Raw genomic sequence first — 57,671 nt, 5'->3', positions numbered from 1 at the left:
AAATACGCTTTGGTTACCGGAGCCGATCGCGGCTTGGGATTGGAGCTGGCCAAGGGGCTTGCGCGCAACGGCTACACCGTGTTCGCCGGCCGGTTCGCTTCCGACTGGAGCGAGCTCGAAGCCGCCGAGAAGGCCGACCCGGACCGCCTGATCTCCGTTCCTATCGACGTGGGCTCCGGCTCCAGCGTGAAGCAGGCTCTCGAGGTTGTCCGCTCCAAGACCGACAAGCTGGAGATCGTCCTGAACAACGCGGCCATCGTCGATCCGTCGAACCGGGGCAAGACGATTACGGAATCGATGGATTACGACGCCATGCTTCGCACGTTCAACGTGACCGCGCTCGGCGCGCTTCGGGTAACCCACGCCTTCATGCCGCTCTTGATGAACGGGACCGGCAAACTCGTCGCCAACGTCTCCTCCGAGGCGGGGAGCCTCGGCCAGAGCTGGCGCAACGACAGCTACGCTTACTGCATGTCCAAGGCTTCCCTGAATATGCATTCTACCATTACCTATAACAAGCTTCGGGATTTAGGCGGGCACGTCTTGAATCTTCATCCCGGCTGGGTGCAAGGCCGACTCGGAGGCAGCCTGAACACGAGCGCCGACCTGACGCCGGAGTTCTCCGCGAAGCATCTCGTCGAGATCATCATGAGATACAGAACTTATCAGACCAACAAGCCCGCGTTCTTGAATTGGCTCGGACAAGACTTGGCTTACTAGAGCTTGAATTCTCGGAATCACGGAATCAGAGGAACCCTATTACGCGTACAGGAGGCAACGAAAGATGAGCAATCGAGGCAAAGCGCTCGTTCTCGGCGACTATACGAACTTCAGATACCATCAGCTTCCCAACATGGATCTCCCGGTAACCGATCTTCTCCGCGATCTGCTCGAGACGGTATGCACGGAGGACTACGATCAACTGCGCGCGGACAACATCGCGCAATACGACCTCGTCATCGCCTACACGGATTGCTGGCGGAGAGAGTTGCCCGAGGAGCAAGTCCAAGGCTTGCTCGGCTACGTACGGAACGGCGGAGGCTTGCTCGTCATTCATAGCGGCATCTCGCTTCAGACGAGCGACGAATTGATGCGCATGATGGGAGCCAAGCTGAACGGACACCCGCCTTACGGCATACTCGAGATCCGACCGGTCGCGACCGACCATGAGATCGTGCGGGGCATCGAACCGTTCACCGTAACGGACGAGCCTTACCAATTCGATTTCGTCGAAGGGCTGGCCACCACCGTCCTCCTGGAATACGAATACGACGGCCAATCATGGCCCGCCGGATGGACGCATCCGTTCGGAGCAGGGCAGGTCGTCTACTTGATGAACGGTCACGACGGCAGCCCCTTCTTCCATCCGACGTACCGCGAGATTATTCTTCGTTCCGCGAAGGCGCTGACGGGAAAACTGTAGTCGTTGATCCTTAATCGAATAGGGGGTCCTCCCGCCGCGCAATACCAATTAAGCAGCCCTCAGGGGCTGCTTTTCGGCGTTAAAAAGGAAAATACATACAAATCATTTTTCATATGCGATAATTTTCTTGTTATTCTCATTTTTGGAGGTGCGATTCGACGCATATGATCAAAAAATTAATAGCGACCGGGTTAAGCTTGGCGATTCTATTCTCGCTCTTTTCCTTTCAGGCATCGGCCGTGACCATCGATCGGTTCGGGGAAACGATCGCCAGCGCTAACGGTCGCGTATACGCCATCCAGAAGGATGGGAGTCTGTGGTTCTGGGGAAAAGGAACGTTTAACGATTCCGCGGGAGACCAATCCCCCGAACGCGCCAATATTACCAAGTTAATGGACGATGTAATCGGGGTATATGGCAATTGGTGGAACGGCTTTGCCATTAAATCCGATCATAGCATGTGGGCTTTCGATGATCTTGGACAAGCGGTAAAGGTGATGGACGATGTGCTGGAAGTAACGAATACGTATACCCAGTGGATCGCTCTGAAAACGGACGGAACGGTATGGAGAGGCAACTTGCACGGGGTTTCTAAACCTAAAAAAATAATATCCGGCGTTGTCCGGATCAGCGGCGGCATTGGATCTTTCTATGCAGTGAAGGAAGATGGAACGTTATGGGGTTGGGGAAAAAACTACTCGGGAGAATTGGGAGTCAAAACGAAGAGCCCGGATGTATTCACGCCCATTCTAATCATGAAGGACGTTGCGTCGGTTCATGGAGCCGGCTCGGACGCTTATGCGATTAAGAAGGACGGTTCGCTATGGGGTTGGGGCGATAGCGGTGGCCTTATCTTCACGGGGAAAGACGAAACGTGGGCATTCGATCCTTATAAAGACGGAAGCCAGAGCGTCGTAACCTCTCGGTTCACGCCATCCAAGTTGATGAATAACGTTCTGAAAATCGACGGAAGAAACCATTTGGCGGTCGTTAAAAAAGACGGAACGTTATGGCTATGGGGAAACAATTCCGATGGGCAATTAGGCGACGGCTCGCAGACCTCGAGATTTACGCCGCAAAAGGCGCTTGACGGTGTCGTCGACGTAACGGCGGAAGGAGCTTATACCATCGCTTTGAAGTCGGACGGCACGCTTCTGGGATTCGGTACGAATGCAGCCGGCGAGCTTGGGCTCGGTTCTTTCGACTACGACCCGCATCCAGAGCCGATTCGGTTAATGGACAACATCGCGATATCCGGAACCGAATCCTCTTTCCCATCCTCATGGGTAAATCATGTCGCTGACTTGGAGCAAGTGGAGCCGGTTCGGTTATCCATGCCGCCTTTTAAATACTATTTAAGCCCATTGATAGATGCTAGCGCCGCGGAGAATAAAATAATAAAAATGACATTAAAGCAGAGTTCGGTCAAGACCATCCCGATTGTCCGGAACGATTCCGCTGCCTTGCAGGCCTCCGAATATGTGGTGCCTAATCCCTTCCAATATATTAAAGGCAATCTGCCTCAAGGTATTCCGACCGAATATAAGGGAGAAATGTTGGTCCAAGCCATTAAAGGCAGTCATAATGTCATTCTAATCTACGGATTGAACTTCGGCGAGAATAGATATCTCGTCGTTCTGGACAAAGCAATGACTAAGATCGTGAAAGCGTATGATTTCATCGACTATGCAATCGCGCCCGATTATGTCAAAGCGGATTACGATTATATTTATCAGCGGGTTCGTTGGGCAGCAGTCGAGAACGGGATACTCTATGTGTCTCATAGTCACATGACCTATGCCAAAAGCTCGAAAGGATTAAATGGCTACATCACGGCGATTCGCCTCTCCGATAATAAAATGTTGTGGAGAACGGCTCCGCTCGTAAGCAATACGAGGAATTTTCAAATTTCGGGAGATGTCATCCTATCCGGATACGGGTTCACAGCCGAGAAGGATTACCTGTATCAGATTAACAAACGGACAGGCAAAGTGTTGGAGAAAATAACGCTGAAGGATGATCCGGATAACATCGATAAACAAAAGAACGGCTTTCTCGTTTATGGGTACTCCCATCTTACTAGTTTTCTGATCCGTTAATTAAGGCACCTGTTACCGTCATCCAGTCGGTAACAGGTGCCTATTCGCTTGTATCGCTATGCCGACCGGTACACCCGCGCCTCGTACGGACGCAGCTCCAGCTTCGCCACGGATCCGACCGCGGCGTCGTCGTAGTTGGAGATGATCAGCTCCGCCTCGCCGTCGGTGAGCATCGGCTCCGGCAGCACGAACGCCGCTTCCTCCGCGGAGAAATTCAGGACGACGAGCCACTTCTCTCCTTCCAACGAGCGCGTATAGGCGTACACCTGCTCATGCGCTTCGTCCACGATCTCGTAATCGCCGTAGATTAGAATCGGATTCTCCTTGCGAAGCTTAATCAAGCGTTGGTAATAGCGGAAGATCGAGTCCGGATCCCGCAGCGACTCCTCCGCGTTAATGTCCGGATAGTTCGGATTGACGGCGAGCCACGGCGTGCCCGTCGTGAACCCGGCCTGCTCGCTCGCGTCCCACTGCATCGGCGTGCGCGCGTTGTCGCGCCCTTTGGCGTAGATCGACGCCATGACCTGCTCCACCGGACGACCGTGTTCGTGAACCGCCTCGCGGTAATAGTTCAGCGTCTCGACGTCCTTATACTCGTCGATCGACGCGAACTTCACGTTCGTCATGCCGAGCTCCTCGCCTTGGTAGACGTACGGCGTCCCCTGCAACGTATGGTTGAACGTCGCGAGCAGCTTCGCCGAGCGCTTGCGGAACGCCGCGGAATCGTCGCCGAACCGCGACACGACGCGCGGCTGGTCGTGGTTGTTCAGGTAGAGGCTGTTCCAGCCTTTGCCGTTCAGCCCGTACTGCCACTTGCTCGTGACCGCCTTCAGGTCGGCGAGCCGCCACGGCTTCACGTTCCACTTGCCGCCCTCGCCGGAATCGATGTCCATCGACTCGAACTGGAACACCATGTTGACCTCGCGGTTGTCCGGGTCCGTGAAGCGGACGGCCTCCTCCGGCGTCACGCCGGGCATCTCGCCGACGGACATCGCGTCGTACCCCGACAGCGTCCGCTCGTTCATCTCGCGCATGAATTCATGAATGCGAGGGCCGTTCATGAAGAACTCCCCGCCCCATGCGTAGCGCCCGTCTCCCACGCTCGGCAAGCCGTCCGCCTTGGAGATGCAGTTGATGACGTCCATTCGGAAGCCGTCGATTCCCTTATCCAGCCAGAACCTCATCATCTTGTACACTTCGTCCCGAAGCTTAGGATTCTCCCAGTTCAGATCGGGCTGCTTCTTCGTGAACAGGTGCAAGTAATATTCGTCCGTCGCCTCGTCGTACTGCCACGCGGAGCCGCCGAAGAACGACACCCAGTTGTTCGGCTCCGTCCCGTCCGGCTTGCCCGGCCGCCAGATGTAGTAATCGCGGTACGGATTGTCCTTGGACTTGCGCGACTCCTCGAACCAGCGATGCTCGTCGGACGAATGGTTCACGACGAGGTCCATGATCAGCTTGATGCCGCGGACGTGCAGCCCTTCGAGCAGCGCCTCCCAGTCGGCCATCGTGCCGAATTCGTTCATGATCGCTTCGTAATCGCTAATGTCGTACCCGTTGTCGTCGTTCGGCGACTTGTACACGGGGCTCAGCCAGACGATGCCGATGCCGAGCTCCTTCAAATAATCGAGCTTGCTAATAATGCCCGGAATGTCGCCGACCCCGTCGCCGTCGCTGTCCTTGAAGCTGCGGGGGTAGATCTGATAGACGACTTCCTCCTGCCAGAACGCGCCCTTCCTCATGCCGATTCTCCCTCCGACTCCCCGATCGCGACCGTGCGCTTCAGCTCGTGCGAGCGAACGATCGCTTCTAGCACGCGCTGGTTCTCGTAGCCGGCCATGAAGTCCGGCAATCCGTCCGCCGGCTCGCCGTCCAGCAGCCGCGCGAAGTCCGCCCATTGCGACAACCTGATGGCGTAAGGCACGTTCAGAATCCGCTCCACCCGCTCGCCGGTGTCCGGGTCGCGATGGATCCATACGAGCCGATCCGGACGCTCGGTGCTGGCATGAATCGTGCCGTTGTCTCCGTAGAGCGAGATTTCGTGCTGATTGCCGGATCCGATCGCGTTGCGCGTCGTCTGGAAGATGCCGACCGCGCCGTTCTTCATCACGGCCTGGAAGCAGGCCAGGTCGTCTACCTCGACGCGAACCGGCGCGCCCGTCGCAGGGTCCTTCCGCTCGGCGACGAGCGTCTGCAGCCGCGCGGATAGCTCCTCGAACGGGCCGATCAAGTAGTGCGCCATATCGATCATATGCGCGCCGAGATCCCCGAGCGTACCGGTGCCCGTCACGTTCTTATCGAACCGCCAGACGAACGGAACGCCGCATTCCTCCGCTCCCCATTCCTGCAAGTATTGAGAGGAGAAATGCCGGACCGCTCCGATACGGCCCTCCTGCAGCAACTGCCTCGCGTACCGGAAAGCCGGCGTGTAGCGATAACTGAAGCCGATCATCGCCGGCACGGGGGCGTCCGCATACAAGCCGCGTACCCGCTCCGCCTCCTCCATCGTCATGACGAACGGTTTTTCCGACAGGAACGGCTTGCCCGCTTGCACGCATAGCGCCATAATCTCGGCATGCACGACGTTCGGCGTGACGGAGATGACCGCGTCGACCTCCTCGCAGGCGATAAGATCGCGATAATCCGAGAAGCGATTGTCCGACGCGACCCCAAGCCTGGCTCCGAAGCTCTCAAGCGCGGACGCGCTCACGTCGCACAAGGCCGTAACCTTCGTCCTCGGCGCATGATTCATAAGCCCCTCGACGTGCGCGTTAGCCATGCCGCCGAGTCCGATTATTCCGATGCGGTGAATCTTCCCCGTCATGATTATTGCCCCTTTCCCGATACCGATGCGATCTTCTCGAGCGGTTCTACGCGACCGTAGCCGACTTCCGCTCCATGCGTGGGCGCCGCCCATTGCACGGCGTTGGAGATGACGCGAAGCACGTCTGGATGGTAATACGTCGGGAACGTCTCGTGGCCGGGACGGAAGTAGAACAGCTTGCCGCGCCCCCGCCTGTAGCAACAGCCGCTTCGGAAAATCTCGCCCCCCTCGAACCAAGAGACGAACACGAGCTCGTCGGGAGCCGGAATCTCGAACCGTTCGCCGTACATTTCCTCCTGCGCGATCTCGATGTATTCGCCGAGGCCGCTCGCGATCGGATGGCCGTGCTCCACGACCCACAGCCGCTCCTTCTCCCCGTCGTCCCGCCATTTCAGCGCGCCCGTTTTCGTACCGAGCAGCGTTTGGAAAATTTTCGACCCGTGTCCGGAATGCAGGACGATCAGCCCCATGCCGTCCAGCACCCGGTCGCGCACGCGCGCCACGATATCGTCCCGCACTTCGTCGTGGGCCATGTGACCCCACCAGATCAAGACGTCGGTAGCCGCCAATACCTCCTCCGTCAGGCCGTGGTCGGGATCGTCGAGAACCGCGGTTCTCACCTCGAGCGCGTCGTGCTGTATGAGATGGCTGGCAATCGCATGATGAATCCCTTGCGGATAGATGCTCGCGACTTGCGAGTTCTGGCGTTCGTGCCTGTATTCGTTCCATACGGTTACGTTAAGAGCGGCCAATTCGTTCGTCCCCCTTGGGTTCGTCTTCCTCCCCAGTATAGGACGTGATACAATCGTTAGGAATGTCGGATAGAGACGCGGTTTGTACGATAACGACTTATGGAGGAGGCCGCCGAGTGCTCGCCGTGAATATGAACATCGTACCGCAGATCCGGCTGATCGGGTTCGTGCGCTACCAGACCCCGTGGATCCACTTCAAGCGGAATGTCGACGAATACATGCTGTATTTCATTAAGAGCGGGGAGCTTCATCTACGGGAGGACGGGAAAGAGTACGTGCTGCGCAGGGGCGACGTGTTCGTGCTGGAGCCGAATCTCGACCACGAAGGCACCGCGAAGCACGCGTGCGACTATTATTACGTTCACTTCGACCATGCCGATATCGAGCCACGCGAGATTAACGACATAGCGGCGCTGGCCCGGCGCGTCATCCTTGAGGAGGGCGTGGCGGACGACGACGCGGAGCTGAACATCTGCCACTTCGGCAAGCACTTCGCGCTTGCGGGCAAGTCCGCGCTGCAGCAGGCGTTCCATACTATGGACGAGCTGCTCGGGCTCTACTATCGCAAGCGCTACAACCGCAACCTGACCGCGCTTCGGTTCTCCCAACTGCTGATCGAGTGGTCCCGCGAGCACTTGGCCCAAGCGCTCCGCGACGCCGGCGGCAAGGAAACGAAGTCGTTCCTGAAGGTGCGCGCGCTTCTCGACCACATCCACCACCACTACGTGGACAAGCTCTCGAGCGAGGACGTCGAGCGCTTGTTCGAGTGCAACTTCGACTATATGAACCGGATTTTCAAGCGAACGACCGGCTATCCGATCGTCCAATACGTCAATAAGGTCAGGATCGACCGCGCCAAGGAGCTCATTCAGGCGACGAACCTGAGCATGGGCGAGATCGGATACCTGACCGGATTGAACGACCCGTATTACTTCAGCAAAGTATTCAAGAAGCACGTCGGCGTATCGCCGCAGCAGTACCAACGCTCAATCGCCGGCGAGCAGCGCGTCGATGGCCGTTGAGGCTTCGTCCAGCGCTTCCTTGACGTCCGCGCCCTCCACGAAGACGCTCTCTATCGCTTGTTTGTAGAGAAGCTCGATCTCGTTCCACTGCGGAATCGCCGGGCGGAAGAACGCTTCGTCGATTCCTTCGAGATACGGCCCGATGTACGGCGTGCTCGTGCTCGTTCCCGCTCCCGCGTCGTGCGCCGCCTGCATCGCGTTCACGTTCGTCGGGATCAGTCCCGCCGCGAACATCGACGCCTGCGTCTCCTTGCGCGTCATCCAGCGGATGAACGCCCACGCCTCCTCCTTCGCCTTCGTGCCCTTCGTCATGACGAGGCTCTCCCCGCCGACGATCGAACCGTACGCCCCGTCCGTCGGGAACGGAACGGGAATCGTCGCTTCCATCAGATCGACGTCCAAGCTGGCTGCGTTCATGAGAATGCTGTAATACCAAGGCCCTTCGTCGATCATCAGGATCTGGTCGCCGTCGTATACGCCTTTCCATTGATCCCCCAGGCCGTCTAGCAGATGCGGATTGATAACCCCCTCGCGGAAAAGACGGACGAGCGTCTCCACCGCGCGAACGCTCCCCTCGCTGTTCAAATACCCGTTCGTGCGCGTAAAACCTTCGTCGGAAAGTTTGCCGCCAAGGCCGAAAAAGTAGGGAAGGCTTCCCCATGGGTCTACACCAGACATGCCGATGACGTAATGGCGGCGCTCCGCCAGCTCCACGACTTCCTTCAGCGTCGCGGGCGGGCGGGACAGCCCGGCTTCTTCCAGCAGCCGGCGGTTGAAGATGGCCGCCTTCGTCGCGATATTGAGCGGCAAGCCGTAGACGTGCTCCCCGAGCCGGTTCGTGTCCAGCATTCGCTCGTGAAGCTGTCCGGCGATCGCCTCGTAATCGGGCATTCGGTCGAGCGGCGCGAGCAAGCCGCTGCTGGCGAACTGCGGCACCCAGCCGTAATCGAGCCGGATCAGGTCCGGCGTCTTATCCGCCGCGGCCCTCGTCATGAGCGCGCCGAGATATGCTTGGTTGGACGCTTGCCGCACCGACTCGATGCGGATGTCCGGGTGCTCCCGCTCGAACGCGGGAATGACCTCTTCCTCGAACACCCGCGTCTCTTCATCGCTGTACGTATGCCAGATGACGACCGTCGTTACGGCCGCGTCGTCGAGCTCCCGAACGTCGTCCTTGTCTTCGATAATGCCCGACTGCAAGCAGCCCGCGAGCAGCAGAAGCGCGCACAACGCGAACATCGCCCTTCTCATGAGTGCGCCTCTCCCCCCTCGGCGTCGTCGAAGCTTCCGGACCCGTGTCGCAGCCGATAGTCGATCGGCGACAGGCCGCAGTTCTTCTTGAACAGCTTGCTGAAGTATTTCACGTCGTTGAAGCCCGCCTGCTCGGCGATGACGTAGATCTTCAGATTCGAATCGGCGAGCAGCCCCTTCGCCTTCTCCAGACGGAGACCGATGACGTAGTCGATGAAGTTGTGCCCCGTCGTCTTCTTGAACAAGACGGAGAAGTAGTTCTTGCTCACGTGGACCGCATCCGCGACCTGCTGCAGCGTAATCGTCTTCAGATCGCGCGAGCCGATGTACGCGAGCGCGCGGCCGATCGGATCTTGATCCGAGGCGCCTTCGTCGGCGCCCCCGCCGGCCGGCTGCCTTGCCTCCGTCGTCGGCTGCGCGAGGGCGTGTCCTCCCGGCGCGGAGGCGGACGCTTGCAGCAGCTCCTTGCACTTGCGCAGCGCGGAGAGAAGATCCTCGGGCTCCAGCGAATGCTTCAGCATATAATCGACGGCGCCCATCTTGAGTCCTTCCCGCACGAACTCGAAGTCGTTATGGCTGCTGACGAGCACGACTTTGCAGGCAGGGTTCAGCTTCATCGCCTCTCGCGACAGCGCGAGGCCGTCCATCATCGGCATCTTGATGTCCGTGATGAGGACGTCGGCCGGCTGCGACAGCATCGTGTCCAGCGCGACGACCCCGTTCGCGTACTCGCCGATGACCTCGAACCCTTCCTTGTTCCAATCGATCAACGCCTTGATGCCGAACCGGATTACCGGCTCGTCATCGACGATCATGACCCGATACATGCGTCTCGCCTCCCGTTCCCGGCTTCGGGTGCAGCACGATCCTCACCGTCGTCCCCCCGGTTTCTCCGCTCGTAACCGTAATCTCGGAGCCGCGATCGTAATAGAGCTCGATGCTCTCGAACACGTGCCGCATCCCGATGCCCGTCTGCCCGGACTGCACCGCCTCTCGCATCGATTCCAAGAGGACGGTCTTCTCGGGCAGGATGCCGATGCCGTTGTCGGTCACCGTCAGGACGACCGATTCCTGCTCCATCCTCGCCTCGATGTCGATGCGGCCGTCGATGTCGAGCGGCACGATGCCGTGGAAGATCGCGTTCTCCACGAGCGGCTGGATCATCATGCGCGGAATGAGGAACGCCGCGGCTTCGGGATCGAGCTCCGCATGGAGCTTGAAGCTCTTGTTGTAGCGAAGCTCGAGAATGGCGAGATACTTCTCGATAATGTCCATCTCTTCCGCGATCGTGAAGAAATTGCCCTTCTTGCCCATGTTCGCCTCGAGCAGCCGGATGAGCGACGAGATGCCCTCGAACGCCCGGCCCTCTTGTCCGTACTTGATAAGCCAGCGCAGCGTACCGAGCGTGTTGAACAGGAAATGCGGATTAATCCGGTGCGTTACCGCGCGCAGCTCGGCGTCCTGCTTCTGCCGTTGCTCCGCCGACACCTGCTCCATCAGCCGGTCGATGTCGGCGACCATGCGGTTGAACTGCCGGCTCATGAGGCCGAATTCGTCGTTCGCCTCGATATCGGAGCGGATCGTCAGATCGCCCCGCTGCACGAGCTTCATCTGCTTCGTCAACTGCTTGACCGGCCTCGTGACTCTCCTGGCGATGAATAGCCCGATGGCGATGCCGGCGAGCGTGAACACGATGAACGAGAGCAGAATCTGATTGTGAAGCGTGTCGAGCTTATCCGTGATCTCGTGGACCGGCACCGTTCCGACGATGAGCCAGCCGTTGCTCAGCCGCTGCTTGACCCCGTAGTACGCGGTTCCCTCGCTCTCGTACTCGAATTCGACCTTCGTGTTGCCCGTAATGTTGCGGAGCAGCTCCGGATTGGCGACGATCGTGCCGATATGGTCCCGGTTCGCGTCCACCATGACGCGCCCCGTCTCGTCCACGACGAAGAAGCCGCCGGTCTCTCCGAGCTTCATCCGCTCGATGTTGTCGAGAATCTTCCTGCCGTTCAGGTTGACGAGAATGTAGCCGATCGGGCTCATCGTCCGATAGTCGCTCAATACCCGGCCGATCGGGAGCACCAGCTCCGTATTGTCGCCGCCCCCGCTGAAGCGGTCCTCCTGCAGCCCTCTCCAGACGAGGCCGCCGGCTTTCCGCTTCGCCTCCTTCACCCAGTCGAGCGCTTCGATGTCGGCCTGCGCCAGCTTCACCTTCGAGAACGTTCCGCTTCCCCAGCTGTTGTTCCGATCCTTCAGCACGTAGACGATGTTAATGAACGAGCTCGTGTAGACGAGATTGTTAAGGAAGCTCTTCAAGTACTCCTCGTTATCGAGCCAGACTTTCAAGTCTTCGGCGCTCGATTGTCCCTGCGTCGACACGAGCTGCTGAATGCGCAAGTCGTTCGAGATGAGGTCGGCGACGTCGCTGCCGGCGTTGAAGATGAACGACAGGGAATCGGCCGCCTGCTGGGCGATTTGCACGGACGATTCCCTCACGTTGGATTTCACCGTGCTATTGGATACGACGTAGAAGGAAGCGCTCGTGAACAACGTCGGCAGCAGGATGACGACGACGAACGCGACGATCATTTTCGTGGCGAACCGGTTGAAGATGCGAATGTTGCCGATCACGGCGCTCCCCCCTTGCTGTCTCTATTGTACACTAGCGGACCGTTTCGTTCCGACTGGCTTAACGTTACGGCATCGCCTTATTTACTCATTGCCGGCTTCTCTCTGTGCAATAGCACGATGCCGTAACGCTAGCCGCTTCGCATTCGAAGTTTCCGCGGTTCACGGAGCGGATTAGCGTTATCCCATCGACTTATTCCATTCGTCTCGAGGCTGACCATGGCGTATAGCGCTATTACGTAACGCTAAGGCCCGCCGAACGCCGACTCACCCCGCACCTGCACCGCCCGGCTCATTCACCGCCGCCCTCGCCTAACGCCGGAAAAAGACACCGCCCGAGAGCGATGCCTTCCCCGATCTTATTTGCCGTTCGCGGCGCGCCATGCGTCGACTTGCTTCTGCGCTTCGGCGATGACCGCGTCCGCTCCCGCTGCCTTCAGCTTCTCGATGAACTTCGGCAAGTTTTTCGCCGGATCCATCTGGCCCGACTTGATGCCGTCCTCGAATTCCTTCTTCACGTTGTCGATGGAGATGAGCTGGTTCTGCACCGGCGCGGAGTCGAAGACGAAGCCGAACAGGCGCGATTGCTTCTGGGCGATCAATTGGTTGAAGCTCTCGTAGTTCTTGTACTTGTTCGGGTCTTCGCCGACTCTCGTATAGTTCAGCATTTGGTTGCCGATCTGCCACATGATGTCGTGGTAGAACCCGACGTTCTCTTGCGCTTTGCCGTCCGGCAATGCGACTTGGCCGTCCTTGAGGACGAAGTGGGTGCCCTCGACGCCGAAGTTGAACAGCGTCAGCAGCTTCTGGTCCTTGAAGAACAGGTTAAGCAGCATCATCGCGCGAGCCGGGTCCCCGGACGTCTTGGAGATCGCCTGCATCGTCGCGGTCAGCTTGCCGGTCTGCAGCCGGTCCGTGTTCATCGGCACTTGGACGATCTCTATGCCGGTCTGCGCGCTTCTGCTCGGCATCGGCTTCGGTTCGCCCAGGTTGGAGTCGGCGACGATCTCCATGTCCGCCATCGTCGCGAACGCCTTCTTCGCCTTGAACTTCTGCCAGATGTCGAGGCCTTGCGTCGTTCCGTCCTTGTTCACGTAGCCGGCTTGGAACCAGTCGCGCGTCAGTTGAGCCAGCTCTTGGAAGCGCGGCATCTCGTACTTCGACGTCACGGCGAAGTTGGAAGCGTCCGAATTCGCGTCGATGCCGAAGCCGCCGATCACTTCATCGAGCGAGCTCGAGCCGAAGTACGCGTCGAGCGGCCAAGCCGGTCCGACGAACGGCGTAACGCCGGGCTCCTTCTCCTTGATCGTCTGGAGCATCGGCTCGAGATCCTTCAGGTTACCGGACTTCAGCACGCTCAGGTCGAAGCCGTACTTGTCGACGAGCTCCTTGTTGAAGGCGATGCCTTGCTGGTTGCCGAGCTCTTGGTGTGTGTGGATGCCGTACAGCTTGCCTTGGCGGCGGGCGGCGTCATGGAAGTCCTTCTCCAGCGCCAGGATGTCTTGCCCGTATTGGTTGACGAGATCGTCGAGCGGCAGCAGGCCGCCCTTGTTCACCTGCGTCTCGAAGCCGAGCCAGCCGGCCGTGAAGAGGAGGTCGAACTTGTCGCCGGATGCCATCATCAGGTTCGTCTTGTCGCCCCACGAGCCCCAGTCGATCGGATTCAGCTTGACGGTCACGTTCATGTCCGGATACGTGCTGGCGAGATACTCGTTGATCGCTTCCTGCACGACGCCGTCTTCCTTCTGCGGCGCGTCCGGATACACCATGACGACTTCGTACGGCTCGAGCGCCTTCGGCGCTTCGGACGGCGACGCGCTCGGAGACGCGGATGCCGATGCGCCCGGAGAATTCGAAGCGCTCGGAGAGCTCGCGGCGTTATTGCCGTTGTCGTTCGAACATGCCGCCAGCGTTAATCCGGCCGCCAACAGCGTCGATACGGCGAGGGTGGAGCTTTTGCGTAATTTTGTCACAGTATTGCCCCCTTAGGATGATTGCTTCGCTCGTGCTTCTATCGCTTAACCGGCAATGCCGGGATCAGCCTTTCACTGCGCCTACGGTAAGGCCTTTGACGAAATACTTCTGAAGGAACGGGAACACGAGCGAGATCGGAAGGATCGCCAGCATCGCCATCGCCATTCGGATCGATTCGAGCGGCGGCGTCACGTTCGCGACTTGGCTGTACGCCTTGTTCGCGATCGCTTGCAGGAACAGCGCGTTCATCAGCGTCTTGTTCAGGAAGTATTGCAGCGTGTATAGCTTCTCGTTGTTAATGAACACCAAGCTCGTAAACCAATCGTTCCAATACGACACCGTTACGAAGAGGCCGATGGTCGCCAGAACGGGCAAGGATAACGGCAGAATAATGCTGAAATACGTGCGGTATTCGCTCGCGCCGTCGATCTGCGCGGAGTCGATGAGCGAGGGCGGAATGCTGTTCGCGAAGAACGTCCGCATGATGAAGATGTTAAAACCCCCGATCAGACCCGGAACGATGAGCACGAGCAACGTATCCTGCAGGTGGAACATTCGCGTATAGACCAGATACCATGGCAGCAGGCCGCCGCTGAACAGCATCGTGAAGAACACGTAGAAGCTGAGGAACCCTTTTAACGGAAAGTCTCTGCGCGAAAGCGTGTACGCCATCGCAGAAGTCGCGAACAGGCTGGCCGCCGTGCCGGCGATCGTGACGAGAATCGATACCCCGAACGCCCTGGCGATCGTCTGGGCGTCATGCTTCAAGTAGGAATAAGCCGTGAAGTCGAGGTTGTTCGTCCAGAAGCGGTAGCCGTACGTGCTGATGTCGTTCTCGCTGGAGAGCGACACCATGAAGATCAGCCAGAGCGGAATCAAGCAGGCCAAGCTGAAAATAAGCAAGAAGATCATGACGATCGGATTCGTGCGTCGGTTCTGTTCCATCTGTCTCTCCCTCCTAGAACAGCGCGTTATCTTGGCTGAATCTCTTGACGATGCGGTTCACCGAGATGACGAGAACGAAGCCGACGACGCTCTGCAGCAAGCCCGCCGCGGATGCGAGTCCGGTATCCCCCGTCACCAGGAGCGCGTTGTACACGTACGTATCGATAACCTCGGTCGTGCTCTTGAGCATGCCGGAAGCCATCGTCGCTTGATAGAACAAGCCGAAGTCGGCATTGAAGATTCGGCCGATCGCGAGCAGCGTCAGTATGATGATGACCGGCATAATAAGCGGAATTGTAATCTTGGTCATCTGCTTCCACTTGCTCGCCCCGTCGATGCGCGCCGCTTCGTAATACTCGTGGTCGATGCCGACGATCGCCGCCAAGTACACGACGGCCAAGTATCCGACCGACTTCCACGTGTTCACGATCGTCAGAATGTAAGGCCAGTAGCCGGGTTCGGCATACCAGGCGATCGGATCGCGGCCTAGCGGCTCCAATATCGACTTGTTGAGGAAGCCGAGCTCCGGGTTCAGGAAGCCGTACACGAGGTAGCCGACGATGACCATCGAGATGAAGTGCGGCAACAGCATCGTACTCTGGAAAAACTTCGATAGAATCCGGTTCTTCACGTCGTTGAGCAGCACCGCGAGCAAGACGGCGAGCACGGTATTGATGACGAGGAAGGAGAAATTGTACAACAGCGTGTGCTTGATGATCATCCATGCGTCGTTCGAAGCGAACATGAACTTGAAGTTGTCGAAGCCGACCCAGTCGCTGCCGAAGATGCCCTTCGTGTAGTTCAGGTTCTTGAAGGCGAGGAAGATGCCGAACATCGGCAAGTAATTGTTGACGAATAGCAAAGCGAAGCCGGGCAGCGCGAGAACGAACAGCGCCCTGTACTTCCATACCGTCTGCAGGATCGTCCTTCGCGGACCGGCGCTCGCGAGGCGAGCCTGCGTCGTCGCTAATTTGCTTGTAGCCATGGGTTGCTCCTTACCGCGTTGCGTGTGATAGTTCAATTATCAGGCGGAGCGCACGCTCATGAAACCGCTTTAAATTCGATGTGGGTGTACTATTTCAAGCACAATCGGGGCGATTCAACGGGGAGGGTGGATTTTATTACGGAGTTGCGGGGAGGAACGGGAAAGAGTGCACCATCGGGGCGGATCCGCGGTGGATAAGGGAGAATAGCGCCGGGTACGGTCGGGGAATTCCCCGGGTAGAAGTTCGGGGAATCGCGCGGGCGAATTCGGAGCTTCCCCCGATGGGAAGGTGTGGAAGCTTATGGTAGGATAAGAATGTAACAAGACGATCTTATGGTTCATAAGCGAAGGAGCTGCCGCTATGTCGTTAACGAAACGCATCGCCATACCCGCAATGGCTATTCTCGGTCTATGCATTCCCTATATGGCCTCCGCCCACGTCAAATGGTTCACGGGCTTACCGCCGGTCAAAGAATCGATCGAACATATTCTGTCGCCGTTCTTCCTGACGACGGCGCTCCTGACCGCCGCCCTGCTCGCGGTTCTGACGCAGCTGCTGCCTCTCCTCATGCGCGTGCCGGCGTTGACTCGCCTGGACCGCACCGTAGAGAACTGGCGAGCGCTGTCGTATCCGCTGCTTCGTTACGGCACCGCGATCGGCCTCGCTTGGGGAGCGCTCGAAGGCACGCTGCTTGCGCCCGAGTTCGAGCTCCACGGCACCGCGCTTACGATCGTCGTCTGGGCGGCGGCCGCCTTGCTGGTCGTCCCGCACCACTATGCGACGAAGGCTGGCGCTCTCGCGCTGATCGGCTTGTTCGTCTACGGCATCGCCGAATACGGCTTGTTCCACCTTCTCGACTACGGCTTCTACGTCGCCATCGCCGGCGCGCTGCTGCTGGAGCGTACCCGCTGGCAGGCGTGGGCGTTCCCTGCGCTCTACCTCGGCACCGGCTTGTCGCTCTGCTGGGTCGCCGTGGAGAAATGGATCTACCCGAACATGAGCCTCGATATCGTCGCCCATCACGGGGTGCCGACGTTCGGCTTCGCGCCGGGCCCGTTCATCGTCCTGTGCGCGTTCATCGAGTTCGTCGTCGGCTACCTGCTCGTCGTCGGCATTCTGAACCGCGTGCTGTCGATCGTGCTGACGATTATTTTCATCCTGACGACGACGTTGTTCGGCTACACCGAGATCGTGGGCCACTTCATCATCCATATCGTGCTGCTCATCTTCATCATCGAGGGCACGAGCTTCTATAAGCCGCCGGTCGAGATGCATCAGGGCGCGCTGAACCGGGTCGTATTCATCATGCTGAACTTCCTGTTCGTGCTTGCGACGTTCCTGCTCATCTACTATCGGTTCGCGTAGAGCTTCATAGCGCTAGGTTACGAGGAGCACCCTTCGGGGTGCTCTTTTTTGCGTTGCGGAACAGGCTCTTATCTATCTACCATTCGCACAATCAAAGGGGAGGAATGGATGAATAGTATGGTCTTATTAGGTATAAGGAGGAGTCGAGTTTGAATTCGAACGATAAGGAAGAGTGTTCCTGTCGTCAATCTCCTTGCGAGTGCGACGAGAATGCGGAGAAAGTGGAAGTAATGGGGCACAAGGGTCCAAAATGCGACGATGACGACAAAGAGAAGTGCTGCCGAAGAGGCAAACGGGGAAAAAGAGGGAAGCGCGGAAAACGCGGCAAGCGGGGCAAACGGGGGCATCGCGGTCCCATCGGGCCGGCGGGAGCTCCTGGCGCGGATGGTGCTGACGGTGCCGACGGCGCGGATGGCGCGACGGGCGCCACGGGGGCCACAGGAAATGGCATCACTGGCGGCACTGGCGCAAGTGGCGCTACTGGGGTTACAGGAGCGACGGGCGCAACAGGAACGACCGGAGCTACCGGCTTCACTGGCGCGGATGGCGCTACCGGAGCAACGGGTACGACGGGAACAACCGGAGCGACAGGATCTTTGGCGACGGGAGACTTCCTCTTTAACGTCATCGGGGAATCCGGATCGGCGACCGTAAGGTTCGGCGAGAACTTGATCTTCGTATCGGACACGCTCGATATCGAAGTGACGGAAGGCTCCGCGATCGTGCGAATCGAGCACCTCACTCCGACGGGAGCAACGGGTTCAACAGGAGAGACCGGAGCAACTGGTGCGACGGGTCCAACAGGCGCGGATGGTGCAACGGGCGCTACTGGCGCGACCGGTGACGCTGGCGCGGATGGTGCAACAGGAGCGACTGGCGCAACCGGTGACGCTGGCGCGGATGGTGCAACAGGAGCGACTGGCGCGACCGGTGACGCTGGCGCGGATGGTGCAACAGGAGCGACTGGCGCGACCGGTGACGCTGGCGCGGATGGTGCAACGGGCGCTACTGGCGCAACCGGTGACACTGGCGCGGATGGTGCAACGGGCGCTACTGGCGCAACCGGTGACGCTGGCGCGGATGGTGCAACAGGAGCGACTGGCGCAACCGGTGACGCTGGTGCGGATGGTGCAACGGGCGCTACTGGCGCGACCGGTGACGCTGGCGCGGATGGTGCAACGGGCGCTACTGGCGCGACCGGTGACGCTGGCGCGGATGGTGCAACAGGAGCGACTGGTGCAACTGGTGCGACTGGTGCGACCGGAGCGACTGGTGCAACTGGTGCGACTGGTGCGACCGGAGCGACTGGTGCAACTGGTGCGACTGGTGCGACCGGAGCGACTGGCGCTACTGGTGACACTGGAGCAACGGGGCCTACAGGCGCTGATGGGCTTGAAGGTCTGGATGGTGCAGACGGAGCTACGGGCGCAACCGGCGCAACTGGCGCGACGGGTGACACCGGCGCTACCGGCGACACCGGCGCTACTGGAGCTACTGGTGACACCGGCGCTACGGGCGCAACCGGAGCTACTGGAGCTACTGGAGCTACTGGAGCTACTGGAGCTACCGGAGACACTGGCGCGACGGGCGCTACCGGCGACACTGGCGCAACAGGCGCTACCGGCGACACTGGCGCGACGGGCGCTACCGGCGACACTGGCGCTACGGGCGCTACCGGCGACACCGGCGCTACTGGAGCTACCGGAGACACTGGCGCTACGGGCGCTACCGGCGACACCGGCGCTACGGGCGCTACCGGCGACACCGGCGACACTGGCGCTACGGGCGCAACCGGCGACACCGGCGCTACAGGCGCTACTGGTGACACCGGAGCTACGGGCGCAACCGGCGACACCGGAGCTATGGGCGCAACCGGCGACACCGGAGCTACTGGAGCTACCGGGGACACTGGCGCTACGGGCGCTACCGGCGACACTGGCGCAACGGGCGCTACCGGCGACACTGGCGCGACGGGCGCTACCGGCGAGACGGGCGTATTCGACCCCGACCAGCCTCTTTTCACCGTGGAATCCTTAAACGGAACGGGAACGGTAACGCTCGGAGGAACACTACAGTTGCAAACGCAAGGGAACATCAACATTGTCGTCAACGATGATCCCGTTAACCAAATTACGACGGTCAACTTCGATGTGCCGCCGCCGTTCTTGGAATCTTTCGGCTTCTCGGCCTTTACTAGCGCGACGGGCATAAGCGCCACTACGCAATTCGGGAGTTGGTCAACTGCCCCTCCCTATTACAATAACTTCGGCAGCTTCGACACCACAACGGGTACTTTTACCGCCTTTACTCAAGGGGTTTACTCGGTCTATGCGACGATCCCCTACAAGACTCAAGTACCGCAGACGACGCCGTTGGATGAGGACGTGAGTCCTTATGTGTCGGTCAGATTGCTAGGCAGCGGCCAGGAAGTCGTCCTAGGGCGGTTGCCGATCATGGATTTGGAGTTAACCGTGCGAATACTCCTTGGCGAGGCGACCGTAACGCTTGCGGTAGACTTGCTGTTATTCGGCGGCGAACAACTCGGGTTATTCTATGTCGACGATGGATTCACCCAATCGATCGATTTCGGCAATACGGCACCGGGAGTCGTATGGTCCATTAAGCGAGTTGCGGCCTTCTAATAGCCATCAAGATGCCAGACTACTGCTCGGGAGCACCCTTCGGGGTGCTCTTCGTCGTTGGCGCAACACGCTATAAAAGCATCCAATTTATTGGAAAGGTGTCGTATATGCGCTGCGGGCGCGATTTTACAATGAAGAAGAAACAGAAGAAGGGAGGGGCGCGACGGGAGAGGATAAGCGGATCGCTCGAGGGAGAGAAGGTACTGCCAATCTACCGCGTAAAGGAGTCTTGTCATGTTATCGAAAAAGCTCGGATCATTCATCGTCGCGTTGTTGCTCGCCTTCACGCTGCTCTCGCCCGCCGCGTTCCCGGACCGGGCCGTCGCCGCGCCCGCGTTCGCCAAGGGAGCCGACATCAGCTGGATCGCCGGAATGGAAGCCCAAGGCTACAAGTGGAAAGACAAGAACGGCGTGCAGCGCGACATCATCGACATTCTGAAGAACGACTACCAGATCAACTCGGTGCGCATCCGCGTCTTCGTCAATCCGTCGAGCAACTACGGCAACGGCTACATGAACAAGGATCGCGCAGCCGCCCTCGCGCAACGGGCGAAGAACGCCGGCATGAGCGTCATGCTGACGCTCCATTACAGCGATTCGTGGGCGGACCCCGGCAAGCAGACGAAGCCGGCCGCATGGTCGGGCTATACGTTCCAGCAGCTGATGGACGCCGTCTGGAACCATACCCGCGACGTCATGACCGCGATGCAGAGCAAAGGCGTCACGCCGGACTGGGTGCAGATCGGCAACGAGACGAACGACGGCATGCTGTGGAACGACGGCAAGGCGTCGCTCAACATGAAGAACTACGCTTGGCTCGTCAACACGGGCCATAACGCCGTCAAGTCGATCTCGAGCGCCACGAAGACGATCGTCCATCTGGCGAACGGCTACGATAACGCCGTTTTCGTCTGGAACATCGGCGGACTCGTCGCGAACGGAGCAACGTTCGACATCATCGGCATGTCGCTGTATCCGTCGAGCTCCGACTGGTCATCAAAGGTGACCCAGACGATCAACAACGCCAACAACATGATCTCGCGCTACGGCAAGCCGATCATGATTACCGAGATCGGCATGGACTACAACCAACCGTCCGCGGCCAAGAGCTTCGTCTCCGACATCAAGACGAAGGTGCGGAACATCTCGAGCAGCCGAGGCCTCGGCGTCTTCTACTGGGAGCCGGCGGCAACGCCGGGGTACAACGGGGGTTATAACAAAGGCGCGTGGCAGGCTGACATGAAGCCGACGATCGCGCTGGAAGGGTTCTTGAACTAGCTCGCCTTGCTGTAAGAACAATAGACCGCATCCCCGTCTGAGGGAAGCGGTCTGTTGTTGCACGTTATTCAGCAAGCCTTCGAGAAATTAAGCCTCGTGGCTGAACTGCCATTCGATACCGAACTTGTCCGTCAAGCTGCCGTAACACTTGCTCCACGGAGTCTCTTGCAGTTCCATCTTCACCGCTAAGCTGTCTTCCTTAAGCTTCGCGAACGCCGCGCGGATCGCCGCCTCGTCGTTGCCGACGTAAGCGATCGTGAAGTTGTTGCCCGCCGTGAACGGCATGCCCGGGAAGTTGTCGGAGATCATCAGCTTGCCGCTGGCGATGTCGAGATAAGTATGCATGATCAGATTCGAGGCTTCGGACGGAATCTCGTCGGAATGGACCGACCCGTACGTCATCAAATGCGGTTCCGCAAGTCCGAACGCCTGCGCGTAATACAGCGCGGCTTCGCGCGCTTCGCCGTTGAAGATCAAGTAAGGATTCAGAGCCACTACAGTCACTCCTCTAATAGGTGGGTTGTCAGACGCTTCCAGTCTACCATAACCCGCCAAATAAAATCAAACGTATGTTCCCGTATCGAGATTACTCCGGCGGACGCGCCCCATCCGACCAATTAGCGTTACCACATAGCGTTATTCCGCCGCACGCACTCATTCCGACCAATTAGCGTTACCACACAGCGTTATTCCGGCGCTCGCACCCCATCCGACCAAATAGTGTTACCGCACGGCGTTATTCCGACGCATCCGTCCCGTCGCTCGTCGTCTCCCGCTCCGCTCGCAGCCGCACCGTCACAGTCGTGCCCTCGCCGAGCCGCGAGACGACGCTTAACCCGTACCCGTCTCCCGCGTACAGCTTAACGCGCTCGTTCACGTTATACAGCCCGTACGAGCTGCCCGTGCCGTCCGGCTTCGTCTCGGTCGGCGCCGACGTCAACAGCCTGCCCGCTTGCTCCTCGTCCATGCCGATGCCGTTGTCCGACACGGCGAAGACGAGATCTCCGCCCTCCTCGCGGGCGGAGACGACGATGCTGCCCTGTCGCCCCTTTGCCTTGCGAATGCCGTGCAGCAGCGCGTTCTCGACGATCGGCTGCAGCATCAGCTTCGGCATCCGGTACGCCTCGAGTCCCGGCTCGCAATCGATTCGGAAATCGAACGTATTCGGGAACCGGCTACGCTGGATCTCCAAGTACACTTCCGCCAGACGCAGCTCGTCCTCCACGCTGACGATAAGCTTCCCCTTATTCAAGCTAAGCCGGAAGTACTTCGCCAAGCCGTCGATCATCTGGCTGATGTCCGTCGCGCCCTTGCCGATCGCGATCCAGTTGATCGTATCGAGCGTGTTGTACAGGAAGTGCGGATTGATCTGCGCCTGCAGCGCGACGAGCTGCGCTTCCCGCTCTTGGATCTCCGCCTTGTACTTCTCTTCCACCAGAGTGCGCACCCGCAGCATCAGATGGTCGACCGTCCGCTCGAGCATATGGAAGTCGCCCGCCGCGGCCGGCAGCTCGTTCACGCTGTCCACGCCCCCGCGCCGGATAGCGGTCACGACGTGCTTCACCCGGCGGTTCATGCCCCGGACGATAATCGCCAGCAAGACGAACGGCAGTACAAGGAACAACGCGATATATTGCAACAACGACGTAATGCCGGAGATTTGCGTCAGTTTGACGGCGCGTTGCGACAGCTGGGACTCGGTGCCCTGCGCGACGAGCTTCCAGCCGGTCGGACCGACCGTCGTGAACATGACCTCGTTCGCGACGCCGTCCACCTCGACCTTGCCGTTACCTTCCACCGCTCCCTTCAGCAGCGACGTCAGCTCGGGCCCTACGTTAGCCCCGATCCGCTCGCGATCCTGGTGATAAGCGACGTGTCCCGCGGCGTCCACGAGATACACCTGGGTACCCGGCGAGAATTGAAGCTCGGTCAGAATATCCGATACCATCCGTTCCTTCACGTCGATCATCATAACGCCCGATACTTGATCGTAATGATCGGGATCCCGCAGCATGCGCGCGGCCGAGAAGATGCGGACGTCGCCGCCCTCCAGGAATTTCTCCTCGTAATCCCCCGTCCATACGATGCCGCCGTTCCCTTCGATAATCTCGGGATACCAAGGCCGGGTCATCAAGCTGTCGAGGGAGAAGAAGTTAATCCGCTCGCTCGCGTACAGCTTCGACTTGTTGACGAACAACCGGACATGGAAGACGTCGGAGTTCGTCTGCACCGTCTCGACGAGATCGCGCAGCTCCTTGATGACTTCCATCTGAATGCCGATCGACTTGTCGTCCTCGCGAACGGACAAGTACTGGTGCAGGTTAGCGTTCAAGAACGCCGCGTTGCTGATGTCCTCGATATGCTCGAGCCGGTACGACAGGTTGCTGCCCGCCTGCTTCAGCGTCTGCTGCATCGTCCGGACGACCTCGCTCTTCAGGATCGAAGCGTTGCGCTCGTAGAACCCGTATAATATGATGCAAGCCGGAACGCCGATGAGAAGAAGGTACGCCAACAGCCATTGCCGCGGAATCGAGATCCGGCGTACGAGGCGACGAAGCGCGCCGGGACTAGCAGTCCGACGCGCAGAAGAGAATTTCGGTTTAGGCATAGTTGTCGCGATACACGCTTGGCGTGACTCCCGTTATTTTCTTGAACAGCTTCGTGAAGTAGCTCGGGTCCGTGTACCCGATCGCATAGCAGATATCGTACAGCTTATACTGCGGATCGCGAAGCATCTCCTTCGCGCGGTCCATTCGCACCTGGGTCAAGTATTCGCCGACGGTCTGTCCCGTCTCCTGCTTGAACAGCAAGCTGACGTAAGTCGGCGTCAGGAACACTTCCTTGCCGATCTCGGCCACGGTCAAGTCGCCGTCGGCGTATTTCGCGTCGATAATGGCGCGGACCCGCTCGACGACGCCAGCCATCTTGCCCGCGCGCTTCTCGCGAATGCGCTCGCAGGCGCCCAATAAGTGCGACTCGATCAACTGGCGCATGTCTCCGAGCGTCTCCTGCTCGAACAGCGCCTCCCAGATGCGGGATTCCGCCGAATCGGCTTCGGACGACTGCGCGTTCAACTCCATCAAGAGCTGGCCGGCCGACAGGACAATCTGCAAGCAGACGTTGCGGCCGTACTTCAGCCCGTCGCGACGGTTGCGCAGCAGGTCCTCGAACAGCGCGTCGAGCGCTTCCCGCAGCTTATCCGCATCCGCGGCCTTCAGCGCCGACATCAATTGCTCGTTATCGTCCTGTTCGTACCGGTTCATGCCGCCCGTCTCGGCATCCGCTTGCTCGAGGCTATCCATCGTAATGATCCGGTTCTTGCCCAAGTACCACTTATAATCGGCCGCCTCGCGCGCCTGCCTGTACGATTGGGCAAGTCCGGACAAGCCGTCGGCCCGTTCGCCGATGCCGATCGTGACGCCGATCTTCAGCCACCGCTCCAAGTTGTCCCGGATGTCGCCGGCCAGCGCGTACAACGCCTCCGCGGCGTCGGCCGTCGCCTCGTCTTCCTCGCGCGGGCGCAGGATGCCGACGAATTCGCCGGAGAGGTGTTCGACGGCGTAGCCCGCCATATGACGGTCGACCAGCTCCTGGCAGACGTTCTGAATCGAGTACCAGAGCAACTGAAGATCGTGCTCGGTGCGGGAAGCGATAATGTCCGCCATATTGTCGACGGATACGACGATCGTCCAGTACGAAGCGTCTTCCGGCAAGTCGAGCCCCAGGAATTCGAGACGCTCCGGCACGCTCATCTTGCGGACGCTGCCCTCGATGAGCGACAACAAGAACTTCTCGCGGAGCAGCGGCATGCTCTCCAGCAGCTTCACGCGCGCTTCCGCGCTGCGTTGCTGCTCGGTCCGCTCCGCGTCCAATTCTGCGACGACGCGCTTGATGACCTCGCCCAGCTCCTGCAAGTTCACCGGCTTGAAGATGTAGTCCACCGCGCTGACCTTAAGCGCCGACTTCAAGTATTCCGCGTCGTCATGACCGCTGACGAAGACGATCTTCGCCCGCGGGAATCGCTCGGATACATGCCGCGACAGGGTGATTCCGTCCATGTTCGGCATGCGAACGTCCGTCAGGATAAGATCGGGCGGCGACCGCTCGATCATCTCGAGCGCGACGTCTCCGTCGTCCGCCTCCCCCATCACCTCGATGCCGAACGAAGTCCAGTCGAAGTAAGCGCCCAAGCCCATTCGTACCGTCGGTTCATCGTCCACGATCAGCAGTTTATACATCGCTCGCCATCCTCCTCCGAACCGGGCCGTTCCGCAGCCGAAGCTCGCTTATTTCTTAAACCTCACACCCTGATGTTCCAACACGGCGTGCAATTTGTCCATGTCAACATTCTCCATCTTCGTTCCGCCGTCGAGCGAGAGCGCCGCCGCGATGCCGGCCGCTTGGCCGAGCGCGTAGCAAGTCGCCTGCACGCGCATCGAGGACATCGCCACGTGCGACGCGGAGATCGAGCGCCCCGCCACGAGCAGGTTATCCACCTTCGCCGATACCATGCAGCGATACGGAATATCGTAGCCGTCGATCTTCCGTTCGTCGGTCGTCTTCTTCGCGTCCGGGCTATGGATGTCGATCTCGTAGTTCGTCTGCGCGACGACGTCCGGGAATCGCGCGCCGGTCAGCAGGTCCTGCTCCGTCAACGTATAGAGGCCTTCGATCTGGTTCGTCTCGCGGACGCCCGTCTGCGGCGCGATGTGCGTCAGCGCGTACGTCTCGAAGCCCGTCTTCTGCAAGTAGTAGGCGATCGAGAACACCTGCTTCAATGCTTCCGTCTCCGCGTAGTTCACGTCCGCGATCTTTGCGCCGTTCGCCTTCACGCGCGACATGTTGACGAGCAGCGAGCCGTCGCCGTTGTGTTCCCAATACAGTCTGCGGCCTTGCGGCAGATCGGATACTTCCTTGTATTCGTAACAGCCTTCCGGCAAGTAAGTCTTCACCGGCTTGCCCGTATTCTGCATCGTGAACATGAGCGTCATCGGCTGCGTCAAGCCGTCTTCTTCCCGCCCCGTGCGGTACGACACGCCGGCGTCGATCGCGACCCGAGCGTCTCCCGTGCAATCGATGAATCGCTCGCCCTCGAACGCCTTCAGTCCTTCCCGCGTGGAGACGATGACCGCCTTGATGCGGCCGCCTTCCGCGATCGTGCCGACGAACTCGCAATGGTAGAACACGTCCACGTTCTCTCTCTTCATCTTCTCGTTCAGATAGTGTCTAAGGGCAAAAGGCGAATACTGCGGCGCGATCGAATCGTCATGGCTCGGCGGCAACGAATCGGCCAGCATCTCGGCGATCAGCTCGCGGTAGATGCCGGTCGTGTTGCCGATCGGCATGAACACGCTGACGTTGCCGATCGTGCCCATGCCGCCGAGCTGCGCGGTCTTCTCGAGCAGAGCGACCTTCTTGCCGCAGCGCGCCGCGCTGATCGCGGCCGCCGTGCCCGCCGGTCCGCCCCCGATTACGACGACGTCCGCCTTCAGATAAGTCTCGACTTTGCGTTCGAACGAATAGTTCCCCATGATGTTATCCTCCCATGACAAGGGAGCGGCGAGCTCCATGAACAGAACCGCCGCCCGCTATGTTGTTTTATTTGGTCGCCCGGTACCACTCGTTGACTTCTTTCGAAGCCGCTTCCGCGCCCGTCGCCTTGTATTTCTCTTGGAACGAGGCCAGATTGTCGATCGAATCCGCGCCGGCGATCGTTCGAACGGTGAATTCGGCGACCATCGTCTCGAGCTGCAGGTTCGTCTTCGCGTATTGCGGCATGTAAGGAGCCTTGCCGAGCTTGTTCTGAATTTTCACTTCGGCAGACTGCTTGTTGTTGAGCGCGTCGAACGCTTCGAACATGACCGGGTTCTTGCGAACGCGCGCCTGCCAGTACAGCGGGTATTGCTTCTCGTCCGCGCCGGCCAAGTAGTTGTTCGCCAGGTTGCGCTCGTCGTTGAAGATCGGCAGAATCGGCACGAACGCGCCGTTCTCGACTTTATGGTGCGTGCCTTCCACGCCGATCGCCACTTCCTTGAACGTCGCGGGCTCCATGCTGGCATTGATCCACTTCACCGCTTCTTCCGCGTTCTTCGCGGCTTTCGGAACGAACGTCAGACGGTCGAAGCCCGCGTTGGCCGCGAATCCGCTCTTGCCCGCCGGGCCCTTCAGCGCCGGAACGTAGGCGAACTTCGCGTCCGGAACGACCTTCGTCAGCGCGTCGCTCAGCGCCGGAATGTCGGCCCAGTGAACGACGATCGCTCCGGCTTTGCCGCTGGAGAACTTCTCCTTCGCGGTCGCGTCCTTGTTCACGACGAACTCCTTGTCGAGCAGGCCTTGCTTATACCAATTGCCGAGGTAGGCAACGTAATCCTTGTATTGCGGATCGAGCACGCGCGGCACGAGTTGGCCGTCGATATCGTTCCACGTGTTCGGCATGCCGAAGGCGCCTACGATATTGTCGAGCATCGCCAGATCGCCCTTGATCGTCAGCGGCACGTTCTGGTCGCCGTTGCCGGCCGGATCCTTATCCTTGAACGCTTGCAGCACGGCCGTCAACTCGTCGGTCGTCGTCGGCATCTGCATGCCGACCTTCTCCAGCCAGTCCGTGCGGATTAGCACGCTCATTCCGAGCTCGTACGTGACGGACACCGGAATCGCGTAGATCTTCCCGTTAACCTTCAGCGCGTCGAACGATTGCTGCGAGATGCCGGCTTTGATGTTCGGGCCGTATTGCTCGATGAGCGGCGTCAGATCGGTCAACGCGCCTTTCTGCGCGTAGTCGGAGTAGAGCGCCAAGTCCGGCAGCATCGTGACGAGGTCGTACGCTTCGCCTGAAGCCATGATGAGGTTGAGCTTCTCCGCCCACTTGTCCTGCGGGAGCATGTCGTATTGCACCTTATAGCCCGTCTTCTCTTCCAGAAGCTTGCCTACCGGATACGTGTTGTAATCTTCCCCCTGCCAGACGTCCAGACGCTTCAGGTTCGGCTTATCTTCGTTCGGAGCCGAGGCCGAGGCGCTGCCCGACGCGGCCGTGCTCGACGCCGCCGGAGCGGCGTTCCCGCCGTTATCGTTGTTGGAACCGCAAGCGGCCAGTGCCGAGGCAAGCAGCGTTGCTATTGCGCTAACTTTGAGTGCTTTCGATACGTTTGCCATGCTAGACCCTCCCAAGAGTGTAGTATATATCATTAATCTCCCGACGATGTGAAGGAAGAGTTAATGCGAGCGAACGCGGAACTTCGAATTACCCTTTGACCGAACCGATCAATACGCCTTTGATAAAATATTTCTGAAGGAACGGGTACACGAGCAGGATCGGTATCGTCGAGGCGATTACCGTTGCCGAGCGGACGGCCTCCGCCGGCACGTTCATGATGTCGTCCGCGCTTTGGTTAAGAGCCGAGGACGTATCCGCGTTCATGACGATGTCCTGCAAGTACAGCTGCAGCGGCTTGAGCGACGTGCTGTTGATGTAGAGCATCGGGTTGAAGTAGTCGTTCCAGAACGACACCGCGTAGAACAACCCGACCGTGGCGAGCACGGGGCCGCTGAGCGGCAGGACGATCCGGAACAGAATCGCGTAGTTGCGCGCTCCCTCGAGCTTGGCGGACTCCTCCAGACTTTCGGGCAAGCTCTCGAAGTAGCTTTTGACGACTAGCATATTGAACACGCTGATGAGAGCGGGATAGATGAGCGAGCCGAGATCGTTAATGAGACCGAGCTGGCGGATGAGCAGGTAGTTCGGAATGATGCCGCCGCTGAACATCATCGTGAAGATGAACAGGATAATGATGACGCCCATGCCGGGCAGGTGCCGCTTCGATAGCGGATACGCGGTCAGCGCCGTCACGAGCAGCGAAGCGAGCGTGCCGATCGCCGTCACGACCGCCGAGATGAGCAGCGCGCGCAGGAACTGATCGTTCGTCACGACGAATTGCATCGTATCGAGCTGGAACCCTTTCGGGAAAATCCCGACCTTGCCGGACGTGATCGCCCACTCTTCGCTGATCGACTTCGACAGCACGTTGGCGAACGGAAGCAGCGTCGCCAGACCGTACAGAATCAAGAAGACGTAGATGCCTCCGTCGAGCACGTAATCTCCTAATGTTTTGCCGCGCATAACGTTTCGCCCCCTCTACCAGATGCTGCGCCCTAGGAATTTTTTGCTCATGGCGTTACCGATGACGATGAGCAGGAAGCCGACCGCGGAGTTGAACAGTCCGACCGCCGTGCTGAAGCTGTAATCCTGCTGGCCGAGGCCCATTCGGTACACGTAAGTGCCGATGACGTCGCCGGTGTCGTAGACGAGCGGGTTGTACATCGTCAGAATTTGCTCCGTGCCGGCTTCGAGCAGGTTGCCTATCCGCAGGATGAGCATGAGAATGATCGTCGGCATGATGCCCGGAAGCGTGATGGAGATCATCTGCCGGATGCGTCCGGCGCCGTCGATGGCGGCCGCCTCGTACTGCTCCTGCTCGATGCCCGCGATCGCCGCGATGAAGATGATGGCGTTCCAGCCGATTTCCTTCCAGCCCGCCGTGAACACGGTGACGCTGCGGAACCAGTCGTTGCTCGACAGGAAGGAGATCGGTTCGCCGCCGAGCGCGCGGATCGCTTCGTTCACGAGACCGCCGGCCGGCGACAGGATGTTGACGAACAATCCGGAGATGATGACCCAGGATAGAAAATGCGGCAAGTAGATGATCGTCTGGATCGTCCGCTTGAAGAACATCCGCCTGACCTCGTTCAGGACGAGCGCGACGAAGATCGGAATCGGGAACAGGATGACGATCTTGTAGAGACTGATCAGCAGCGTGTTCGTCAGCACCCGGAAGAAGTCGTCGGAGTGCATCAACTTCTCGAACTGATCCAGGCCGACCCACTCGCTGCCGCCGATCCCGCCGAAAATATTAAAGTCCTGGAACGCGATGACGATGCCGTACATCGGCGTGTATTTGAACAAGAATAGAAAGACGAGACCGGGGATGAGCAGCAAATACAAATCCCAGTTGCTTCGGACCAGCTTCCAACGACGAGCGGTATTCATTCGCCATCACCTTCTTCTCTGTCTGTTGTGTCTCTAATTGTAGTGAACGCCGGCCGGCGTCTGTAGAAGGCAATCCTTCGATTTCTGGTGCTTTTGTATAGAATGAAGACGATTCGAAGACAACGCGAAAAAGGAGCCCCGAAGGGCTCCCATGGATAGACGCGGTCTCGTTACTTCACGATCAATACCGGACAAGGCGCGTGCTGGGCGACGGAATGGCTGACGCTGCCGAGCAGAATCTCGGACACGAGCCCGACGCCGCGGCTGCCGATGACGATCAGGTCCATGCCGCGGTCGCGCGCGGTATCGTTCACGATGCTCGCCGGATCGCCGTTCGCGACCAGCGTATCGAATTCGATGCCGGAATCCTGCAGCTTGTCCGTGGCATCCATGACGACCCGCCTGCCTTCTTCCGCCAATATGCTGCTCACGTCGATGATCGCGGGCTCGATGAACACCGGGGCATGGTCGACATGGAGCACCGTCAAGCGCACGTTCCGGCTCAAGCTTCTCACAAGATCGATCGCATGGTCCAGCGCGCGATCCGCCTGCTGCGACCCGTCTACGGGAACTAGAATATGGTTGTACATCGTTAACGCCTCCTTGTAAGAACTGCATTTATGAAGTACTTACCCCGACATTGAATCCGCCAACCGCTTGTGCCACAATACAGAAGGATGCATTTTACCATGTCGTGTCACGTCAACATTCTACTATTGGAGGTACATAGAACATGAGAACGATCAAGCTAGGCACGAGCTCGCTCGAAGTTCCCGTCGTCGCGGTCGGCTGCATGCGCATCAATTCGTTGGACAAGCAGCAAGCGGAGAAGTTCGTGAAGACGTCGCTCGAGCTCGGCGCGAACTTCTTCGAGCACGCGGACATTTACGGCGCCGGCAAGTGCGAGGAGATCTTCGCGGACGCGATCCAGATGAGCCCGAGCGTGCGCGATCAGGTCATCCTGCAATCGAAGTGCGGCATTCGCCCGGACAAAGGCATGTTCGACTTCTCCAAGGAGCACATCCTGAACTCGGTCGACAACATCCTGAAGCGTCTGAAGACCGAGTACTTGGACGTGCTGCTTCTGCACCGTCCGGACACGCTCGTCGAGCCGGAGGAAGTGGCGGAAGCGTTCGATAAGCTGGAGAGCTCGGGCAAAGTACGCCACTTCGGCGTATCGAACCAGAATCCGATGCAAATCGAGCTGCTGAAGAAATCCGTGAAGCAGCCGCTCGTCGCCAACCAGCTGCAGCTGTCCATCACGAACGCGACGATGATCTCCCAAGGCTTCAACGTGAACATGGAGAACGGCCCGGCGGTGAACCGCGACGGCAGCGTGCTCGACTACTGCCGCTTGAACGACATCACGATCCAACCTTGGTCGCCGTTCCAATACGGCTGGTTCGAAGGTCCGTTCCTCGGCAACAACGAGAAGTTCCCGGCGCTTAACGCCAAGATCGACGAGATCGCGGCGAAGTACGGCGTCACCAACACGACGATTGCCGTCGCATGGCTGCTCCGCCATCCGGCGAACATGCAGCCGGTCATCGGCACGATGAACCTCGAGCGCCTCGCCGACTGCTGCAAAGCCGCCGACGTACGGCTCACGCGCGAAGAGTGGTACGACATCTTCCGCTCCGCGGGCAACGTGCTGCCGTAACCGTTTATACGAACTTCGGCGAAGCCGAAATCAAGAGCATTCCCGGGAGACCCCGGGGATGCTCTTTTTTTATCGAGCTTCGGGGTAATTCCTCCTGAATTGCCAAATAATAAACATCGACCGATTCCGAACCGACCGGTGGTGAACGACCGATGCCCTTCCTGAGAAGGCACCATAAACCAAAAAGCAAGCAGCCTCCCGCAACGCCGGACCAATCTCTGGACCAATGCCGGCACGAGCTGCTCGGCGAAGATCTGGAGAAGTCGATCGCATTCATCGACGGCTTGCTCGGCATGAACGACGATTACGTCAAGCGGCGGTTCCACGTCTTCGGCAGCCGTCCCGCAGCGATGTTCTATTACGCTAACATGGTGGACCAGACGCTCGTGAACGCGCAAGTCTTGAAGCCTCTCATGTACGCGCCGCCGCACTTGAAGGACGAGTTCATAGAGACCGAGCGGCTGCTCGAAGTGCTGCTCAACGACTCGTTGTACCATACCGCGGGGGAATCTGAGCAACGTCTTGCATCCCTCGTCGACGGCATCTTGAAAGGGAATACCGTCGTGCTCGTCGACGGCCTGGACCGGGGATTATTGATCAATACCCGCAATATCGAGAAGAGATCGATCGATACGCCGGCGACGGAGCAAGTCATCCGCGGTCCTCGCGAAGGCTTCATCGAGCTGCTCGGAACGAACGTCTCCTTGCTCCGGTACCGGCTGCAGACGACCGACCTGCGGATCAGAACGACGGAGATCGGTAGGAAGACGAAGTCCAAGGTGGCGGTCTGTTACATGGATGGCATCGTCAACCCCGACTTGGTCGCGGAGGTGAACAAGCGCCTCTCCAAGATCGATATCGACGCGGTGTTGGATTCGGGGTACCTCGAACAATACATCGAAGACAACCATTACTCGCCGTTTCCGCAAGTGCAGTATACGGAACGGCCCGACAAGGTCGCCGCCAATCTCCTCGAGGGCAGGGTAGCCATTATGGTCGACGGCTCCCCGATGGCGTTACTCGTGCCGACCGTGTTCAATCAGTTCTACCAGACGGTCGAGGATTACACGGAGCGCTTCCTCCTCATGAGCGCGCTGCGCTTGGCCAGGCTGATCGCGCTAATGTTCTCGCTCGTGTTCCCGTCCTTATACGTCGCGATCATCTCGTTCAATCCGGAGCTCATTCCGACCGAATTCGCGGTCGCGGTCGCGGGCGGACGCGCCGGCGTCCCGTTCCCGGCCATCATCGAAGTGCTCGTCATCGAGATCTCGATGGAGGTGCTGCGGGAGGCGACGATCCGCCTGCCCCAGCAGGTCGGCGGGGCGCTGTCCATCGTCGGCGTGCTCGTCGTCGGCCAAGCGGCCGTCGCGGCCGGATTCGCCAGCCCCATCACGGTCGTCATCATCGCGCTGACGACGATCGGCTCGTTCGCCACCCCGGCGTACAACGCGGCGCTTGCCCTGAGGCTGCTTCGATTCCCGCTGATCGTCATGGCGGGCATCTTCGGCCTGTACGGCGTCATGATCGGCCTGATCGTCATCGCGAACCATCTGCTCTCCTTGAAGTCGTTCGGAGTTCCCTACATGTCCCCGCTCGTACCCGGCAACTTCGAAGGGATGAAGGATACGGCCATACGCGGTCCGCTATCGTGGATGAAGAGAAGACCGTCCTTCCTGTTCCCGCTCGATTCGACTCGGGTCGGAGAGGCCGACGCCGATCCTAACGGGAATTCCGGCAGCCCGCTCGATCCGATGAAGTTCAAGGAAGAACGAAAGGAGCCTCCGGAATGAAAGATGAGAGGCAAATTACCGCGATACAGAGCGCGGCGATACTCGTCAGCACCATCATCGGCGTCGGCGTTCTCCCCCTGCCTTTGTTCGCCGTGCGGGCGGGGGGCTCCGGCGCTCCGATGGTTACGCTGCTTGGCGTCCTGCTCGGCTTCCTCGGCCTGTCGCTCATCGCGATCCTCGGGATGCGATTCCCGGGCAAGTCGATCACGCAATACGGCCAGGACATACTGGGCAAGTGGCCCGGACGAATCGGAAGCGTTCTCGTGATCGCGTACTTCGCCGTCCTCTGCTCCCTGACCGCCAGAGAATTCGGCGAAGTCGTCATCACGGCGGTCTTGACGAAGACGCCGTTGGAAGTGACGGTCATCGTCATGCTTTTGCTGGCCGCCATCGCGACGCGCAATACGATCACGACGTTCGCGTACATCCATCATTTTTACTTTCCGTTGCTGTTGTTCCCCGTGCTGCTGATCGTCGCGTTGTCCTTGAAGAATGCGGATGCCATCAATCTCCAGCCGATATGGGGGAACGACCCGCTCGGCACGCCGGCGATGTGGGGAGGCCTATTGACGATCGCGGCGCTGTTCCAAGGCTCCTTCGTGATGACGACGGTCATTCCGGCGATGCGCCGCCCGGAGAAGGCGCTCGCGGCGGGCGCATGGGCGATGCTGATCGCGGGAGGGCTGTACGTCATCATCGTGGCGGCGACGGTCGGCGTGTTCGGCTCGGAGGAGACGAAGAACCTGCTCTGGCCGACGCTCGAGCTGGCCAAGACGACCTCGCTGCCCGCGAACGTGCTGGAACGACTGGACGCGGCCTTCCTGGCCGTATGGGTCACCGCGGTGTTCACGACGCTGTTCTCGAGCTACTTCTTCACCATCAAGGAGACGAGCAAGCTGCTGCGCCTGCGCGATCACAAGATGTTCTCGTTCTTCCTTCTGCCGATCATCTACTTCATGGCCATGCTGCCGCAGAGCATTCTTCACATGTACGAGATCATCCAGGACTTCGGGCGTATCGGACTGATCCTTACGATTGTCTACCCGGGGCTGCTGCTCGTCGTCGCCGTTCTGCGCGGAACCAAGGAGGCCGCTTGAATGAGTAATTTCGTCTCCGGGGCGTCTTGGGCACGCTCGGCGAAGCTGTTGTTCGTCCTTCTCTTATCGGCGCCGGCGCTCGGCGGTTGCTGGGACCGGCTCGAGATCGAGGAGCGCGCGGTCGTGCTCGGCATATCCGTCGACACGGCCTCTCAGCAAGCGGAGGTGAAGGAGGCCGAGGTGTCCCATCTGTCCGGGGCATTCTCCGCGCCCGAACCGAACTTGATCCGAGTCGCTGCGCAGATCGCGCTGCCCGGCCGCATACCGCTCGGCCCCGGGGAAGGAGGCGGCGGCGGGAAAGGCGGCTCAGAGTCGACGGTATGGGTTATCGACGTGGTCGGCCACTCGATCGACGACGCGCTCATGAATTTGCAGCAGCAAATCTCGGGCAGGCTGTTCTTCGGTCATCTGCGGGTCATCGTCGTGTCCGAAGCGGTGGCCAAACGCGGACTGGAGAATTTGAACGACTATCTTCGGCGCAATTCGGAAGTGCGAAGAATGGCCTGGATGCTGATCGCCAAGGGAAACGCGCTCAAGCTGATAAAGGCCGCGCCCGAGCTGGAGCGAGTGCCCGCGCTGTACTTGTTGTCCACGATGGACAGCGCCGTGAAGCTCGGGAAGTTCCCGGTGAACTACGTCGGCATGTTCTGGAGCAACGCGGCGAAGAAGGGACAGGAAGGTTTCCTGCCGTACGTCGAGATCAAGCCCAAGCAGAACGTCGAGATCAGCGGCATGGCGTACTTCAAGAACGACAAGATGGTCGGCTCGACGAAGCCGTTCGAGATCGCGGCTTATATGGCCGTCAAAGGGCTGAATCCCGCCGGTTACCGGGGGTTCGTGCAAGCCGAAGAACCCTCGGAGACGGTCATGGTGTACGCGACCTCCCGCAAGTCCGTGATCGAGACGAGCATCCGGGACGGCGTTCCGCACATCCGCGTATCGATCTTCACCGAGATTAACCTGGAGGAGAAGGTCAGCGAGCAATTCTCGGTAGACACAGCCGATTTTCTCCGGGAGATCGAGGCGAAAAACCGCAAAGCGCTGGTCTCCGCAAGCGAGAAACTCATCGAGGAGACGCAGAAGACGAAGACCGATATATTCGGCTTCGGCGAATACGTGCGGGCCAAGCATCCGAGATTCTGGCGTCAACAGGTCAAGTCCAAAGATGGCTGGCAAGAGCTGTACCCTCGCATCGAGATCGAAGTCGTCGCCAATTCCAAGGTTCGCCGGATCGGCATGAAGGCGAAATAACGCCGCGCGGCATGAAGGAGGAATTCCCATGGAATGGATCGGATATACCGGTTCGGCCGGTTACGTCGCGCCGATGTGGATCCTCTCGGGTCTGTTTATCCTATTGCTCGAGAAGAAGGGGTACTCGCGCATGAATATGCGCAGGGAGATGAAGGCGACCGGCCTCTTGGGGTGGCTGAACCTCGCGGCCGGCGTATTGTTCTACGTCGGCAACCGTTTTTTGCTCCATTGATCGACAGTATCCGTCCGGCGAAAGCAAAGAAGAATAGGCAGTCCTTGAACCTTCCTAAGAAGGCGATGGGACGGCCTATTGTCCGTTGCGCGGAAAACGTATCGGTTCTATGAAGTTAGCAACGTCCATTTTCTAATAGAATCCGCGAATCGCGGAAGCCAAGCGGCGTCCGGATGTATACATTGTTTGGAAGACTGATAGAGGAGCGTGAACGAAGTTGAGTCGCTATAACCCGATGGCGCTGCTGCGGCGCCTGCTCGGTCTCGGCAGCCCGCCGGCCGGCGGTCGTTCCGGTTCGTTCGAACTCGCGCATCCGGCGCGCAAGATTTCCCGCGATTCGTTCCGGGAGACGTTCGGACCGTACCGGTACCGCCAGCTCGAGCTGAGCACGCCGGGCGGCACGATCGAGGGCACCGTCGTCGATATCGAGGATCAATGCCTGATCGTTCGGGAAGCCGGCGATACGTTCGTGCTCGTGCCTTACGCGAACATCCTGTCTTTCAAGCCAACGCCATTGCCATGAAAGTCACGAGAAGGAGTCGATTGTCCATGATCGTTATTCTGAGAAGCTTGCTCGGCAAGACGGTACAGGTGGCTACCCCCCTCGACCTGGCGGAGGGCGTGCTCGTCGCCGTCGACGAAACCTGCCTAACTCTCCGCACGTCCGGGACGGGCGGCTACGATAAAGGCCAGCATGCCGTATTCCCGTTCCAGCACGTCTCGTACGTTCGCGTCTGCGGCCAGGACGAGCCGGTCGGCACGGGAGTCTGACGCCGATGCATGCGAGAACGCCGGACTTGGTCAGCATCGTCGTCACGAATTACAACAACGGCAAGTTCATCGGGGAATGTCTCGACAGCCTGCTGCGTCAGTCGTACCCCGGCTGGGAAATCGTCTGGGTAGACGACGGCTCAACCGACGACTCACGCCGGCGGCTGGACGAGTGGTTCGAGCTGAACGGCATCGCCCGGCAGGATGACCGCTTCTGCGTGCTGGAGCTGCCCCGCAACGTCGGCTATGCCGGCGCGGTCACGGCGGGCCTCTTCCTCGCCAAGGGCGAATTCATCGCCATGCACGACTCGGACGACGTCTCCCATTCGCACAGGCTTGCCAAACAAACCGCATACCTGCGCGATCACCCGGACATCGAGCTCGTCGGCACGAATTACGCGGTGTTCACTGCCTCGGAAGGCTTGGCCCGCCCGGACAAGCTGCAGACCGCCAAGTGGCTCGGCTACGGCGCGGAACAGATCCGAGGCGTATACGCCAAGGGCGGACACTGCGTGTCCCACGGCACCGTCATGATCCGCGGCGCCCTGTTCGACCGGCTCGGCGGACATACGAGGCGCGTCGAAGGCGCCGAGGACTACGAATTCGTCGCCCGGTGCCTCGACCGGACCGGGAACAACGTCGACAACATGCGCGACGTGCTGTACTACTACCGCCTGCATCCCGATCAGCGATCCCGCCTATATTTCGGTAGCAAGAAGCCGGCGAACGATGAGCGATGACTTCGGCCTGCGCGTGCTGATGGTGCTGGACAGCCTATCCGTCGGCGGGACGGAGACGCATGTCCTCAGCCTCGCGAAGGCGTTGCGGGCGCAAGGCTTGAACCCGGGGTGCACGGGGGCTTCCGGCGAATTCTACGGTGAATTCGCGCGGGCGGGCATCCCGGTCCACTTCATCGACTTGTCGGCCGGCTCCCTGATGAACCCGGCGGTCGCGAAGTCGCGCATCGCGTCGCTGAGACGACTGATGGAGCAGCGGCGGATTCAGCTCGTCCATGTGCACCAGACGCCTTCCGGCCTGTACGCCGCGCAGGCCGCGCGGGAGCTCGGCATCCCGGTCGTGTTCACGGTGCACGGCACGTATTACGGCTTCGAGTCGCTCGAGGAGATGAGCCGAATCTGCACCCGTCTCATCAGCGTCAGCCGCAACGTCCAATATTTCATGGATGGCGGGGGCATTCGGTCGGCGTTCGTTCCGAACGGCATCGATCTGAACGTCTATTCGCCCGCTTCCTCCCGCCGGGTGCGCAAGGAGCTGCGAATTCCCGAGCAAGCTCCCGTCATCGTCTACGCCAGCCGGCTAGCATGGGACAAGGCGACCGTCTGCTCGATCGTCGTCCTGGCCGCTCAGGCGCTGCGCGAGAGCGACATGCCGGACTTGCATCTGGTCATCGTCGGAGGCGGAAGCCAGTCCCACGCCGTCTCGCGACTCGTCGAGGAGGTCCATCTGGAAGCCGGTCGCAAGTTCATCCATATGACCGGCCCGCGGACGGGCATCCGGGATTACTATGCCGCCGGCGATCTCGTCGTCGGGACGGGACGCGTCGCCTTGGAGGCGATGGCCTGCGGCAAGCCGGTGCTCGGCGTCGGCAACCACGGCTACTTCGGACTCGTCGAGCCATCGACGTTCGAACTGGCTCGGGAATACAACTTCGGCGACCACGGCTCGCTGGCCAGACCGTCCGTCGGGTTGCTCGCGCAAACGTTGCGGGACCTGCTGGGCGACCAGCAGCTGCTCGGCCGCGTCGCCGAGGAGAGCCGCGCGTGGGTCGCCGCCGAATTCGACGCGGGGACGATCGCCGCGCGCACGCGCGAAGTGTATGCGGCGGCCATACGCGACCATTCCACATTCGAAGAGAGCGGGGACGACTACCGATGAAGATCTTGTACTTGGGTTGGGTCGGATTCAACAATTTCGGGGACGAGCTGTTGTGGCGCATGTTCCGATCCGCCGGGGAACGGAAGCTGAAGCCGGGCGAGTACGAGCTCGTCCCTTCCGTGCCGGGCGTCGACGTCAAGCAGCTGTCCGGCTACGACTTGATCGTGCTCGGCGGCGGCTCGCTCCTGCTGCCGGGATACGTGAACATTCTTCAAGAAGCGCTGCGGTCGGGCAAACGCATCGCGATATGGGGAAGCGGCTACGATTGCTTCCATCTGCCTAAGTCCACGGACGGCGGCGCCGTGCAGCCGGACAACGTGAAGGAAAGCGCCGAGTATGCGGCCAAGCTCGCGGACGTGCTCGGCGGCGCGATGTATCGCGGCGTACGGGGGCCGTTGACGATGGCGTACTTGGCCAATCAGGGAGTGAGCCTTGCAAGGGTAACCGTTAGCGGCGACGCGGGCTTGCTCGCGGGTCCGGACTTCGGCCCGGACATCGGCCCGGCGGCGGACACCGCGGATTCGAAGTGGATCGGCATCAACTGGGGCACGGTATACAACAACATGTACGGCGCCAGCGAAGCGCGGGTCGAAGATCAGCTCGTCCTCGCGGCGCAGGCGCTGCTCAAGGACGGTTACCGGCTGTACCTGTACGTCGTGTGGGGACCGGACCGCAAGCCGACAGAGAGGCTGTTCGAACGCATCGGAAGTCCGGACCGCGTCGTCTACGACCCTATCCTTCATACGGAAGAAGAGTACGCCGAGCTGATGCGCGGCTGGGACGCGACGCTGAACTTGAAGCTGCACGGCAACGTCATGTCGGCCGCGGCCGGCGTCCCGTTCGTCTCGCTCGGCTACCGGTTCAAGTGCTTCGACTTCGCCCATCAGCTCGGCGCGCCGGAGCTTGTCGTCTCGACCGGCGAGAGCGAGCTGGGCGAACGGCTGGCGCATGCGGTTATAGATGCGATCGATCGGCGCGACGCGTTGCGCGCCCGCTTCGCGGCGGAACGCGCGCTGACGAGAGAGCGCCTGGAGTCGTTGTTCGAGCTGATCTGAGTCGACCCATTGCATGCATGAATACCGCAGACGCGCGCTTGCCGGCGCCGCGCTGCGGTTTTGTCGTTCTTCGTTAATACGAGGGTAACAGTCGACCGCTACGATGGAAGGAAACGAGATGGACGGAACGGGTGATGAAGGATGGGGAATAGGCTATGGCCTCGGAAAAGCATGCAGTGGCTCATGGTGTGCGCGGCAGTCGCGGTGGCAGCCTATATGCTGTGGAAGCCGCGGGAGGAACTGGCCGCGGAAGCTCGGCTCGGCGGCTCGGCGCCCGCGATCGCGCTTGCCGGGTTGGACGGAGATAAGCGAACGCTGCGCCCGCCGGAGGGCAAGCTGCTCGTCGTCAACTTCTGGGCAACCTGGTGCGAGCCTTGCCGGAAGGAAGCGCGCGAGCTTCAGTCGTTCTACGAGCATCACGGGGATCGCGTCGAGATCTACGCCGTCAACTTGACCGCGCGCGATCGCCTCGCGGACGTCAAGGCCTTCGCAACGAAGTACGGCCTGCGATTCCCGGTGTTGCTGGATCGGGATTCGCAGGCCGCGGAAGCGTATCATGTCGCCGCGTTGCCGACGACGTATTGGATCGACGCCGACGGTATCGTCGCCGGGCGGAACGTCGGTCCGGTCGACGAGGCGTGGCTGGAGGGACTGTTGGCCGGGGGAGACGGGTCGTCCCGCTAAGCCGCGTTCAGGTGACGCGCGGTTTCGACGCGGTAAGCCGCGAGCGCCGGCAGCAACCCGGCCGCGACGCCGATCAGCGCGACCGCGCCGATGAACGACAGCGACTCCCATGCGAAGGCGATCGGCATCGCGATCGCGACCTGCGCGCCGATGTAATCCGTCAGCAGCACCGTCAACCCGTAGCCGGCCGCCGCGCCTAAGAGACAACCCGCAACCATGACGAGTCCGGATTCGATGAGCACGATCGACATGACCGCCGCGCGACTCGCGCCGATCGCGCGAAGAATCGCGACGTTGCGCCGGCGTTCGACGGTCGAGCCGTACAGCGCGAGCGCGACCGTCAGCCCCGCCATGCCGAGCACGACGTAGCCGATGTTACGCAGCACTTCCTCGCCTCCGCCGATCATATCGAACAGCTTGGCCAGCACCTGCCCCGGCAGCACCGCCTGCGCGTCCTTCCCTTGGTTAATCTCTTGGTATAGCTGCATGAGGCCCATATAGCTCTTGGGCTTGACCAGCGCGGCCGTCACTCCGCCCTTCTCTTCATGCTCATGTTCCGCCGCGCCTACCTCTTCATGCTCATGGTTGATCCAGTAGCTGTCCATGCTCACGTAGATCCCTCGATCCGAGGGCGCGGACACGCGAGACAGCACGCCGACGACCGTGTACGGATGCGCGGCGTGCTCGTCGGGCTCGAACGCAGCGGCGACGCCGTGGGCGCCGTTGAACGTATCGCCGGGCTTCAGTCCGGTCTCCTTGGCTACGTCCGCTCCGATGACCGCCTCGAAGGCTTGCCCGAACACCCGACCGGACGCGAGATGGAAGTAAGCCGGATCGACCGGTCTGCCCTTCAGATCGAAGAACGCGGGCTCCGTGCCGACGATGCGGAAGCCGTCGAAGTTGTCTCCGAGCGCGAACGGAACCGCCGATTCGACCCGATCGTCCTTCGTCAGATTTTCATAGAATTCATGGTCCATGTTCGCGAGCGGGTTGTCCATCAGGAAGATCGTATTGAAGACGAGCTGGTTCGCGCTCCCCTTCGAGCCGACGATCATCCCGAACGGCTCGCTCGCGCGAACGATTCCCTGCTTCACGCCGGAGGACAGCATCATGATCGCCTGCGTAACCGCCACGCCGACGATGACGACCAATATCGTGATGATCGTCTGTACGCGGCGATTAGCCAGATTGCGCCAAGCCATCGAGATCAATGACATCGGAAGCCGCCTCCTCTCTCGCCAGGTCGCGGACATGGACGATGCGTCCCGTCTTCGCCGCCAGCTCCATGTCGTGCGTGCTGAGCAGCAAAGCCGCCCCCTCTTCGCTGCAGACGCGGGCCAGCAGCTCGAATACGAGGACGGCGTTCGCCGCGTCCAAGCTTGCCGTCGGCTCGTCGGCCAACACGAGAGAAGGACGGTTCGCAAGCGCCCGCGCGATCGCCACCCGTTGCTGCTCCCCCTGGCTAAGCTGGCTCGGCCGGTGGCGCAAGCGATGACCGAGACCGACTTGCTCCAGCAGCCGCGAAGCCCGTTCCCGCTTCTCCTTGCCCGATAGCGACGCGCTGCCGAAACGCATGGCCGCCAGCACGTTCTCTGCCGCCGTAAATCCCGGCAGCAGGTTGAAATTCTGGAACACGTAGCCGATATGCCGCGCGCGGAACCGGTCGAGCTCCGATTCGCCCATGGCTTCGAGCTGTCGGTCCAGCACGCGGATCGCCCCCTCGGTCGGACGGACGATGCCCGCGATCAGATGCAACAGCGTGCTCTTGCCGGAGCCGCTCGGGCCGACCAGCGCGGCTCTCTCGCCGGCCTTCATGCCGAACCGCCGCACGTCGAGCACCCGAAACGATTGCTTGCCTTCCGAGGGGTATGACTTCACGACGTTCTCTAGCAGCAGCATTACTTCAACACCTCTGTCTTGTCCGCGATGATTCGAATCAAGCTGACGAAGCCCGTCTCTTCATCCGTCTGCGAACCGACGCTCAGCTTGCCCGTTACCCGTACCTGATGCTCGGTCGGCCGGATCTCCTCGCCCTCCGGCATGAACACGACGACGATATCGGCCGGCCAATCCGCGTCGGTCGAGCAGAACGGGCAGATAGACAGCGCGATCTTGGTCAGCACGAAGAAGTGAACGGTCGCGGTGAGCGGCGGGGCCATGAAGCCGGTCATCTCCACCTTCCGGCCGTCGAGTCGCAGCAATTTGTCAGACAGCTTCATCCCTCGGACGCCGACTTCGCCGTATAGCTCGGCGAACTTGATCGTCTCCGGCTCTCCATTGCCTTGCGGAGGCTGCTTCTCCTCCTCCGGTTTCGGCGATGGAGAAGGCGCGGCGAACACTTCTTCGGCAGACTTGGTCGGCTCCGGCGAAGCCGACGACGAAACGGCGACGGCCCCCTTCTCCGGCAACGGACTCGCTAGCTCCTTATCCTTCGGGGACGAAGCCGATGTCGGCTGCTCCGAAGATGTCGGACTCGCGGCGACGCCGGTCTCTTGCGGTTGCTCGCTCGCTTGAGCGGCGCCTCCGCCGTCCGGTTCCGCCGCTGCATGCTTCGCTATTGACGGGGACGCTTCTTCAGCTTCATTTTCCGTCGGCCACGAGGCCGACGACGACGCCAGACTCTCCTGAACAGACAAGCCGGCCGCCTCTCCCTCATGGGGAAGAGACGGCCCGCCGCAGCCTGCGACAAGGAGTACGGCGGCAACGAAGCTGGCGGCCCAGACGGATAATCGCTTGGGGGTAAGCCTCATGCGTAACGCCTCCATGAACGCTATTCTTGGATCTTGGTTAGAGTACGGCCAGCAAAGATTGGCTCGTGACGATCGTCTTGTTGTTGCTGACCTTGTATTCCAGCTTGACCGCCTTGCCGTTCTTCGTCGCGGTGCCTTTGGCCAAGTTCAGTACCAGCGTCGTGCCGTTTACTTTCACGGTCGTCGCGTTCTTCGCTTTGTCGTACGTTGCCGTGCCGCCCATCACATTGACGAACTCGGTCAAGGATACCCACGTTTTGCCGTCGGGCTTCGCGCCGTTCAGGTTCAAGCCCAGCGAGTTGACGATGCCGAAGAACACTTCCGTGTTGTCCAGCGTGCCTTTGAAGTAGCTTGCGCCCGGACCGTACGCCATCAGAGGGATGTCGTCTGCCGTATGCACTTCCGTCGATTCGGCGTACCCGAGCGTGCCGGTGTGGTGGTACAGGTCCTTGTTCGCGCCTTCCGGATTCTCGAGAGTCGCCGGGTTAGCCACGTACTTGCCGTCGGAATTGACGGCCGGCGCTTGCGGAACGTCGTTGAACTTGAAGTCTTCGTAGTAGTCCGGCGTCGCGCCGAACACGACCGCCAGCTTGCGCTCCGTATCCGGGCTGTCCGGGAAGCCGTCCTTGTTCGCGTCGACGTACGTCGGGAACTTGGCGCTCTCGTATGTGCGAACCGCGTCGCGGCCCGTCTTGCCGTCGCCTTCCCAATACGTGCCGACGATGCTCGCCGAGTGCGAGTGGTCGGCGGTCGCGACGATCAGCGTATCGCCGTTCTTCTCCGCGAATTGGCGGGCGATGCCGACGGCCTTATCCATCTCGATCGCGTCGTAGCTGGAGCGCTCCCAGTCCATCGTGTGCAGCTGCTTGTCGATGCTGGCGCCTTCGACGATGAGGAAGAAGCCCTTGTCGTTCTGGCTCAGCACGTCGATTGCCTTCTGCGTCATGTCCATCAGGTTCGGTTGGTCGGTGAACGACTTGAGGGCGTCGGCGTTCTTCGTGGAACGGTCGATGTAGACGTTCATGTCGCCTGTATGGAACAGACCGAGCAGCTTATCCGGCGTGCCTGCCTCCTTCAATTGCGTCGCGTTCTCCGCGAACGTATAGCCGGCCTTCTCGAAATCCGTGATGAGGTCCTTCTCGTCCTTGCGCTTGGAGCCCGGTACCGACTTCGGCAGGAAGTAGGCCGAACCGCCCCCGAGGATGACTTCCGGCTGCAGCTTGTAGAACATCTCCGCGATTTCCGGCTTATCCGAGCGGCGGCGCGTATGCGATACGACCGCTGCCGGCGTGGCGTCTTCGATCTCGGACGTCGACACGACGCCGATGGACATGCCGCGCGTGCGCTTGAGCATCTCCGCGAGCGTCTCGACCTTCGGATCGTCGAACGAGCTTTCCGTGTTGTCCGGATAGATGCCCAGACCGTTAACGGCCGATTTATGGCCGGTGTTGTACGCGCTGGCGCTGTTCGCGGAGTCGGTAACGAGCGAATCCATGCCGGACGTCGTCACGATCGCGCGCTGATCGAACTTGTCGAGCTCGAGCAAGCCGTTGTATTTGCCTTCCGTCATGCCTTTGGACATGATGCGAGCCATCGTTACGCTGGAGAAGGCCATGCCGTCGCCGACGAACAGAATGACGTTTTTCGCTTTTTTGCCCGCGGGGTCGGCGCTTACGACTTCGTATTTCACTGTCTTAGACAGCGTGGTCGACTTCACGGATACGGTGTACGTGCCGGCCGTCTTGAACGTTACGTCGCGAATCGTAAATTCGCGGGAGACGTCCGTACTCGTCTTCTCGAAAGGTTTGCCGAAGAACGCCGATGCTTCCTTGCCGTTGACCGTGATCGTCACGTTGCCCGGATCGCCGGCGAGACCGTTCAGCTCGACGCGAAAATCGAACAAGCTGCCCGCGAGAAACTTCGCGCGATCGATCGGCGCGACGTATACGGACGGCTGCGCCGCGACTGCCGCCACCGTCTGCTGCTCGGCTGCGTTCGCCGTCCGCGTACCGTACAGCGGCGTACCGGATGCGCTGACGAGCGCTCCCGAAGCGAGAATGACTCCTAATGCGATTTTGGCCGACTTCATCTTCATTGGGTGAAGTACACCTCCATGGAAATATGTATCCTAGTCCATCATAAGAAAAATTTGTAAATGGAGGAGTGCGGAAGTGTTTGGGCTAGATTAAAGGTTTGCGCTGGTTATAGGCGGGGTATACGGGGTGTCGGTGTCCGGCGGGGCAAGTGAGTGAGCGGGCAATAGGCGGGAAAATTCGGGTTACTGACAAACATTCGGCGCTACGGCGGGCAATAGGGGGGAAAAGCCGGGTTACTGACAAACTTTTGGCGCTGCGGCGGGCTATAGGCGGGAAAATCCGGGTTACGGACAAACTTTCGGCGTTGTGGCGGGCAATAGGCGGGAAAATTCGGGTTACGGACAAACTTTCGGCGCTGCGGTGGGCTATAGGCGGAATCGCGACGTGCGAAGGTTGACAGACTCGCCCATAATCAACCATAATAAGGGAAATACAACGGGGAAGCACCCCGCAGAGCGGACGCGCGGCGTACCTGCTTTGCGGGGTGTTGTCGTATCAGAACACGAGGAGGAACGGAGCATGAGCGATAATGGGAACGGCAATGGTAACAAGGACGGAAAAGGCGGCAATGTGAAGGAAACGCAGGGCAATTATTTGATTGAACCGAGGTACGAGATTATCGGGGGCGTAAGATATGATTTTCTATCCTCGCCGAAATTCAATCATCAGAATGTGCTCGGAAATATTCACTTTTCTTTTCGCTCCGAGTGTGCACAAGACGGCATCATCCTGGTTGCCCCGATGGATGTAATCCTCGATGATCTGAACACGCTGCAACCGGATTTGCTCTATATTCGCAAGGAGAACAAAGGAATCATCCGCGACGGCTACGTGCACGGCGCGCCCGATCTCGTCGTGGAGATTCTATCCGACAGCACGGCGCGCAACGACAAGACGATTAAGAAGGCGACCTATGAGCGGTTCGGGGTAGGAGAGTATTGGCTAGTCGATCCCGTCTACCGGCTCGTGGACCAGTTCGTCCTCCTCGAGGGAGAGTACCGGCTGCTCGGGACGTGGACGGAAGACGACCGGCTTGCCTCGGCGACGGTTCGTTGCCTGAATGTGTCGCTTGCCGACGTGTTCAGAGAAATCGAGTAGCTGCATTGTCGCTTCATACAGAAGAGACGGCCACCGAATCAGTGACCGTCTCGCGATAGCATCAATTACCGCGCTTCTTCCGGCGGCCCGATCGTCACCTTCTTCCCGTCGAACGACAGCACAGCCTTGCCTTCCACGTTCATCGTCTCGAGATATGCCTTCGGAATTTGCAGCCGCCCGACCTGGTCGATGACGACGAATTCCTCGTGATGCGAACCGAATCTCTGGTCTTGATCTTCGGCCAACCCGTTCTTGTCCCCCGCGCTCTCGCCTTCCCGCCTCACCCATTCGGTGCTCGTCAGCCCGTCGCGAATAGCGACGACGCGGTCGACCTTGTCCGCGACGGACAGATCGTGGGTCACGATGACGATCGTCACGCCCATATCCCGGTTCAACCTTCGGAAAATCTCGAAAATCATCTCCCCCGTCGCGCTATCCACCGATCCCGTCGGTTCGTCGGCTAACACAAGCTGCGGACGGTTGGCCAGCGAAATCGCGATCGCGACCCGTTGCTGCTCGCCGCCGCTCAGCTGCGTCAGCCGGTTGCCCATCCGGTGGCCGAGCCCGACCGCCTCGAGCAATTGCTTCGCGTAGGCGCGATCGGCCTTGCCGCCGATCATCATCGGCAGCTCCACGTTCTGCAGCGCGGTCAAGTACGGCACCAGATTGCGCGCGTTGTTCTGCCAGATGAACCCGACGGTCGATCGCTTATATGCGATGAGCTGCTCTTTCGTCATTTTCAACAAATTCCATTGCCCTACGTTGGCCTGTCCCGCGGAAGGAACGTCGAGGCCGCCCAATATATTCAATAAAGTCGACTTGCCGCTCCCGCTGTTGCCGATGATCGCCATCATCTCTCCCCGCTCCACCGTCAAGTTGAGCCCCTGCAGGGCGACGACTTCGATGTCGTCCGTCTTGAAAATCCGCACCAAGCCTTCGCACCGAATCATCTGCTCCATTACCGTTCCTCCCCGAGCTTAATCGCCTGCGTGATCCGCAGACTCCGCAGCTGCAGCAAGAGCAGGATGACGCCCGCCGCCAACATGACGCCGGTCGAGACGTACAGCTTCATCTCGTCCTCCGCCTCGAACACGATCCGGAACGGAGGAACCTGCCGCGCCGCCGTCTCGCCGCTCTCCTGCAGGAACGGCAGGAATAGCCGGCCGGCCGCCTGGCCGAGCGCGATACCCGCGACGACCGACAAGCCCGTCGTAAGCAATTGCTCGATCAGCAGCATGCCCGCGAGCTGAAGCCGCGACAGCCCCATCGCCCGCATGATACCGAGCTGGACGACCCTGCGCGACAACGTGAAGAACCAGAAGATGAGATAGCCGAGCAGCGATACGAGCAATGAGATGAGGAAGCCGAGACTGAGAATGCCGAATACGCCACCTTGCGCGGGATGGTTGCGGCGATCGGCGAGCTCGCCCCGCGCGTCGTCCACCTGCGTCACCTCAATGCCCCGGTCCGCCAACGTCTCGAGCGCCGGAGCCAGCTTCGCGCCGTCTTCGAGGTCGAGCCACACTTCGTACGGGAGCTTCTCGATCTGCTGATAGATATAGTCCAGATTCCCAATGAAGAACGGAGCTTCGTCGGGGTACAGGCTCGGCCAATACGGCACGATGCCCACGACGACGAAGTCGACGGGCTCGCTGTCGTACCCTATGCCGAGACGCACCGGATCGCCTTCCTTCACGCCGTACTTCGCCGCGAACGCTTCGGAAACGAGCACCGCTTGCTCGGTCGTCCCCAGCGCATCCAGGTACAAATAAGGGTGGACGTCGTACAGGTCCTCACGGAACCATGCGGTATCCGAGAAAGCCCGATTGTCGATGCCGACCACTTGCCCGTTGCCGGCTTGCTTCCCGCTCAGCTCGATCTTGCCCGTCGCCTTAAGCACGCGGGCAGCGGACGCTACCCCCTCGAGATCTCGGAACGTCTCGAAGGATGGCTCCGTATAGTAAATCTTGTTCTCGTCGTTCTCGTCCTGCACGCCTTCCCACGCCGTCTTCAAGACGACGTCGCCGCCGTACTGGTAGCGCGTCCGGTCCGATGCGTTCAGGTCCATCGTCCGGGCCGCCGACGAATCGTACGCGCCGAGCCCGATCGTCAGAATGAGCAGAATCATGAGCGGGTAGAACGAAGTCGCCGACCGCGACAGCTGCGTGAGCGTCAAGTACACCGTCACCGGCATGCGGTTCTTCATGAGTGCGTTCCAATACCGGAGCAACAGCGGGAACACCCTCAAACAGACTAACCCCGCCGCGAAAATCATCAGAGCCGGCACGACGAACAGCACCGGCTCGACTTGCGCGCCCCCGCCGTCTCCGCCGCTCGTCGCCGAAGCGAGCCGGCCCGCGTCCATCAAGTACCAACCCGCGCCCGACAAGCCGAGCAGCGCGACGTCCAAGTAAAGCCACTGCCACAGCGGCTTCCCGCCGCTTCGCGCCTTCCGCTGCGCATGCTGCACGACGGAAGCTTCCGCATGCTTGCGGATCGGCACCGTCGTCGCGACCACGGCGAGCAGCGTCGCGACTCCGCCGAACAACCACGCCGTGCCGCTCAGACCGACCGGAATCGACTTGCGCCCGACGAACGTCAGGAATCCGCTCGAGGAGCCGATCGTCTTCGCCATGAACCAGGCGAGTCCTACGCCGAGCGCGAGCGCCACGACGCCGAGCAGCGAAGCCTCGATCGCATATAGCGTAATGATCTGGCGAGGGCTGGCCCCGCGGCTATGCAGCACCGCGATGTCGCCGCGTTGGCGTTCGAGCGCCTGCTGCGCGTTCAGCGTGATGAAGTACAGCACCATCGCCATGACCGGCGCGGCGAGCGCGAATAGCATCGCCTGCAGCAAGGCGCTCTGCCGCTGGAAGTCTCGGAGCATCTCGACGAACGACAGATTGACTTTCGTGCCCCCGAGCATGCCGTGCAGATGCAGCTCCAAGCGGTTCAGCTCGCCGATAAGCGGCGCCAGATCGCGGATGCGAATGTCGCTCAGATCGAACGCGTAGAACCAGCCCGCCGAATCGGGGACGAGAGCCGTCTTGCCGAGCAGCTCGTCCTTCATCGTCGCGTCCGTCACCCATAGCATCGTCGCCAGCTTCTCCTTGCCGTCGATCGCCCAGCGCAGATCGGTCTCGTTCTTCAGCTTGTAGACGCCGCTAATGCGAACCTTGACTCGCTTCGTCTTGCCGTCGTTGTTTTTCGCGTCGTAAGTGAACGTGTCTCCGACTTTCCAGTCGTAGCGCTCCATCGTCTCGGTCAACGCCAGCGCTTCGACGGCGCCGTCCTGCAATCCGTCCCGCGGCAGCTTGCCCGAGGTTAATTCGATCCCGTCCGGGAACCCGCTCTGCGTCGCCAGCTCCATGCGGACGAGCCGGTTCGAGCCGCCGCCCTGGCCGCCATCCGCGGAACGCACGATAGACGTCGGCAGGGCGATCCGGCCGGAGAAAGCATCGGACGGAAAATCGATGCGCCCCGGCAACTCTTCGCGAATCCACTTGTCCGCCTCCGCCAGCCCTTCGAGATCCGTCTCGTCGGCGCCGGACGACTGGTACTTCATATAGAGCGAAGCCGCGGGCAGCCCCTTCGTCTCTTCCTGCAGCGACTTCGCGACGACCCGCTTCAGCGTGCCGTCCGCGTACATCGGAATGCTCATCGCGAACGCGGCGGCGACCGTGAGACCGAGCAGCGTGCCGAGGGTGAACCAGCGGTTTTGCCACATCTTGAGGAGGAGGTAGAGAAGGATGCGCATTATTTCCCCACGACCTTCTGGCCTTCCTCGAGCCCCTTGATAATCTCGACGTCCGTCGCCGTCTGCGCGCCGATCTCCACGTCCACCTCGCCTTTGCTGCCGTCCTTCAAGGCGACGAGCACGTATTGCCTGCTGTTCTGCGTGCGCAGCGCCGCGACGGGAATCGTCAGCGCGTCCTTGCGGCGTTCGACGATGACGGACGCCGACAGCGGCGTGCCGTGACCGATGCCGGCCGGCAGCTTCTCCAGTTCGATGAGCGCGTAAGCGTCGAGAGAATCGGCGTCCGCGCCGCTCACCGGCAGCCTCCTTACCTTGCCTTTGAAGTCGCCCGCCGCGTTAATGCCGACGATCGTCTCCATGCCGGGCGCGATGCTTTCCAGATCGCTCGTATTGAATTGGACGGCGACGACGAGGGCATCCATGTCGGCGATCTCTCCGATACTCTCGTACGCCCGCGCCATGTCGCCTTTCTCGGCCGTAAAGCTCGTAATCGTGCCGGCATAAGGGGCGACCAGCTTCGAGCCCTTCAGATCGTCCTGCAGATCGGCCAGCTCTTGCTTCAGCAGCTCGTAATCGAGCTGACGCTTGCGCAGCGCGATGTCGTCCGCGCCGTCCTCGGCGCTTCGCAGCGCCTCCTTCAGGTCGAGCTCGGCTTTCTCGATCTCGATCTGCTTCCGGCGAATTTGGCTGTCCGTGTCGCCCGTGTCGAGCTCCGCCAGCAGCTGGCCTTGCTTAACCTTGTCTCCGGCTTTGACGTGAATCGCCGTTATGCGCCGGTTGTCCGTCTCGAAGAACAGCTTCTCCTCCCGTTCCGACAGCAGCTTGCCGGATCCGGTCGCTTTCAGCTCCAGCGTCGCGCGTTTCACGGAATACTCGGGCTTTTGCGAGATTTTCGGAACCCGGATCTCCGGCAGCGCCTCCTTCTCGTCCTCCTGAGGCAGCAGCGAGCAACCGGCCAAGAGGGACAACAATGCGGCTCCGAGCAGCACCCGGGCCGCAAGCTTATTCCGGCGCAAGCCGGCCGTCCGCCATGTGGTATACAACGTCGGCAGCCTCCCATAACGTAGAATCGTGCGTCGTCATGCAGATCGCGATCCGCTCCGACGCGATAATTTCCTTGAATACATCGATAATTCGCGTCGCCATCTTGGAGTCCAGCTCCGCCGTCGGCTCGTCCGCGAGCAGCAGCGCGGGCTTATGGGCGATCGCCTTGGCGATCGCCACCCGCTGCTGCTCCCCGCCGGACAGCTCGGACGGACGATGATCCGCGCGCTTCGTCAATCCGACGAGCTCAAGACACCTCGCCGTGCGATCGCGCCACTCGCCTCGAGGCGAACCCGCCATGCGAAGCGCCAGCTCGACGTTCTCCCGTGCGGTGAGCAGCGGAAGCAAGGCGTACGACTGAAAAATAAACCCGATCTCCCGCCGCCTCAGCACCGTGCGTTGCTTATCCCCGAGCTCGTGGAGCGGCCTTCCTTGAAAGAAAACCTCTCCCTCCGTCGGCCGGTCGAGCCCGCCGAGCAAGTTAAGCAGCGTCGTCTTGCCCGAGCCGGATCGGCCTCGGAGCATCGTCAGCTTGCCCGACTCGATCGTAAGCGAGACGTTCTTGAGCACCTCGATCCGAGCGCCTCCGCTCTGGAAGACGCGCCGCACGTCCTTGACTTCGACAATCGGCGGCGGCGTCTCGCTTGCCATTAGCCCTTCGCCTCGTCCGCCAGCGCCTGCGTCAGCGAGTCCTGCCCTTGCGACTGGATCGCCTTGAGCGCCTCGTCGACGGTTTGTTGGTCGTTAACGGCTTTGGCGATGTTGTCGGAAGCGAGCTGCGCGAACGAATCGACGAAGCCGGCAGGCAGCGCTTGAAGCAGCGACTGATCGTTGACCTCCAGCGAGTAGAACGCGTCGATGTTCTTGCCGCCGGCGTCGTTCTTGTAGGCGGTGCGCGCCGACAGCGACGGGGACGACTTGGAGCTCGTCTTCGCCAACTGCTCGCCGTTGGCGTACTTCAGGAATTCCCATGCCGCGGACAAGTTCTCGGAAGCCGCGTTGATGGAGAATACGCTGTCGAGGCTCATGCTGCCGGATACGCCAGGCTGCGACGGATCGGTCGGGATGGTGACGATGTCCCAATTCAAGCCTTCGCCGATCGGCTTCAAAGTGACGGCTCCGCCGCCGGCGCTCTTCGTCTGCGTTCTCGCGGCGCCCATGCTTGCGCCCATTCCCAGCATGTTCATGATCATCGGACCGTCGATCGCCATCGCCGATTGGCCGTTCATGAAGCGCATCGTGTTCGGGCCGATGGAGATCGCCGTCTTGCCGCCCGAGCTGCGCATGACCAGCCCGCCCATCGCCATCGCGCCGCCTCCGCCGCCGGAAGAAGGCATCGTGATGCTGCCCGTCTTGTAGCCGGCGATGACCGAATCGAAGATTTGCTTCCATTCCGGCGTGTCGATCGACACCGTTTTCGACTCGCTATCCGCGTAGACGAGCCCCTTGGCTTCGCCGATCGTGCGGATCAGATCGAACGGATCGGACGCCGAGATCGGTTGCGACAGGCCGTACAGCGCGTCGTCTTGGCCGACCTCGCCGATCTTGACGTTGTCGCTGCCCTTCTTGACCGGGAACCGCGTGGCGAGCTGCATGATCTCTTCCCAGCTCATGCCGTCCGTCGGATACGGGATGCCGTGCTTGTCGAACAGGTCCTTGTTGTAGTAAAGCGCCTGACTGGCGAAGCTCGGGCTAAGGCCGTACAGCTTGCCGCCTCCGCGCGCCTTCAGCAGGTCGATGACCGAAGGCAGGAAGGCATCCAGGTCGAACTCGTCCTGCTTCACCGCCGCGTCCAAGTCGTACAGCAGCCCCTTGCCCGAGAGCGCGGCGTATTGGTCCTCCGTCAGAAACAGCGCGTCCGGCTGCTCGTCTTGGAGCAGCTGCTCCATGCCCGCCACCGGATCTTCCGCGCTCATCGCGTTCTCCGTAGAGACGACCTCCAGCTCGACGTTCGGGAACATTGCTTGGAACGCGTTGCCGTATTGCATGTAGAATGCCTCTTCGTTGAAGTAAGCGACCTTCAGCGTCCCCTTGTCTTCTCTGTCCAAGCTACCGAACGCCCCCGCTCCGTCGTCGCCTCCGGACGACGTGCATGCCGACGCCGATACCGCCAACGCCAGCGAGCTCGCCAGCACGCCGGCCTTCTTGCTCCATCTCGTGTTCAATCGGATCACCCTTCTTCTCATCGGAATAGATTCACAACGACAAGTATGGAGATCGATTCTTAGAAATCGGTTAGAGAAGCTGAAAGGAAGCTTAAGAGAGGGTAAAAAGGGGATAAAAAGAGCCGTCCGGATGGACGGCTTTAGCCGAAACTCCAATCTAGGGCAACATCCGATTCAGAAAAGCATCTGTTAGCTTATACGCTTTAGGCCGATGGTTCACGATCTCGACGTAACCTTCTTCAATAAGCGGACCCATATTTTTATTGGCCATATAGCGGGTGTAACCTGTTATCCTCAGGATGCTCTCGAGCGGAATCACCGCATCGTTGTCGTTAAACACCGTAACAAGCGTCATGAATTTCAATAGTCTGCTCTCTTCGTCCTTTGCTAGCCATTGCGGTTCACTGAAGAACTCGTCGATCTTATTCTTCTTAATCATGTTCAATTCGAGATCGTCTATTAATTCTCGCTGGCCCTCATAGAGAAGCTCCAGCATATCGATCAAGAAGAAAGTCAATTCGCCTTTATTCAAAGGATTCGGCACTTCTTCCAATGCTTTGTAGTACTTTTGCTTGTTCTTATTAATGGCGTTGGAGAACGTAATCGCCGAATAACGTTCTAGATATCTGGATAAATAGCTGCATACGAACAGCCGCCCCGTTCTGCCGTTACCATCGTAGAATGGATGGATATACTCGTAGTAGTAGTGCGCCGCCATATAGCGAAACAATTCCGGGTGATCGTCGCTTTCGAGGAACCGAATGAGTTCTTCCAGCGCTTGCTCGATTTGCTCTTCGGATCGGACGCCGATGTGCGTCACGTTCGCCCCATCGTTGACTTCAACATAACCAGCTCTGAAAAGCCGTCCATCAGGCGCATTCCTCGGATCGATCTCATCGGCTACGAGCTCATCATATAACTTACGAAAATCCGCAAGACTAAGAAACGGCGGAATACGCTCGATATGTAAATAAGTTTTCATAAGCCCCTTGAACTTCTTCGTTTTGGGCTCATGCAACTTGCGAAGGACTTCCGATAGTTCTTTTTTGGAGCTGCGCACGCCTTCGATTTCGTTGTTGCTTTGCGCTTCATTAATAATAAGTTTGTGAAAATAGGGCTCAATGACGAATTCCGGCAACCGGTTTATGAATCCGATAATCTTCGAACTATTTTTTAATACTTGATTATTGAGAACCGTAAGTTTAGCGATATTCACATAAAAGGCGTTATAAGCTTCGCTGTCCAACCTTCCTTTGCGGAAAGCTCGAAGGATAAAGGGTGATTGAAAACTGCCATAACCTGACGTCCGCTTCTCCCATTCTTTAGTAAACTCAGATGTTGAGAGTTTATAAAAAAGACGCGAAAGTTTTTCATACTCCGCCATTTTATCGCCTCATTGTTTTAAAAATTGCTTTGTTTTTAAAATAACAGTAATGAACGTGAAGATCAACTTCTAAATTCGGATCATTTTTAATTATTGCCTAAAACAGATAATCATAACCCCGAGCCCACTCATCCCGCCGGCAACGACACAAGCACGCGAGTGCCGACCGACAGCTTGCTCTCCACGCGAATGCGGCCGCCGTGGCGGTCGACGATCCACTTGACGATGGCGAGGCCGAGCCCGGTCCCGCCTTCCTGCCGGTTGCGCGCCTTGTCGCCTCGGTAGAACCGGTCGAAGATGCGCGGAATATGATCCGGCGCGATGCCGACGCCGGTGTCCTCGATCTCGAGCTGCACCGAATGCGCGAGCCTGCGGCAGACGACGCGAACGACGCCGCCCTCCGGCGTATACTTGATCGCGTTGTCGAGCAACGCCATGAGCAGCTGATGCATCCGTTCCTCGTCGGCCAGCATCGGTACGGCTCCGTCGATCTCGCTGTGCAGGATGATCTCTTTTACTTCGGCGAGCATTTGCATTTTATTCACGCTGTCGTTAACGATACGCTCGAACTGAATGGGCCTCTTGTCTAACTCGAGCTGGTTGGAATCCGATCGAGCCAGCGTCAGCAGACCGCCGACGAGCTTGCTCATGCGCCGCGTCTCCTGCAGCACGGTGGAGATGTGCTTGCTGTCCTGCTCGATCGTATGCTCGGGATGACGCAACAGCAGTTCCGCGTGCGCTTGGATGACGGACAGCGGGGTCCGCAGCTCATGGGACGCGTCGGAGACGAACTGTTGCTGCCGCTCAAGCGACGTCCGGATCGGAATGAGCGCCCGGTTCGCGAGATAGTACCCGGCAGCCACCGCCCCGATCAGTCCGACGAAACCGCCGATGAGCAGCACGCTCCGCAGACGCTCCAGCATGCCGACCTCGGCGGAAATGTTGGTCAGCCACTGCTGCCTCGCGATGAGCTGCACTTGCGCGCCGTTCGTCGCGTATACGATCGAAGCCTTCATGTCTTCGCTGTTCGCGATGCGAAAATATTGATCCCCGAGCTTCATCGTCACCGGGGACGACCCGAGCTTGTCCGGCCTCAGCCGTTCCAGATCGGAATCCGCCATCGGCTCGCTTCCCGGCGACCGGATCGGTTCGTTGTCCGCCGTCCAGAACAGCTGGAACACCGGGCGGTTCATGGAGCCGACCTGATAGATCAGCGCCTTCGAAGCCGCAGGAGCGGGCACCGCGGTCATCGTAGGCGAGATAGTCGAGTTGGTCGCGGACGTCCTCAGAGTCAACTGATTGCCGGCTCCCGTCAACGACTTGTCGATCTGGGAGAACAGCATGTCTTTCATGATGTAATAGACCGATGCGCCGAGCGCGATCAGGATGACGGACAACACGGCCGCGTTGCGGATCGTCAGCTGGATGCGGGTGCGATTGAACATTACGCTCTCTCCTTCAGCATGTACCCGACGCCTCGGATCGTATTGATATAACTGTCGCAACCCGATGGAGCAAGCTTCTTGCGCAGGTAATGGACGTATACGTCGACAACGCCCGGTCCCGCGTCCGATTCGATGCCCCAAACGCGGTCGAGCAGCTGCTCCTTCGTCAGAATCTGCTCCCGGTTCAGCAGCAGAAACTCCATCAGCTCGAATTCCTTCACCGTCAGCTTGAGCGGGTCGCCGTTGGCGTAACCTTCCATTGAGTGGCATTTTACCGCCAGGTTGCCGTACTTGAGCTCCCCGTCCGGCGCTCCGCGGGACTGACGGCGCATGAGCACGCGCAGCCGCGCGAGCAGCTCCGGCGTCGCGAACGGCTTCACCAAGTAATCGTCCGCCCCCGCGTCCAGTCCAAGCACCCGGTCCTCCACCGTGTCCCGCGCCGTCAGCAGCATGATCGGCGTCGCGATTCCTTTGACGCGCAGCTCTTCGAGCACCGACAACCCGTCCATCCCCGGCAGCATGACGTCGAGCAGGATCAGATCGTGAACGCGCAGCTTGGCGATGTACAACCCGTCCGGACCGTTATCCGCCTCGTCGACCTGATAACCCTCTTCCCGGAGCACCGTCGCGATCGCGTCGCGCAGCGGCCGGTCGTCTTCCACAACTAATATTCGCAATGGGCTAACCCCTAACCTAGACGATAGATAGCAGCACCATTGTACAGGACGAATCTTAAGAATCCCTTAGAAAATCCTCCTCGGCGGAGATTTGCTGAAAGAATTCTGAACGCGGGTTGCGACGTTGGCGACGAATTGGCGGAATCGTTGCTGCAACGGTGTCTGGTACCGTTAGAGGCGGGGAGTCGGCGGGTTCGCTGCTGCAGCGGTATCTGGTACCGTTAGAGGCGGGGAGTCGGCGGGTTCGCTGCTGCAACGGTGTCTGGTACCGTTAGAGGCGGGGAGTCGGCGGGTTCGCTACTGCAACGGTGTCTGGTACCGTTAGAGGTGGGAAGTCGACGGAATCGTTGCTGTAGCGGTATCTGGTACCGTTGGAGGTGGGAAGTCGGCGGATTCGTTGCCGCAGCGGTATCAGGTACCGTTAGAGGCGGGGAGTCGGCGGATTCGTTGCTGCAACGGTGTCTGTGGACCTCTGTCAAGAAAGTGGACACTCGCTAACGCATTTCAGCTAATGTTTTTGTAGTACATCTCCTCGAATCGATCAGGAGATACGTAACCCAAAGAACCATGAATTCTCTTGCGATTGT

Annotated in this window: 48 protein-coding genes (1 of these 48 running past the window's edge); 19 read left to right on the top strand and 29 right to left on the bottom strand. The window is 59.9% G+C overall.

The window, feature by feature from the left end:
* The 3 genes from ACFQZG_RS16960 to ACFQZG_RS16950 form a co-directional block, all read left to right on the top strand.
* Positions 1–720: the 3' portion of an SDR family NAD(P)-dependent oxidoreductase gene (locus ACFQZG_RS16960; RefSeq protein ID WP_378154587.1), read on the top strand. The gene continues 6 nt to the left of window position 1, outside the view; the window shows 720 of its 726 coding nt (coding positions 7–726); the start codon falls outside the window, past its left edge; it ends in the stop codon at positions 718–720.
* A gap of 64 nt (positions 721–784) precedes the next feature.
* A complete protein-coding gene (locus tag ACFQZG_RS16955; protein WP_378154585.1) occupies positions 785–1,423 on the top strand; it encodes a ThuA domain-containing protein in 639 nt (212 codons plus the stop codon).
* A 164-nt stretch (positions 1,424–1,587) separates the two neighbouring features.
* Positions 1,588–3,522 (top strand): RCC1 domain-containing protein, encoded by a 1,935-nt coding sequence (locus ACFQZG_RS16950; protein WP_378154583.1) that lies wholly within the window; start codon positions 1,588–1,590, stop codon positions 3,520–3,522.
* A gap of 56 nt (positions 3,523–3,578) precedes the next feature.
* Here ACFQZG_RS16950 and ACFQZG_RS16945 read toward each other — a convergent pair whose 3' ends face one another.
* From ACFQZG_RS16945 to ACFQZG_RS16935, 3 genes are read right to left on the bottom strand one after another with little or no spacing between them, the layout of a single operon-like run.
* Positions 3,579–5,264 carry a glycoside hydrolase family 13 protein gene (locus ACFQZG_RS16945; protein ID WP_378154581.1) on the bottom strand — a complete coding sequence of 562 codons (1,686 nt, stop codon included), beginning with the start codon at positions 5,262–5,264 and terminating at the stop codon, positions 3,579–3,581.
* Complete coding sequence (locus ACFQZG_RS16940; RefSeq protein WP_378154579.1) at positions 5,261–6,346, bottom strand: Gfo/Idh/MocA family protein; 1,086 nt, start codon at positions 6,344–6,346, stop codon at positions 5,261–5,263. The genes ACFQZG_RS16945 and ACFQZG_RS16940 overlap by 4 nt, the downstream gene beginning before the upstream one ends.
* 2 nt (positions 6,347–6,348) lie before the next feature.
* Positions 6,349–7,098 carry a ThuA domain-containing protein gene (locus ACFQZG_RS16935; RefSeq protein ID WP_378154577.1) on the bottom strand — a complete coding sequence of 250 codons (750 nt, stop codon included), beginning with the start codon at positions 7,096–7,098 and terminating at the stop codon, positions 6,349–6,351.
* Between the two features lie 116 nt (positions 7,099–7,214).
* On the opposite strand from ACFQZG_RS16935, the gene ACFQZG_RS16930 reads away from it, so the two are divergent.
* Positions 7,215–8,120 carry an AraC family transcriptional regulator gene (locus ACFQZG_RS16930; protein ID WP_378154575.1) on the top strand — a complete coding sequence of 302 codons (906 nt, stop codon included), beginning with the start codon at positions 7,215–7,217 and terminating at the stop codon, positions 8,118–8,120.
* Here the strand turns inward: ACFQZG_RS16930 and ACFQZG_RS16925 are convergent.
* The 6 genes from ACFQZG_RS16925 to ACFQZG_RS16900 all read right to left on the bottom strand — a co-directional run bounded on the left by ACFQZG_RS16925 (position 8,085) and on the right by ACFQZG_RS16900 (position 15,903).
* A complete protein-coding gene (locus ACFQZG_RS16925; RefSeq protein ID WP_378154574.1) occupies positions 8,085–9,371 on the bottom strand; it encodes an extracellular solute-binding protein in 1,287 nt (428 codons plus the stop codon). The two genes, ACFQZG_RS16930 and ACFQZG_RS16925, sit on opposite strands and share 36 nt — an antisense overlap.
* Complete coding sequence (locus ACFQZG_RS16920; protein WP_378154572.1) at positions 9,368–10,198, bottom strand: response regulator transcription factor; 831 nt, start codon at positions 10,196–10,198, stop codon at positions 9,368–9,370. Before ACFQZG_RS16920 ends, ACFQZG_RS16925 begins: the two co-directional genes overlap by 4 nt.
* A complete protein-coding gene (locus ACFQZG_RS16915; RefSeq protein WP_378154570.1) occupies positions 10,173–12,002 on the bottom strand; it encodes a cache domain-containing sensor histidine kinase in 1,830 nt (609 codons plus the stop codon). The genes ACFQZG_RS16920 and ACFQZG_RS16915 overlap by 26 nt, the downstream gene beginning before the upstream one ends.
* A gap of 356 nt (positions 12,003–12,358) precedes the next feature.
* Positions 12,359–13,972, bottom strand: a complete 1,614-nt coding sequence (locus tag ACFQZG_RS16910) for an ABC transporter substrate-binding protein (RefSeq protein ID WP_378154568.1) — start codon at positions 13,970–13,972, stop codon at positions 12,359–12,361.
* Positions 13,973–14,036: 64 nt separating this feature from the next.
* Entirely contained in the window at positions 14,037–14,918 is an 882-nt protein-coding gene (locus ACFQZG_RS16905; RefSeq protein ID WP_378154566.1) for a carbohydrate ABC transporter permease, read from the bottom strand.
* A 13-nt stretch (positions 14,919–14,931) separates the two neighbouring features.
* Entirely contained in the window at positions 14,932–15,903 is a 972-nt protein-coding gene (locus ACFQZG_RS16900; RefSeq protein ID WP_378154564.1) for an ABC transporter permease, read from the bottom strand.
* Positions 15,904–16,264: 361 nt separating this feature from the next.
* Here ACFQZG_RS16900 and ACFQZG_RS16895 point away from each other — a divergent pair, with 361 nt between their 5' ends.
* The 3 genes from ACFQZG_RS16895 (at position 16,265) to ACFQZG_RS16885 (ending at position 21,189) form a co-directional block, all read left to right on the top strand.
* Positions 16,265–17,269: a hypothetical protein gene (locus ACFQZG_RS16895; protein WP_378154562.1), complete on the top strand. Its 1,005-nt coding sequence runs from the start codon at positions 16,265–16,267 to the stop codon at positions 17,267–17,269.
* A gap of 230 nt (positions 17,270–17,499) precedes the next feature.
* Positions 17,500–19,911, top strand: a complete 2,412-nt coding sequence (locus tag ACFQZG_RS16890) for a collagen-like protein (protein WP_378154560.1) — start codon at positions 17,500–17,502, stop codon at positions 19,909–19,911.
* 234 nt (positions 19,912–20,145) lie between these two features.
* Positions 20,146–21,189 carry a glycoside hydrolase family 53 protein gene (locus tag ACFQZG_RS16885; protein ID WP_378154558.1) on the top strand — a complete coding sequence of 348 codons (1,044 nt, stop codon included), beginning with the start codon at positions 20,146–20,148 and terminating at the stop codon, positions 21,187–21,189.
* A gap of 87 nt (positions 21,190–21,276) precedes the next feature.
* Here the strand turns inward: ACFQZG_RS16885 and ACFQZG_RS16880 are convergent, their stop codons facing one another.
* The 8 genes from ACFQZG_RS16880 to ACFQZG_RS16845 form a co-directional block, all read right to left on the bottom strand.
* A complete protein-coding gene (locus tag ACFQZG_RS16880; protein ID WP_378154556.1) occupies positions 21,277–21,684 on the bottom strand; it encodes a VOC family protein in 408 nt (135 codons plus the stop codon).
* A gap of 241 nt (positions 21,685–21,925) precedes the next feature.
* Entirely contained in the window at positions 21,926–23,701 is a 1,776-nt protein-coding gene (locus ACFQZG_RS16875; protein WP_378154554.1) for a cache domain-containing sensor histidine kinase, read from the bottom strand.
* A gap of 88 nt (positions 23,702–23,789) precedes the next feature.
* On the bottom strand, positions 23,790–25,427 hold the full coding sequence (locus ACFQZG_RS16870) for a response regulator (protein WP_378154552.1): 1,638 nt from the start codon (positions 25,425–25,427) through the stop codon (positions 23,790–23,792).
* A gap of 48 nt (positions 25,428–25,475) precedes the next feature.
* Positions 25,476–26,720, bottom strand: a complete 1,245-nt coding sequence (locus tag ACFQZG_RS16865; protein WP_378154550.1) for an FAD-dependent oxidoreductase — start codon at positions 26,718–26,720, stop codon at positions 25,476–25,478.
* Positions 26,721–26,787: 67 nt separating this feature from the next.
* The gene (locus ACFQZG_RS16860; RefSeq protein WP_378154548.1) at positions 26,788–28,341 is read right to left on the bottom strand and encodes an extracellular solute-binding protein; all 1,554 of its coding nucleotides are present in this window, start codon (positions 28,339–28,341) and stop codon (positions 26,788–26,790) included.
* An 88-nt stretch (positions 28,342–28,429) separates the two neighbouring features.
* A complete protein-coding gene (locus ACFQZG_RS16855) occupies positions 28,430–29,305 on the bottom strand; it encodes a carbohydrate ABC transporter permease (protein ID WP_378154546.1) in 876 nt (291 codons plus the stop codon).
* 15 nt (positions 29,306–29,320) lie between these two features.
* On the bottom strand, positions 29,321–30,232 hold the full coding sequence (locus ACFQZG_RS16850) for an ABC transporter permease (RefSeq protein WP_378154545.1): 912 nt from the start codon (positions 30,230–30,232) through the stop codon (positions 29,321–29,323).
* A gap of 170 nt (positions 30,233–30,402) precedes the next feature.
* Complete coding sequence (locus tag ACFQZG_RS16845) at positions 30,403–30,822, bottom strand: universal stress protein (RefSeq protein ID WP_378154543.1); 420 nt, start codon at positions 30,820–30,822, stop codon at positions 30,403–30,405.
* A gap of 143 nt (positions 30,823–30,965) precedes the next feature.
* Between ACFQZG_RS16845 and ACFQZG_RS16840 the strand changes: the two genes are divergently transcribed.
* The 11 genes from ACFQZG_RS16840 (at position 30,966) to ACFQZG_RS16790 (ending at position 40,668) form a co-directional block, all read left to right on the top strand.
* The gene (locus ACFQZG_RS16840) at positions 30,966–31,892 is read left to right on the top strand and encodes an aldo/keto reductase (RefSeq protein ID WP_378154541.1); all 927 of its coding nucleotides are present in this window, start codon (positions 30,966–30,968) and stop codon (positions 31,890–31,892) included.
* A gap of 152 nt (positions 31,893–32,044) precedes the next feature.
* Positions 32,045–33,682, top strand: a complete 1,638-nt coding sequence (locus ACFQZG_RS16835; RefSeq protein WP_378154539.1) for a spore germination protein — start codon at positions 32,045–32,047, stop codon at positions 33,680–33,682.
* Positions 33,679–34,779 carry a GerAB/ArcD/ProY family transporter gene (locus tag ACFQZG_RS16830; RefSeq protein WP_378154537.1) on the top strand — a complete coding sequence of 367 codons (1,101 nt, stop codon included), beginning with the start codon at positions 33,679–33,681 and terminating at the stop codon, positions 34,777–34,779. The genes ACFQZG_RS16835 and ACFQZG_RS16830 overlap by 4 nt, the downstream gene beginning before the upstream one ends.
* The gene (locus ACFQZG_RS16825; protein WP_378154535.1) at positions 34,780–36,030 is read left to right on the top strand and encodes a Ger(x)C family spore germination protein; all 1,251 of its coding nucleotides are present in this window, start codon (positions 34,780–34,782) and stop codon (positions 36,028–36,030) included.
* A gap of 28 nt (positions 36,031–36,058) precedes the next feature.
* Entirely contained in the window at positions 36,059–36,262 is a 204-nt protein-coding gene (locus tag ACFQZG_RS16820; protein ID WP_378154534.1) for a CLC_0170 family protein, read from the top strand.
* A 217-nt stretch (positions 36,263–36,479) separates the two neighbouring features.
* Positions 36,480–36,785 (top strand): hypothetical protein, encoded by a 306-nt coding sequence (locus ACFQZG_RS16815; RefSeq protein WP_378154533.1) that lies wholly within the window; start codon positions 36,480–36,482, stop codon positions 36,783–36,785.
* 26 nt (positions 36,786–36,811) lie between these two features.
* Positions 36,812–37,033, top strand: a complete 222-nt coding sequence (locus ACFQZG_RS16810; RefSeq protein ID WP_378154532.1) for a hypothetical protein — start codon at positions 36,812–36,814, stop codon at positions 37,031–37,033.
* Between the two features lie 5 nt (positions 37,034–37,038).
* Positions 37,039–37,773, top strand: a complete 735-nt coding sequence (locus tag ACFQZG_RS16805; protein ID WP_378154531.1) for a glycosyltransferase family 2 protein — start codon at positions 37,039–37,041, stop codon at positions 37,771–37,773.
* Positions 37,763–38,929 carry a glycosyltransferase family 4 protein gene (locus ACFQZG_RS16800; protein WP_378154530.1) on the top strand — a complete coding sequence of 389 codons (1,167 nt, stop codon included), beginning with the start codon at positions 37,763–37,765 and terminating at the stop codon, positions 38,927–38,929. Before ACFQZG_RS16805 ends, ACFQZG_RS16800 begins: the two co-directional genes overlap by 11 nt.
* Entirely contained in the window at positions 38,926–39,984 is a 1,059-nt protein-coding gene (locus ACFQZG_RS16795; RefSeq protein ID WP_378154528.1) for a polysaccharide pyruvyl transferase family protein, read from the top strand. The genes ACFQZG_RS16800 and ACFQZG_RS16795 overlap by 4 nt, the downstream gene beginning before the upstream one ends.
* A gap of 141 nt (positions 39,985–40,125) precedes the next feature.
* Positions 40,126–40,668 carry a TlpA family protein disulfide reductase gene (locus ACFQZG_RS16790; protein WP_378154526.1) on the top strand — a complete coding sequence of 181 codons (543 nt, stop codon included), beginning with the start codon at positions 40,126–40,128 and terminating at the stop codon, positions 40,666–40,668.
* Here ACFQZG_RS16790 and ACFQZG_RS16785 read toward each other — a convergent pair.
* The 4 genes from ACFQZG_RS16785 to ACFQZG_RS16770 are packed head-to-tail and all read right to left on the bottom strand — an operon-like array spanning position 40,665 to position 45,513.
* Entirely contained in the window at positions 40,665–41,885 is a 1,221-nt protein-coding gene (locus ACFQZG_RS16785) for an ABC transporter permease (RefSeq protein ID WP_378154525.1), read from the bottom strand. The genes ACFQZG_RS16790 and ACFQZG_RS16785 overlap by 4 nt on opposite strands.
* The gene (locus ACFQZG_RS16780; protein WP_378154523.1) at positions 41,848–42,567 is read right to left on the bottom strand and encodes an ABC transporter ATP-binding protein; all 720 of its coding nucleotides are present in this window, start codon (positions 42,565–42,567) and stop codon (positions 41,848–41,850) included. Before ACFQZG_RS16780 ends, ACFQZG_RS16785 begins: the two co-directional genes overlap by 38 nt.
* On the bottom strand, positions 42,567–43,418 hold the full coding sequence (locus ACFQZG_RS16775) for a hypothetical protein (RefSeq protein WP_378154522.1): 852 nt from the start codon (positions 43,416–43,418) through the stop codon (positions 42,567–42,569). Before ACFQZG_RS16775 ends, ACFQZG_RS16780 begins: the two co-directional genes overlap by 1 nt.
* 37 nt (positions 43,419–43,455) lie before the next feature.
* The gene (locus ACFQZG_RS16770; RefSeq protein ID WP_378154520.1) at positions 43,456–45,513 is read right to left on the bottom strand and encodes an alkaline phosphatase; all 2,058 of its coding nucleotides are present in this window, start codon (positions 45,511–45,513) and stop codon (positions 43,456–43,458) included.
* A gap of 520 nt (positions 45,514–46,033) precedes the next feature.
* Here ACFQZG_RS16770 and ACFQZG_RS16765 point away from each other — a divergent pair.
* Positions 46,034–46,612, top strand: coding sequence for a Uma2 family endonuclease (locus ACFQZG_RS16765; protein ID WP_378154518.1), 579 nt, complete (start codon positions 46,034–46,036; stop codon positions 46,610–46,612).
* Between the two features lie 65 nt (positions 46,613–46,677).
* On the opposite strand, the gene ACFQZG_RS16760 is transcribed toward ACFQZG_RS16765, so the two are convergent.
* The 8 genes from ACFQZG_RS16760 to ACFQZG_RS16725 all read right to left on the bottom strand — a co-directional run bounded on the left by ACFQZG_RS16760 (position 46,678) and on the right by ACFQZG_RS16725 (position 57,084).
* Positions 46,678–47,562 (bottom strand): ABC transporter ATP-binding protein, encoded by an 885-nt coding sequence (locus ACFQZG_RS16760; RefSeq protein WP_378154929.1) that lies wholly within the window; start codon positions 47,560–47,562, stop codon positions 46,678–46,680.
* Positions 47,563–47,570: 8 nt separating this feature from the next.
* On the bottom strand, positions 47,571–50,369 hold the full coding sequence (locus ACFQZG_RS16755; protein ID WP_378154516.1) for an FtsX-like permease family protein: 2,799 nt from the start codon (positions 50,367–50,369) through the stop codon (positions 47,571–47,573).
* Positions 50,369–51,412, bottom strand: coding sequence for an efflux RND transporter periplasmic adaptor subunit (locus ACFQZG_RS16750; RefSeq protein ID WP_378154515.1), 1,044 nt, complete (start codon positions 51,410–51,412; stop codon positions 50,369–50,371). The genes ACFQZG_RS16755 and ACFQZG_RS16750 overlap by 1 nt, the downstream gene beginning before the upstream one ends.
* Positions 51,372–52,064, bottom strand: coding sequence for an ABC transporter ATP-binding protein (locus tag ACFQZG_RS16745; protein ID WP_378154513.1), 693 nt, complete (start codon positions 52,062–52,064; stop codon positions 51,372–51,374). Before ACFQZG_RS16745 ends, ACFQZG_RS16750 begins: the two co-directional genes overlap by 41 nt.
* Complete coding sequence (locus tag ACFQZG_RS16740) at positions 52,064–53,578, bottom strand: extracellular solute-binding protein (protein ID WP_378154512.1); 1,515 nt, start codon at positions 53,576–53,578, stop codon at positions 52,064–52,066. Before ACFQZG_RS16740 ends, ACFQZG_RS16745 begins: the two co-directional genes overlap by 1 nt.
* A gap of 157 nt (positions 53,579–53,735) precedes the next feature.
* Positions 53,736–54,962, bottom strand: coding sequence for a Fic family protein (locus ACFQZG_RS16735; RefSeq protein ID WP_378154510.1), 1,227 nt, complete (start codon positions 54,960–54,962; stop codon positions 53,736–53,738).
* Positions 54,963–55,090: 128 nt separating this feature from the next.
* A complete protein-coding gene (locus ACFQZG_RS16730; protein WP_378154508.1) occupies positions 55,091–56,407 on the bottom strand; it encodes a sensor histidine kinase in 1,317 nt (438 codons plus the stop codon).
* Positions 56,407–57,084: a response regulator transcription factor gene (locus ACFQZG_RS16725; RefSeq protein ID WP_378154506.1), complete on the bottom strand. Its 678-nt coding sequence runs from the start codon at positions 57,082–57,084 to the stop codon at positions 56,407–56,409. Before ACFQZG_RS16725 ends, ACFQZG_RS16730 begins: the two co-directional genes overlap by 1 nt.
* Between the last annotated feature and the right edge of the window lie 587 nt (positions 57,085–57,671).

This window comes from Cohnella sp. GCM10027633 (assembly GCF_042675445.1).
Lineage (GTDB): Bacteria > Bacillota > Bacilli > Paenibacillales > Paenibacillaceae > Cohnella.
This window is presented reverse-complemented; position numbering and strand designations above follow the sequence as displayed.

What these genes read in the sequence shown, in the direction of transcription:
- ACFQZG_RS16955 (WP_378154585.1), top strand. Translation starts at nt 785, where the DNA reads ATGAGCAATCGAGGCAAAGCGCTCGTTCTCGGCGACTATACGAACTTC.
- ACFQZG_RS16950 (WP_378154583.1), top strand. Translation starts at nt 1,588, where the DNA reads ATGATCAAAAAATTAATAGCGACCGGGTTAAGCTTGGCGATTCTATTC.
- ACFQZG_RS16945 (WP_378154581.1), bottom strand. Translation starts at nt 5,264, where the DNA reads ATGAGGAAGGGCGCGTTCTGGCAGGAGGAAGTCGTCTATCAGATCTAC.
- ACFQZG_RS16940 (WP_378154579.1), bottom strand. Translation starts at nt 6,346, where the DNA reads ATGACGGGGAAGATTCACCGCATCGGAATAATCGGACTCGGCGGCATG.
- ACFQZG_RS16925 (WP_378154574.1), bottom strand. Translation starts at nt 9,371, where the DNA reads ATGAGAAGGGCGATGTTCGCGTTGTGCGCGCTTCTGCTGCTCGCGGGC.
- ACFQZG_RS16920 (WP_378154572.1), bottom strand. Translation starts at nt 10,198, where the DNA reads ATGTATCGGGTCATGATCGTCGATGACGAGCCGGTAATCCGGTTCGGC.
- ACFQZG_RS16905 (WP_378154566.1), bottom strand. Translation starts at nt 14,918, where the DNA reads ATGGAACAGAACCGACGCACGAATCCGATCGTCATGATCTTCTTGCTT.
- ACFQZG_RS16900 (WP_378154564.1), bottom strand. Translation starts at nt 15,903, where the DNA reads ATGGCTACAAGCAAATTAGCGACGACGCAGGCTCGCCTCGCGAGCGCC.
- ACFQZG_RS16895 (WP_378154562.1), top strand. Translation starts at nt 16,265, where the DNA reads ATGTCGTTAACGAAACGCATCGCCATACCCGCAATGGCTATTCTCGGT.
- ACFQZG_RS16890 (WP_378154560.1), top strand. Translation starts at nt 17,500, where the DNA reads ATGGGGCACAAGGGTCCAAAATGCGACGATGACGACAAAGAGAAGTGC.
- ACFQZG_RS16885 (WP_378154558.1), top strand. Translation starts at nt 20,146, where the DNA reads ATGTTATCGAAAAAGCTCGGATCATTCATCGTCGCGTTGTTGCTCGCC.
- ACFQZG_RS16870 (WP_378154552.1), bottom strand. Translation starts at nt 25,427, where the DNA reads ATGTATAAACTGCTGATCGTGGACGATGAACCGACGGTACGAATGGGC.
- ACFQZG_RS16865 (WP_378154550.1), bottom strand. Translation starts at nt 26,720, where the DNA reads ATGGGGAACTATTCGTTCGAACGCAAAGTCGAGACTTATCTGAAGGCG.
- ACFQZG_RS16860 (WP_378154548.1), bottom strand. Translation starts at nt 28,341, where the DNA reads ATGGCAAACGTATCGAAAGCACTCAAAGTTAGCGCAATAGCAACGCTG.
- ACFQZG_RS16855 (WP_378154546.1), bottom strand. Translation starts at nt 29,305, where the DNA reads ATGCGCGGCAAAACATTAGGAGATTACGTGCTCGACGGAGGCATCTAC.
- ACFQZG_RS16850 (WP_378154545.1), bottom strand. Translation starts at nt 30,232, where the DNA reads ATGAATACCGCTCGTCGTTGGAAGCTGGTCCGAAGCAACTGGGATTTG.
- ACFQZG_RS16845 (WP_378154543.1), bottom strand. Translation starts at nt 30,822, where the DNA reads ATGTACAACCATATTCTAGTTCCCGTAGACGGGTCGCAGCAGGCGGAT.
- ACFQZG_RS16840 (WP_378154541.1), top strand. Translation starts at nt 30,966, where the DNA reads ATGAGAACGATCAAGCTAGGCACGAGCTCGCTCGAAGTTCCCGTCGTC.
- ACFQZG_RS16835 (WP_378154539.1), top strand. Translation starts at nt 32,045, where the DNA reads ATGCCCTTCCTGAGAAGGCACCATAAACCAAAAAGCAAGCAGCCTCCC.
- ACFQZG_RS16830 (WP_378154537.1), top strand. Translation starts at nt 33,679, where the DNA reads ATGAAAGATGAGAGGCAAATTACCGCGATACAGAGCGCGGCGATACTC.
- ACFQZG_RS16825 (WP_378154535.1), top strand. Translation starts at nt 34,780, where the DNA reads ATGAGTAATTTCGTCTCCGGGGCGTCTTGGGCACGCTCGGCGAAGCTG.
- ACFQZG_RS16820 (WP_378154534.1), top strand. Translation starts at nt 36,059, where the DNA reads ATGGAATGGATCGGATATACCGGTTCGGCCGGTTACGTCGCGCCGATG.
- ACFQZG_RS16810 (WP_378154532.1), top strand. Translation starts at nt 36,812, where the DNA reads ATGATCGTTATTCTGAGAAGCTTGCTCGGCAAGACGGTACAGGTGGCT.
- ACFQZG_RS16805 (WP_378154531.1), top strand. Translation starts at nt 37,039, where the DNA reads ATGCATGCGAGAACGCCGGACTTGGTCAGCATCGTCGTCACGAATTAC.
- ACFQZG_RS16800 (WP_378154530.1), top strand. Translation starts at nt 37,763, where the DNA reads ATGAGCGATGACTTCGGCCTGCGCGTGCTGATGGTGCTGGACAGCCTA.
- ACFQZG_RS16795 (WP_378154528.1), top strand. Translation starts at nt 38,926, where the DNA reads ATGAAGATCTTGTACTTGGGTTGGGTCGGATTCAACAATTTCGGGGAC.
- ACFQZG_RS16790 (WP_378154526.1), top strand. Translation starts at nt 40,126, where the DNA reads ATGGGGAATAGGCTATGGCCTCGGAAAAGCATGCAGTGGCTCATGGTG.
- ACFQZG_RS16785 (WP_378154525.1), bottom strand. Translation starts at nt 41,885, where the DNA reads ATGTCATTGATCTCGATGGCTTGGCGCAATCTGGCTAATCGCCGCGTA.
- ACFQZG_RS16780 (WP_378154523.1), bottom strand. Translation starts at nt 42,567, where the DNA reads ATGCTGCTGCTAGAGAACGTCGTGAAGTCATACCCCTCGGAAGGCAAG.
- ACFQZG_RS16775 (WP_378154522.1), bottom strand. Translation starts at nt 43,418, where the DNA reads ATGAGGCTTACCCCCAAGCGATTATCCGTCTGGGCCGCCAGCTTCGTT.
- ACFQZG_RS16770 (WP_378154520.1), bottom strand. Translation starts at nt 45,513, where the DNA reads ATGAAGATGAAGTCGGCCAAAATCGCATTAGGAGTCATTCTCGCTTCG.
- ACFQZG_RS16765 (WP_378154518.1), top strand. Translation starts at nt 46,034, where the DNA reads ATGAGCGATAATGGGAACGGCAATGGTAACAAGGACGGAAAAGGCGGC.
- ACFQZG_RS16760 (WP_378154929.1), bottom strand. Translation starts at nt 47,562, where the DNA reads ATGATTCGGTGCGAAGGCTTGGTGCGGATTTTCAAGACGGACGACATC.
- ACFQZG_RS16755 (WP_378154516.1), bottom strand. Translation starts at nt 50,369, where the DNA reads ATGCGCATCCTTCTCTACCTCCTCCTCAAGATGTGGCAAAACCGCTGG.
- ACFQZG_RS16745 (WP_378154513.1), bottom strand. Translation starts at nt 52,064, where the DNA reads ATGGCAAGCGAGACGCCGCCGCCGATTGTCGAAGTCAAGGACGTGCGG.
- ACFQZG_RS16735 (WP_378154510.1), bottom strand. Translation starts at nt 54,962, where the DNA reads ATGGCGGAGTATGAAAAACTTTCGCGTCTTTTTTATAAACTCTCAACA.
- ACFQZG_RS16730 (WP_378154508.1), bottom strand. Translation starts at nt 56,407, where the DNA reads ATGTTCAATCGCACCCGCATCCAGCTGACGATCCGCAACGCGGCCGTG.